Origin of the sequence: Winogradskyella sp. 3972H.M.0a.05 (assembly GCF_040493455.1) — a bacterium.
In the GTDB taxonomy this organism is placed as follows: domain Bacteria; phylum Bacteroidota; class Bacteroidia; order Flavobacteriales; family Flavobacteriaceae; genus Microcosmobacter.
On sequence record NZ_JANFDA010000008.1, the window covers coordinates 1 to 57,671 of the forward strand.

General features: G+C 35.6%; 53 protein-coding genes (1 of these 53 running past the window's edge). 33 read left to right on the forward strand and 20 right to left on the reverse strand.

The annotated features are described in order from the left end of the window. Both NCE97_RS14010 and NCE97_RS14015 read right to left on the reverse strand, forming a co-directional pair. The coding region (locus NCE97_RS14010; protein WP_353779907.1) for an FIDD domain-containing protein at positions 1-1,831 on the reverse strand (1,831 nt) is incomplete at its 3' end. Between the two features lie 13 nt (positions 1,832-1,844). Beyond that, positions 1,845-2,318: a hypothetical protein gene (locus NCE97_RS14015; protein WP_353779908.1), complete on the reverse strand. Its 474-nt coding sequence runs from the start codon at positions 2,316-2,318 to the stop codon at positions 1,845-1,847. A 278-nt stretch (positions 2,319-2,596) separates the two neighbouring features. Between NCE97_RS14015 and NCE97_RS14020 the strand changes: the two genes are divergently transcribed. From NCE97_RS14020 to NCE97_RS14050, 7 genes are all read left to right on the forward strand, one after another. Beyond that, the gene (locus NCE97_RS14020) at positions 2,597-3,697 is read left to right on the forward strand and encodes a DUF2891 domain-containing protein (RefSeq protein ID WP_353779909.1); all 1,101 of its coding nucleotides are present in this window, start codon (positions 2,597-2,599) and stop codon (positions 3,695-3,697) included. Then, positions 3,694-4,917, forward strand: a complete 1,224-nt coding sequence (locus NCE97_RS14025; protein WP_353779910.1) for an Nramp family divalent metal transporter — start codon at positions 3,694-3,696, stop codon at positions 4,915-4,917. The genes NCE97_RS14020 and NCE97_RS14025 overlap by 4 nt, the downstream gene beginning before the upstream one ends. After that, positions 4,914-5,654 carry a 5-oxoprolinase subunit PxpA gene (gene pxpA / locus NCE97_RS14030; RefSeq protein WP_353779911.1) on the forward strand — a complete coding sequence of 247 codons (741 nt, stop codon included), beginning with the start codon at positions 4,914-4,916 and terminating at the stop codon, positions 5,652-5,654. Before NCE97_RS14025 ends, pxpA begins: the two co-directional genes overlap by 4 nt. A gap of 5 nt (positions 5,655-5,659) precedes the next feature. Next, a complete protein-coding gene (gene pxpB, locus NCE97_RS14035; protein WP_353779912.1) occupies positions 5,660-6,391 on the forward strand; it encodes a 5-oxoprolinase subunit PxpB in 732 nt (243 codons plus the stop codon). Then, a complete protein-coding gene (locus NCE97_RS14040) occupies positions 6,384-7,241 on the forward strand; it encodes a 5-oxoprolinase subunit C family protein (protein WP_353779913.1) in 858 nt (285 codons plus the stop codon). The genes pxpB and NCE97_RS14040 overlap by 8 nt, the downstream gene beginning before the upstream one ends. 127 nt (positions 7,242-7,368) lie before the next feature. Then, positions 7,369-7,761, forward strand: coding sequence for a hypothetical protein (locus NCE97_RS14045; protein WP_353779914.1), 393 nt, complete (start codon positions 7,369-7,371; stop codon positions 7,759-7,761). Positions 7,762-8,446: 685 nt separating this feature from the next. Beyond that, the gene (locus tag NCE97_RS14050; protein WP_353779915.1) at positions 8,447-9,250 is read left to right on the forward strand and encodes a sensor histidine kinase; all 804 of its coding nucleotides are present in this window, start codon (positions 8,447-8,449) and stop codon (positions 9,248-9,250) included. A 1-nt stretch (position 9,251) separates the two neighbouring features. Here NCE97_RS14050 and NCE97_RS14055 read toward each other — a convergent pair whose 3' ends face one another. The 5 genes from NCE97_RS14055 to NCE97_RS14075 form a co-directional block, all read right to left on the reverse strand. Next, positions 9,252-9,947, reverse strand: coding sequence for an RluA family pseudouridine synthase (locus NCE97_RS14055; RefSeq protein WP_353779916.1), 696 nt, complete (start codon positions 9,945-9,947; stop codon positions 9,252-9,254). A gap of 95 nt (positions 9,948-10,042) precedes the next feature. After that, positions 10,043-10,861 (reverse strand): 3-methyl-2-oxobutanoate hydroxymethyltransferase, encoded by an 819-nt coding sequence (gene panB, locus NCE97_RS14060; protein WP_353779917.1) that lies wholly within the window; start codon positions 10,859-10,861, stop codon positions 10,043-10,045. 42 nt (positions 10,862-10,903) lie between these two features. Then, positions 10,904-11,272, reverse strand: coding sequence for a hypothetical protein (locus tag NCE97_RS14065; protein WP_353779918.1), 369 nt, complete (start codon positions 11,270-11,272; stop codon positions 10,904-10,906). An 8-nt stretch (positions 11,273-11,280) separates the two neighbouring features. Further along, positions 11,281-12,480: an alanine dehydrogenase gene (locus tag NCE97_RS14070; RefSeq protein ID WP_353779919.1), complete on the reverse strand. Its 1,200-nt coding sequence runs from the start codon at positions 12,478-12,480 to the stop codon at positions 11,281-11,283. Positions 12,481-12,561: 81 nt separating this feature from the next. Beyond that, the gene (locus NCE97_RS14075; protein WP_353779920.1) at positions 12,562-12,789 is read right to left on the reverse strand and encodes a hypothetical protein; all 228 of its coding nucleotides are present in this window, start codon (positions 12,787-12,789) and stop codon (positions 12,562-12,564) included. Between the two features lie 353 nt (positions 12,790-13,142). Between NCE97_RS14075 and NCE97_RS14080 the strand changes: the two genes are divergently transcribed. The 9 genes from NCE97_RS14080 to NCE97_RS14120 all read left to right on the forward strand — a co-directional run bounded on the left by NCE97_RS14080 (position 13,143) and on the right by NCE97_RS14120 (position 24,135). Further along, entirely contained in the window at positions 13,143-14,489 is a 1,347-nt protein-coding gene (locus NCE97_RS14080) for a coiled-coil domain-containing protein (RefSeq protein ID WP_353779921.1), read from the forward strand. 83 nt (positions 14,490-14,572) lie between these two features. Next, entirely contained in the window at positions 14,573-15,610 is a 1,038-nt protein-coding gene (locus NCE97_RS14085) for a hypothetical protein (RefSeq protein WP_353779922.1), read from the forward strand. A gap of 258 nt (positions 15,611-15,868) precedes the next feature. Next, a complete protein-coding gene (locus NCE97_RS14090; RefSeq protein WP_353779923.1) occupies positions 15,869-16,066 on the forward strand; it encodes a hypothetical protein in 198 nt (65 codons plus the stop codon). A gap of 35 nt (positions 16,067-16,101) precedes the next feature. Next, positions 16,102-18,063, forward strand: coding sequence for an AAA family ATPase (locus NCE97_RS14095; RefSeq protein ID WP_353779924.1), 1,962 nt, complete (start codon positions 16,102-16,104; stop codon positions 18,061-18,063). 5 nt (positions 18,064-18,068) lie between these two features. After that, positions 18,069-19,304 carry a DUF6638 family protein gene (locus NCE97_RS14100; protein ID WP_353779925.1) on the forward strand — a complete coding sequence of 412 codons (1,236 nt, stop codon included), beginning with the start codon at positions 18,069-18,071 and terminating at the stop codon, positions 19,302-19,304. 40 nt (positions 19,305-19,344) lie between these two features. Next, positions 19,345-19,923: a hypothetical protein gene (locus NCE97_RS14105; RefSeq protein WP_353779926.1), complete on the forward strand. Its 579-nt coding sequence runs from the start codon at positions 19,345-19,347 to the stop codon at positions 19,921-19,923. A gap of 202 nt (positions 19,924-20,125) precedes the next feature. Beyond that, positions 20,126-21,844, forward strand: coding sequence for an energy-coupling factor transporter transmembrane component T family protein (locus tag NCE97_RS14110; RefSeq protein WP_353779927.1), 1,719 nt, complete (start codon positions 20,126-20,128; stop codon positions 21,842-21,844). Beyond that, positions 21,844-22,590 (forward strand): hypothetical protein, encoded by a 747-nt coding sequence (locus NCE97_RS14115; protein ID WP_353779928.1) that lies wholly within the window; start codon positions 21,844-21,846, stop codon positions 22,588-22,590. The genes NCE97_RS14110 and NCE97_RS14115 overlap by 1 nt, the downstream gene beginning before the upstream one ends. Positions 22,591-22,755: 165 nt before the next feature. Next, complete coding sequence (locus NCE97_RS14120; protein ID WP_353779929.1) at positions 22,756-24,135, forward strand: Kelch repeat-containing protein; 1,380 nt, start codon at positions 22,756-22,758, stop codon at positions 24,133-24,135. A gap of 9 nt (positions 24,136-24,144) precedes the next feature. Here NCE97_RS14120 and NCE97_RS14125 read toward each other — a convergent pair whose 3' ends face one another. Beyond that, a complete protein-coding gene (locus NCE97_RS14125) occupies positions 24,145-25,098 on the reverse strand; it encodes a bifunctional helix-turn-helix transcriptional regulator/GNAT family N-acetyltransferase (RefSeq protein ID WP_353779930.1) in 954 nt (317 codons plus the stop codon). A 67-nt stretch (positions 25,099-25,165) separates the two neighbouring features. Beyond that, positions 25,166-26,176 (reverse strand): formimidoylglutamase, encoded by a 1,011-nt coding sequence (locus NCE97_RS14130; RefSeq protein WP_353779931.1) that lies wholly within the window; start codon positions 26,174-26,176, stop codon positions 25,166-25,168. Positions 26,177-26,296: 120 nt separating this feature from the next. On the opposite strand from NCE97_RS14130, the gene NCE97_RS14135 reads away from it, so the two are divergent. Beyond that, complete coding sequence (locus tag NCE97_RS14135) at positions 26,297-27,187, forward strand: DUF8428 domain-containing protein (RefSeq protein ID WP_353779932.1); 891 nt, start codon at positions 26,297-26,299, stop codon at positions 27,185-27,187. A gap of 62 nt (positions 27,188-27,249) precedes the next feature. Here the strand turns inward: NCE97_RS14135 and NCE97_RS14140 are convergent, their stop codons facing one another. The 4 genes from NCE97_RS14140 to fumC form a co-directional block, all read right to left on the reverse strand. Further along, on the reverse strand, positions 27,250-27,813 hold the full coding sequence (locus NCE97_RS14140) for a hypothetical protein (protein WP_353779933.1): 564 nt from the start codon (positions 27,811-27,813) through the stop codon (positions 27,250-27,252). Continuing rightward, complete coding sequence (gene hutI / locus NCE97_RS14145) at positions 27,797-29,035, reverse strand: imidazolonepropionase (RefSeq protein WP_353779934.1); 1,239 nt, start codon at positions 29,033-29,035, stop codon at positions 27,797-27,799. The genes NCE97_RS14140 and hutI overlap by 17 nt, the downstream gene beginning before the upstream one ends. A gap of 93 nt (positions 29,036-29,128) precedes the next feature. Further along, entirely contained in the window at positions 29,129-30,553 is a 1,425-nt protein-coding gene (locus NCE97_RS14150) for a T9SS type A sorting domain-containing protein (RefSeq protein WP_353779935.1), read from the reverse strand. Positions 30,554-30,594: 41 nt separating this feature from the next. Next, positions 30,595-31,992, reverse strand: a complete 1,398-nt coding sequence (fumC, locus tag NCE97_RS14155; RefSeq protein ID WP_353779936.1) for a class II fumarate hydratase — start codon at positions 31,990-31,992, stop codon at positions 30,595-30,597. A 195-nt stretch (positions 31,993-32,187) separates the two neighbouring features. Between fumC and NCE97_RS14160 the strand changes: the two genes are divergently transcribed. The 5 genes from NCE97_RS14160 to NCE97_RS14180 all read left to right on the forward strand — a co-directional run bounded on the left by NCE97_RS14160 (position 32,188) and on the right by NCE97_RS14180 (position 35,637). Beyond that, complete coding sequence (locus NCE97_RS14160) at positions 32,188-32,706, forward strand: hypothetical protein (RefSeq protein ID WP_353779937.1); 519 nt, start codon at positions 32,188-32,190, stop codon at positions 32,704-32,706. 167 nt (positions 32,707-32,873) lie between these two features. Next, positions 32,874-33,443: a hypothetical protein gene (locus tag NCE97_RS14165; RefSeq protein ID WP_353779938.1), complete on the forward strand. Its 570-nt coding sequence runs from the start codon at positions 32,874-32,876 to the stop codon at positions 33,441-33,443. 115 nt (positions 33,444-33,558) lie between these two features. Then, positions 33,559-34,134: a peptidoglycan-binding domain-containing protein gene (locus NCE97_RS14170; RefSeq protein ID WP_353779939.1), complete on the forward strand. Its 576-nt coding sequence runs from the start codon at positions 33,559-33,561 to the stop codon at positions 34,132-34,134. A 115-nt stretch (positions 34,135-34,249) separates the two neighbouring features. Next, entirely contained in the window at positions 34,250-35,347 is a 1,098-nt protein-coding gene (locus tag NCE97_RS14175; RefSeq protein WP_353779940.1) for a hypothetical protein, read from the forward strand. Positions 35,348-35,457: 110 nt separating this feature from the next. Next, on the forward strand, positions 35,458-35,637 hold the full coding sequence (locus tag NCE97_RS14180) for a hypothetical protein (RefSeq protein WP_353779941.1): 180 nt from the start codon (positions 35,458-35,460) through the stop codon (positions 35,635-35,637). 206 nt (positions 35,638-35,843) lie between these two features. On the opposite strand, the gene NCE97_RS14185 is transcribed toward NCE97_RS14180, so the two are convergent. The 3 genes from NCE97_RS14185 to prfB form a co-directional block, all read right to left on the reverse strand. Further along, positions 35,844-38,339 (reverse strand): TonB-dependent receptor, encoded by a 2,496-nt coding sequence (locus tag NCE97_RS14185; protein ID WP_353779942.1) that lies wholly within the window; start codon positions 38,337-38,339, stop codon positions 35,844-35,846. A 92-nt stretch (positions 38,340-38,431) separates the two neighbouring features. Further along, a complete protein-coding gene (locus NCE97_RS14190) occupies positions 38,432-38,854 on the reverse strand; it encodes a hypothetical protein (protein WP_353779943.1) in 423 nt (140 codons plus the stop codon). A 10-nt stretch (positions 38,855-38,864) separates the two neighbouring features. Further along, positions 38,865-39,969 (reverse strand): peptide chain release factor 2 gene (prfB, locus tag NCE97_RS14195; RefSeq protein ID WP_353779944.1). Its coding sequence is split into 2 segments (ribosomal slippage): positions 38,865-39,905 and positions 39,907-39,969, totalling 1,104 coding nucleotides; the frame shifts between segments, so codons are not numbered across the junction. A 71-nt stretch (positions 39,970-40,040) separates the two neighbouring features. Between prfB and NCE97_RS14200 the strand changes: the two genes are divergently transcribed. Both NCE97_RS14200 and NCE97_RS14205 read left to right on the forward strand, forming a co-directional pair. Next, the gene (locus NCE97_RS14200; protein WP_353779945.1) at positions 40,041-42,434 is read left to right on the forward strand and encodes a zinc-dependent metalloprotease; all 2,394 of its coding nucleotides are present in this window, start codon (positions 40,041-40,043) and stop codon (positions 42,432-42,434) included. 75 nt (positions 42,435-42,509) lie between these two features. Continuing rightward, positions 42,510-43,634 (forward strand): ATP-grasp domain-containing protein, encoded by a 1,125-nt coding sequence (locus NCE97_RS14205; protein ID WP_353779946.1) that lies wholly within the window; start codon positions 42,510-42,512, stop codon positions 43,632-43,634. Positions 43,635-43,639: 5 nt separating this feature from the next. Here the strand turns inward: NCE97_RS14205 and NCE97_RS14210 are convergent, their stop codons facing one another. Further along, positions 43,640-44,263 (reverse strand): DUF8692 domain-containing protein, encoded by a 624-nt coding sequence (locus NCE97_RS14210; RefSeq protein WP_353779947.1) that lies wholly within the window; start codon positions 44,261-44,263, stop codon positions 43,640-43,642. A gap of 116 nt (positions 44,264-44,379) precedes the next feature. Here NCE97_RS14210 and NCE97_RS14215 point away from each other — a divergent pair, with 116 nt between their 5' ends. Beyond that, entirely contained in the window at positions 44,380-45,402 is a 1,023-nt protein-coding gene (locus NCE97_RS14215) for a threonine aldolase family protein (RefSeq protein WP_353779948.1), read from the forward strand. Between the two features lies 1 nt (position 45,403). Here NCE97_RS14215 and NCE97_RS14220 read toward each other — a convergent pair whose 3' ends face one another. Continuing rightward, entirely contained in the window at positions 45,404-45,892 is a 489-nt protein-coding gene (locus tag NCE97_RS14220) for a hypothetical protein (RefSeq protein WP_353779949.1), read from the reverse strand. A gap of 159 nt (positions 45,893-46,051) precedes the next feature. Between NCE97_RS14220 and NCE97_RS14225 the strand changes: the two genes are divergently transcribed. Then, the gene (locus NCE97_RS14225; RefSeq protein WP_353779950.1) at positions 46,052-47,446 is read left to right on the forward strand and encodes an FAD-binding oxidoreductase; all 1,395 of its coding nucleotides are present in this window, start codon (positions 46,052-46,054) and stop codon (positions 47,444-47,446) included. Positions 47,447-47,452: 6 nt separating this feature from the next. Here the strand turns inward: NCE97_RS14225 and NCE97_RS14230 are convergent, their stop codons facing one another. Next, complete coding sequence (locus NCE97_RS14230; RefSeq protein ID WP_353779951.1) at positions 47,453-48,301, reverse strand: UDP-2,3-diacylglucosamine diphosphatase; 849 nt, start codon at positions 48,299-48,301, stop codon at positions 47,453-47,455. A 184-nt stretch (positions 48,302-48,485) separates the two neighbouring features. Here NCE97_RS14230 and aroC point away from each other — a divergent pair, with 184 nt between their 5' ends. From aroC to NCE97_RS14265, 7 genes are all read left to right on the forward strand, one after another. Continuing rightward, entirely contained in the window at positions 48,486-49,550 is a 1,065-nt protein-coding gene (aroC, locus tag NCE97_RS14235) for a chorismate synthase (RefSeq protein ID WP_353779952.1), read from the forward strand. A gap of 62 nt (positions 49,551-49,612) precedes the next feature. Beyond that, the gene (locus tag NCE97_RS14240) at positions 49,613-51,790 is read left to right on the forward strand and encodes a S9 family peptidase (protein WP_353779953.1); all 2,178 of its coding nucleotides are present in this window, start codon (positions 49,613-49,615) and stop codon (positions 51,788-51,790) included. Between the two features lie 7 nt (positions 51,791-51,797). Next, positions 51,798-53,123, forward strand: a complete 1,326-nt coding sequence (locus NCE97_RS14245) for a dicarboxylate/amino acid:cation symporter (protein ID WP_353779954.1) — start codon at positions 51,798-51,800, stop codon at positions 53,121-53,123. Between the two features lie 66 nt (positions 53,124-53,189). Next, complete coding sequence (gshB, locus tag NCE97_RS14250) at positions 53,190-54,227, forward strand: glutathione synthase (protein ID WP_353779955.1); 1,038 nt, start codon at positions 53,190-53,192, stop codon at positions 54,225-54,227. A 34-nt stretch (positions 54,228-54,261) separates the two neighbouring features. Further along, entirely contained in the window at positions 54,262-55,404 is a 1,143-nt protein-coding gene (locus tag NCE97_RS14255) for a sulfurtransferase (protein ID WP_353779956.1), read from the forward strand. A gap of 12 nt (positions 55,405-55,416) precedes the next feature. Beyond that, complete coding sequence (locus NCE97_RS14260; protein ID WP_353779957.1) at positions 55,417-56,247, forward strand: N-formylglutamate amidohydrolase; 831 nt, start codon at positions 55,417-55,419, stop codon at positions 56,245-56,247. Further along, positions 56,248-57,408: a peptidase MATCAP family protein gene (locus tag NCE97_RS14265; RefSeq protein ID WP_353779958.1), complete on the forward strand. Its 1,161-nt coding sequence runs from the start codon at positions 56,248-56,250 to the stop codon at positions 57,406-57,408. It begins immediately after the preceding gene. 5 nt (positions 57,409-57,413) lie between these two features. Here NCE97_RS14265 and NCE97_RS14270 read toward each other — a convergent pair whose 3' ends face one another. After that, positions 57,414-57,671, reverse strand: partial view of a DUF7935 family protein gene (locus NCE97_RS14270; RefSeq protein WP_353779959.1) — the final stretch only. 264 nt of this gene lie beyond the right edge of the window; 258 of the gene's 522 nt are visible here — the last part of the coding sequence; its start codon lies off the right edge, out of view; the stop codon is at positions 57,414-57,416.

The following is a 57,671-nucleotide window of genomic DNA, read 5'->3' on the forward strand; positions in this document are numbered from 1 at the left end:
CATGGTAGGTCACCGTGTAGTCCGCTGGATCCTGGGTGCCCAAAACCTCTGCATCCGCCTCAGTAAGGGTAAAGGCCGTGAAACCATCTGCCACCGCATCGTCGCACTCCTCTAATGGTGTCAATACGGCTGGGATAGAAAGAGTATTTATTGTTAATTGAAATGATCCAACTTCAAAACAGTTCGTTGCTGTTTCCACAACTCTTACATAAATCACCTCTCCATCTGTTCCAAGGTAAGCAGCTGGGTTAACAGAATTTAAATCATTTTCAGCATCATTTTGACTATTGTAATAAGTAACTGTATAATCAGCTGGGTCAGCAGGAGCTAATAAATCTGCTACTGCATCATTTAAATCAAAAGTTGCAGTATTAGTTACACTACATTCTGATATTGAAACATTGTCATTTAGTGTAAATGCACCACCTATAGTTATAACAACTTCATCTTGAGTAGTACAAGGATCTCCAAAGACGGCATCGAATCCTTCGGCAATAAGCGTATAAGTACCAGACTCTGTCACGGTAAGTGTAGAACCAGTTTCTCCAGGAATGGTTACACCATCTTTTTGCCATTCAAAAGTATTAAAAGCTCCATTGAAATCAGGATTAATTGTATAATCTGCTCCATTACAAATCTCTTGATCTAATCCTAAATCGACTTGACAAATAATATCACAACTTGTGTCTGATGTGGAATTTGGATTCAATTCTAGATTAATAAACCCTGCACTTTGAGCAAAGTTTGTTATCAATAACATGTAATATGAGTTCGCAGGTGCGTTGAGTATTGTGATTTGCTCTATAGCTGCAGCTGAGAAGCTACAATCAACCTGAGTTGAAGAGTTTAAGTTTTCTGGACCACAAACAGGCTCAGAAAAAGGTCCCCAAATAATGAAGTCAACATCTATACCAGTTCCTGTTTGGTTTTGACCAGTATACTGTGTTAGAGTGAAAAATAAATTACCAGGTGTGTCACTTGTCTGCAAGAAATACCATCTCGGATCTGGCTGGCTTCCTAAACAGTCATAATCTATTCCCGATTCGGCGGTGGCATCACCAGTTGGAGAAGGTACGTTTTCGATCCCTGAACATATCGGAAGTGCTCCTGCACATGTATCATTATCTTTTACTTCTACAGTTATTGTGACTGAGTCGGAGCAACCTAATGGGTTGTCATCTGTTACTGTAAAGGTCACCGTATAGGTTCCAGGATTAGCATATGCATGATTTACAGTTGTACCAGCATCTGTCTGGGTATCTCCAAAGTCCCACTCATAGGTCGCTAAATTTCCACCTACTGAGAATGTAGCACTTCCATTGAATTCGATAATATCTCCTGGATCTACTTCAATAATTCCGCCAACAGCAGCAGGATTGGTACTGTCTATTGATGCTACAATATCTTGACAAGGTGTAGCACAAGTTATCTCTGCAGCCCAACCTGTTGTGGTTCCTGTTGCATTAGATTGAAATTCAATTGTTAAACATCCAGACGTATTTGTATCACTCGCTTGAATAACACCAGGAGCAGCGACGCCACTAAAAGTACCTATAATTGGAGCAGTGGTATCATCTCCATCATATATGGTTAGCGTATCTGAATTTAACTGTGTACTGAATTCAGTGAAATTTAAAATGATAAAGTCTCCTGGGTTATCGGCACAAATCGTTGTGACTAAATTCTCATTACTAGAGTAATTACCATTTTGCCCTCCTGAATCATAAAATATGCCTGTACATTGATTGAATGTACCATTTTGCATATTTAAATCTTGAGCATATCCTGATAAACCAATAAGTAAAAAAACTATTAAGGTAATATTTCTCATGTGTTGGGGTATATTATTGTCTGTATTGTGAAGTAACTTGTATATAATAATTGGTATTATCTATTCTGTATAGATAAGTTCCTTTGCCAAAAAACTTTAGCTTATATTTTAATGGATTGAAAGTATCTAGGTTGAATATTGTATCTCTTTTTAATCCGCTATTAAAATCATTAAATAATGGGACTTCAGAAAGTAGTTGACACTTTTTATGTTTTGAGTCATCGTCAACTTTATAAATCAATATTCTGTTTCTAAGCAAATGCTTAATGTCTTTTAAAACCTGTGCATTTTGCAAAACTTCTTGCTCAGCTTTGTCTTGATAAACCTCTTCAATAAAACCAAGTTCCTTGGCAGTAAGAGGGTCGTTTACATTTTTTGAATACTTAATAAATTCTGAAGAAGGACTGTTGTTTTGGGACTGTGCAACTAAAATATTGACACAAAAAAAACTAATAGCAGCCATGAGCAGCATGCTTTTCTTTATCATAACATTTAAATTTTTTGAACGCGAAAAGTAGGTAAATTTTATAATTTAGTCACCTTACTATTCTTATTATTTTTTCTTATATAAATATAACAGTTGAAGTAGAAAAATTCCTACCTTATAAGTTGAATTAATTTCACCTTTTTTTCTAAGTAATTTAATTGTTTGACTATTAGAATAGTATGGTGCTATAAGAGTTAAGTTTCGGATTTTATCCTTACTAAGTATTATCATGAAATAATTAAAGTTGTATTTTTAGAAAGGACAAAACCACGCTAACCATGATGAGATACTTTCTTCTATTTGCTCTAAGTTTTATGTTTGTTAGTTGTAACCAAGAAAAAAAGGATGATGTTAAAAACCTTGATTATGAAGTAGATACACCAGTGCTTAATCTCGAAGAGGCTAACCGCTTAGCACAATTGCCACTGCATTGTATGGACACTGAATACCCGTATCGATTAGGACAGACTTTAGGAGATTCAACATACTTAAAATCACCTAAAGAATTACACCCTGCATTTTATGGTTGTTTCGACTGGCATTCTGCTGTACATGGCCACTGGAGTCTGGTAAGTTTATTAAAGCAATTTCCTGAACTCAACAATAGAGATGAAATAAAATCGAAATTACTTCAAAATATATCTAAAGAAAATATTGAAACCGAGATCGCTTACTTCGATGACAAGCATAATTCCACATTTGAGCGTACTTATGGTTGGGCTTGGTTATTGAAGCTGGCTGAAGAATTACATACCTGGGATGATCCATTTGCAAAAGAACTAGAAACAAATCTCCAGCCGCTTACGGATTTAATTGTTGAAAAGTATTTGGAGTTTTTACCAAAACTCAATTATCCCATACGTGTGGGAGAGCATACCAATACTGCATTTGGGTTAACCTTCGCCTATGATTATGCGAAAACTCTGAATCATGTAGATTTGAAGGCTCTGATTGAGCAAAGAACTAAAGACTTTTATGCAAATGATATAAATTGTCCACTAAACTATGAGCCTAGTGGTTTCGACTTTTTATCACCATGTTTGGAAGAAGCAGCTATTATGAAGCGTGTTTTAAGTACCTCGGAATTTAAAAATTGGGCTAAAACGTTCTTACCACAATTATCCAATAAAGATTTTGAACTCGATACTGGGAAAGTGTCCGACCGAAAAGATGGAAAGTTAGTACATCTTGATGGCGTCAATTTTTCTAGAGCTTGGAGTTTAAATGTTATTGCGGAAGGAATTCCAGAATATTCACACTTAAAAACAATTGCAAACCAGCATATCAACTACTCATTGCCTAGTATTGTAGACGACAATTACGAAGGAGGGCATTGGCTAGGTAGCTTTGCGATATATGCGTTAAATTCTGTAGATTGAAAAAGTGGTTTAAAAATATAGGACCTGGACCTCTAATTGCAGCGGCATTTATTGGCCCTGGAACAGTAACTGTCTGTACTTTGGCAGGTGCTGGTTTTGGTTATGCATTATTATGGGCGATGTTGTTCTCCATTTTTGCTACAATCGTTTTGCAGGAAATGGCAGCTCGGTTAGGTATTGTTACTCAGAAAGGACTGTCTCAGGTTATTAGAACAGTGATTCAAAACCCGATCTCTAGAGTCATTGTTTTGATCTTAATCATTGCAGCAATAGTCATTGGTAATGCAGCTTATGAAGCTGGGAACATCAGCGGAGCTGTCCTTGGACTGGAAAGTATTTTTGGGAATTATGTTCTAGAACTAGGCTCAATCTCCGTGAACTACTTCAGTTTACTAATAGGAGTTTTGGCCTTTGTGTTATTATATATTGGAAGTTATAAGGCTCTTGAACGTATTTTGATAGCACTGGTCATCTTAATGAGTTTATCCTTTTTAGGAACTGCAATTATCACTAAGCCAAATATTGGTGACATTGTTAAAGGGTTATTTACTTTTCAGGCACCTAAGGATAGTTTGTTGACCATTATTGGACTCATAGGAACGACAGTTGTGCCTTATAACATCTTTCTACACTCATCTCTAGTTAAGGAAAAATGGAATGCTGTTGAGGATATAAAATTTGCTAAGCGAGATACCATTGTTGCAGTAATACTAGGAGGTATAGTATCTATGAGTATTATCATTTCTGCGGCGGCTATAGGAAATCAAAGCATTAGTGATGCATCAGGTTTGGCAAAAGCGTTAGAACCGCTGTTTGGGCAAAATGCAAAGTATTTATTATCTATTGGGTTGTTTGCTGCAGGTATAACTAGTGCTGTTACCGCTCCTTTGGCAGCAGCTTATGTAACCTCAGGTTGTCTGGGATGGTCTTCAGATTTGAAAGATAAACGATTTCGGATGGTTTGGATATTTATCCTACTACTAGGTGTGTTTTTCTCTTCGATTAGTATGAAACCTATTGAGGTTATCAAATTTGCGCAAATAGCTAATGGTCTGTTATTACCTGTAATAGCTGCTTTGCTAATCTATATTATGAACAAGTCCTCTATATTGGGCAAGTACAAGAATACTGTACTACAGAATAGTCTTAGCCTCATTATCTTAGCTATTACAATTCTATTGGGATTAAAAACCATACTTAAAGTATTGCAAGTCGTATGATAGCTACTGCGATAGATATTAATGCAGATGTAGGTGAGGGTATAGGTAATGATGCATTGCTCATGCCATTCTTATCATCATGTAATATCGCTTGTGGTGGACATGCAGGTGATGAACACTCTATGGTTGAGACTGCTAATTTGGCTAAAACGAATAAAGTTAAAGTAGGCGCTCACCCTTCATTCCCAGATAAAGAAAACTTTGGTAGGTCTATAATGACAATGTCTTCAGCAGATTTGTATACATCTTTGAAGCAGCAAATTAGAAGCCTGATGCGCGTATTAAGACCTTTGCGAATACCATTGCATCACGTAAAACCTCATGGAGCATTATATAATTTTGCAGCAAAAGATGAAAAAACCGCACGTGTGGTAATCGAAGTGATGAAAAGTATAGCAATGCCCTTATCCTTATATGCACCTTATGGTTCCGTGATTTCTGAAATTGCTATAGCTGAACGAATTCCTGTGACTTTTGAAGCCTTTATAGATCGGAATTATAATGAAGACTTGTCACTAGTGTCGCGTTCAGAGTCTAATGCTGTGATTTTTAATCCAGAAGAAGCATTAGAACATTTATTGTTGATGATAAAATGTGGCAAAGTGAAAACTGTAAGTGAGGTTGAAACCTTGATTAAAGCAGAAACGTTTTGTATTCATGGTGATAATCCTGAAGCGGTAAATATTTTGAAATATATTCATACCAACTTGACTGAAATAGGCGTGAAAATTCGTTGATTTTTATGAAATACGACCTTGTTTTCAAATCATATAATGAACATTCCATACTTATAGAATGGCCAAGTCGTATTGAAGAAGATATACTGGAAGATATCCAGATTTTTAAGCAAAAAATTCAGAATTCAGCTAATGAACAAATACTTTATGTAAATTCAGCATACAATTCATTGTTAGTTGCTTATAGAAATTATATTTCTGAATTAAATACAAAAAGAGCAGAACTTCAAGCGCTTTACAATTCGGTTTCAAATACTGCAAGATTTGAGCAGCGATTATGGAAAATTCCTGTGTGCTATGACGATACTTTTGCTTTAGATAGTGAAGACATCTGCAACGAAAGAGGAATTTCAAAATCTGACTTAATTGCGTTGCATACCAATTCAAAATACACTTTGTATTTCATAGGGTTTTTACCAGGATTTATGTACTTGGGAGGATTGGATAAACAATTACATATACCAAGACGACAATCTCCTAGAGCAAGAATCAGTAAAGGCGCTGTAGGAATAGGTGATATGCAGACCGGAATTTATCCCAATGTGAGTCCAGGTGGATGGAATATTATCGGAAATTCACCTTTAGAATTCTTTGATGTAAGTCGTACAGTGCCATGCTTTGCAAAGGCTGGAGATAAACTACAATTTGTTGCTGTAGATTTGGAAGAACACAGTAGAATTGTAGAACAAGTTACCAAAGGGATATACCAAATAGAAAGCGAGGTGATCCATGATTGAAGTATTGCATTCTGGTTTATATACCTCTATACAAGATCAAGGACGTTTTGGATTTCAGGAGTTTGGCGTACCTAGTTCTGGCGCTATGGATCAGTATTCAGCAGATTTGGCTAATCTGTTATTGGGTAATGATACAAATGACGCTGTGTTGGAAATGACCATTCAAGGTCCTAAGCTTAAGTTTCACTCAGACACTCAGATTGCAATTACAGGTGCAGAAATGTCACCAAGCTTGAATGATAAGCCTATTGCGGTACATCAACGTATTGCTATTAATACAGGTGATGTGCTTTCCTTTGGTGCTTTAAAGCAAGGCTGTAGAACCTATTTAGCGGTAAAGGGAGGGTTTCAATCTAGTGTTATGCTGAATAGTAGAAGTATGTATTCTGGTATTACTGAAACCAAAATGCTAAAACGAGGCGATACTATCCCTATTGAATCACTAACTTCTGAAACTTCAACAAATAAGGCTTCAATCAAAGCGAATATTAATCATTTGTCTGATAGTGAATTATCCGTATTCAAAGGGCCAGAGTTCGATAGCTTAGATGAAACAACAATTAAGGTTTTAACAACTACAGAGTTTTCTGTTTCCAATAGCAGTAATCGTATGGCATATCTGTTCAATGAAGTATTACCAAACGATTTGCCACAAATAATTACAGCACCAAGCCTTCCAGGTACTGTACAATTAACACCTTCAGGACAATTGATTGTTTTGGCCAAAGACTGTCAAACCACAGGCGGTTATCCGCGAATTCTACAATTATCGCAAGAGGCGATGCACTGTTTATTTCAAAAAAAAGCACAGCAAAAAGTACAGCTAAAGATTGTTGATAACCCTGTGTAAGAAATCACTTAAAAAGATTGTATAAAATTTTGCAGGTCTACAGATTTGTACTACTTTAAATATTGAATTACTCTACCCCTAAAACGAGCTAATTTATTTTTTCATTAACTAAAAATAAATTTTGATTATGGCAAAACCAACCGGTGTAATCACACCACAACAAGCAAAAGATTTGGATACTGAGTTTAACAGTAGACATACTTTAATCAGTACACAGATTGTAAAACGACCAGACAACCGATCTGCATGGTGGTCTTTACAAGACATTAGAGATTATTTAGATTATGCCGAGAATCAGGCTCTCGATGATGGCTACACTATGGATGGTATACGTGTATACCTTGGGGCTTACCCTGAAGATTCTGAAGGTGTTGGCTATACAACTGTTTTTATGGTTCCAACAGGTAATCAAACCGGTCAGCAAGCTGCAAAAGGAGGAGGAAGCCCAGACTTACCTAATGGTAGCGGATTAAATTTTGGTAATAACGGACAACCACCTGAATCGAATTATCCTCAATAAGGGTTCTTTTCGTGAATGATTTTATATTAAATAATAAGCATTGGTTAACTATTAGCCTAGAGTTTACCGCAACTTTATCTTGTTATTTATTATATAATAAAAGTCGTGACTATAGGTTGCGACTTTTTTTATACTATTTATTATTAACTGTAGTGATAGAAACTCTAGCGTGCTATACCTATATAATTTATTCCACAAATGATAATGCTTTATATGAAAGCATAAAGAATACAGTGTTTAGAAAGAATAGTTGGCTATATAATATATATCTTATAGCTGGTATTATGCTGTTAATGTCTTATTTCTCAAGTCTTTTTAAGACATCTAAATTTAAAAAGGCTGCTTTTTATTTGTACTTAGCCTTTTTGATTTTTTCTGTTTTATCATATGTTATTACTGAGACATTCTTCCGCTTTATTTCTATTTATAGCTTTTTAGCTGGCTCTATATTTATTTTTATTTCTGTATCATTATATTACTATGAACTATTAAATAGTGAGCAAATTTTAAAGTTCTATAAGTCAGTACATTTTTATGTAGTTACTACTTTATTGATGTGGTATATATGTATTGCGCCTTTGATGATTTTCACCAGCTTTTTTAATTTAAAAAACCCTAATTTTATTGCGTTTCATGATATGGTTATGACATATTCAAACATAATTATGTATCTTACCTTTACTGTATGTTTCATTACATTTTATTCCAAGACGAAGAAATCCTAAGCCATGAACAAATTGTTCTGATTATTTATGTGATATTTATCCTTATAGCTTTTGTAACTCTTTTCACAGTTTTTTTTATTTCATTTCAAAAGCGAAAAAACAAAATCCTTATCGACAAGTTTAAGCAGCAACAAGCTTTTGAGGAAGAGTTAGCTAAAACTCAGCTCGAGATTCAGGAGCAAACTTTGAAGGATGTTGGTAGAGAATTGCACGATAACATTGGACAAATGCTGGCTTATGCCAATATGCAACTCAATGCCGTTTCTGGGACATTGGAAGATTCCGTAAAGTCAGCGATAGAAGGTACAAAATCCACTATAAAAGATAGCATACAAGAGGTACGTACTTTATCCAAAACACTCAATAGCGATGTGGTATTGAACTTAGGATTGAACCAATCTTTGGAGAATGAAGTTGAACGCATTAATAGACTAAAAGGCATTGCTGCGATATTGGTTATTGATGGTGATGTACAAGAACTCTCTAACAAAAATGATGAAATCTTTATCTATAGGATTATTCAGGAATTTTTATCCAATTCTCTAAAATATGCTGAAGCAACAACGATTGAGGTTACTTTGGATTACTCAGATAACTTAACGGTTACTGTTACTGATGATGGCAAAGGCTTTGACATCAACACTGCTGAAAAAGGTTCTGGACTTATTAATATGAAAAGCCGTGCTGAACTTATCAATGCTGACTTAACTATTGACTCCAAAATAGGAGAGGGGACTTCGTTGAAGTTGGTGTATAAGCTTTAGGTTAATTCTCACAAGCATCCCAAATAGGATCCTTAGGTAATGGTGCTGTGATGCTAATCATTTCTTTTTTTACAGGATGTTCAAACTCTAATACTCTAGAGTGCAGATGAATACTCGCATCTTTATTACTACGATCAAAACCATATTTTAAATCTCCTTTTATTGGACTGCCAATACTCGATAACTGAGAACGTATCTGGTGGTGTCTACCAGTTTCAAGATTGACTTCTAATAAAACATAATTGTCCAATTGCTTCAAAACTGTATAGCTAAGTATCGCTTTTTTACTGCCTTCAACTTCAGATTTAAATGCTGTGGATTTATTGTTTTTAGGATTCTTCTTTAACCAATGCACCAAGCGATCAGTTGTATTAGATGGATGGTTCTTTACGATTGCCCAATACGTTTTCTTAGCTTTCTTTTCGGCAAATAGCTTATTCAGTCTAGGTAATGCTTTGCTAGTTCTGGCAAATACGACAATACCAGTCGTTGGCCTATCCAACCTATGAACCACACCAAGATAGACATTACCAGGCTTATTATATTTCTCTTTTAGGTAAGACTTTACAACTTCGCTAAGCGGAGTATCTCCAGTTTTATCACCTTGTACGATATCACCAGCACGCTTATTGACTACAATAATGTGATTGTCTTCGTGTAAGACTTGGAGATTGTCTTTAGTGGAGAGAACTTTCAAAAGATTTTAAATACGTTAATGAGCAAATTTGATAATTTGAAAATGAGTTTTTTCACCTAACACCTAACACCTAACACCTAACACCTAACACCTAACTAATATTGCTCCTTATCATTAGGAAACTCAACAGCTTTCACATCATCTACATATTGAGAAATAGCAGTAGTCATGTCTTCATATAAGTTCATATAGCGTCTTAAGAAACGTGGATTGAACTCATGAGTCATACCAATCATGTCATGAAGTACTAACACTTGACCATCTACGCCATTTCCGGCGCCAATACCAATAATAGGAATGGTCAATTGTGATGCTACTTCTCTAGCCAGTTCAGCAGGAATCTTTTCAAGAACAATAGCAAAGCAGCCAATTCTTTCTAGCATTTTGGCATTTTCTACCAATTCTTTAGCTTCTTGTTCTTCCTTAGCTCTAACCGTATAGGTCCCAAACTTATAAATAGATTGCGGTGTTAAACCTAAATGTCCCATTACAGGAATTCCAGCATTAAGAATACGCTTTATGGAGTCTTTTACTTCTCGACCACCTTCAAGCTTTACTGCATGGCCACCACTTTCTTTCATGATTCTAATAGCAGAGCGCAAAGCTTCTTTTGGGTCACTTTGGTAGGTTCCGAAAGGAAGATCAACAACTACCAAAGCTCTGTCTACAGCTCTAATTACCGAAGAGGCATGATAGATCATTTGGTCCAAAGTGATTGGTAATGTAGTTTCATGACCAGCCATAACGTTACTTGCAGAGTCTCCAACCAGGATGACATCGATACCAGCACCATCCACAATCTTAGCCATGGTATAATCGTAAGCTGTTAACATGGAGATTTTCTCTCCGTTAGATTTCATATCTACAAGCGTTTTTACGGTAATACGCTTATATTCTTTCTTTGCTACAGACATAAGTTTTTAGTTAGATTTTATCAAAGGTAATGAAAGCTGTGCTTATAGTTCAATATTCGTGATTGTTGCTAAGGAGTCGCACTTTTTTACAGAGACTCTAATTGGCTTGTCTTTGTATAAGTTGTCAATGTAATAGGTTTTACAAGGCTCAGTACGTGTTTCACTTTCCGAGAAGTCTACATCTCCATAACGGATAACATCAATAACAATAGTAGAATCCAAGTCGTGTTTCTTCATAGATTCTTTTGCAGCATCGCTATAGACTTTCTTCAAACCTGCCAAATGCTTTACAGTTCTTGCATTAGGGCCATAATCGCAAGAGGCTTTTTTTCCACCAAGGAAAAAGAACAATACAATTAAACCAATAGCAAAACCACCTAAATAATAACCAAGACGATTTATAAATTTCATTAAATGGATTAAAAAATTAGTAGATTAACATCACTATGCTTTAGGTCGAACCATTCACCAACTGATTTGTTGGTTAAAATTCCGTGGTAAAAATACAACCCATTTTTCAATCCTTTGTCAAAACGAAGTGCATTTTCTATACCGCCGTTTTCGGCAATTTCTATAAGGTAAGGTGTAAAGATGTTACTAATGGATACTGAAGAAGATCTGGAGTATCTGGCTGGAATATTGGGCACACAATAGTGTGTGATGCCATTATAATCAAAAGTAGGATGATCGTGCGTAGTCACTTCACTAGTTTCAAAACAGCCACCCATGTCTATACTTACGTCAATAATCACAGCACCTCGTTTCATTTCGTTGACCATTTCTTCGGTAACGATTACTGGAGCTCTGTTAGTTCCACGTATAGCACCAATGGCAACGTCGCAACGTTTTAAAGCTTTCAATAAGTTTTTTGGTTGCATGGTAGACGTATAGATCGTTCTTCCAAGGTTGGTTTGCAAACAGCGCAACTTGGTTAGAGAATTATCAAATACTTTGACGTTAGCACCTAAACCTAGCGCCGAACGCGAAGCAAACTCGCCAACAGTACCAGCACCAAGAATAACCACTTCGGTAGGCGGTACACCACTGATATTACCAAGCATTAGCCCGTTTCCGCCATTGACATTAGATAATAATTCGGACGCAATAAGAATTGAAGCCGTTCCAGCTATTTCACTCAAAGAACGTACTGCAGGATATGTGCCATCGTCATCCTTAATAAACTCAAATGCCAAAGCGGTAATTCGCTTGGATGCTAAAGCTTCAAAATAAGCTTTGTTTTGTGTCTTAAGCTGTAAGGCAGAAATGAGTAATGTCTGCGGATTGATAAGTTTTATTTCATCAATAGAAGGCGGTTCAACTTTAAGAATAATAGGGCAGGAGAATACTTTTGCTGTATCCTTTGTGACTTCTGCACCAGCTTCACTATAGTCTTTATTTTTAAAATTGGCACCATCACCTGCACCAGATTCAATCATAACACGATGACCATTAGCAACCAATGCTGATACAGCATCTGGTGTAAGGCAAACACGTTTTTCTTGAAAATGGGTTTCTTTTGGAATACCGATGAACAGGTCACCCTTTTTTTTAAGTATTTCGAGAGTCTCTTCTTGAGGAAGTAATTGCTCTTTCGTAAAAGGCGATAATGATTTACTCATTAGTGATCTGAATTAATAAATTCAAATTACGAATAATATTTCGGTTGTTAAAACTTAGTAAGATAAATAGCGTATCGTGAATTACTGATTCTCGTATAAATGTCCTTCTCTGAAGTCTTTATATTTGGAATCAGACTTTGCATCGAAAGGATTAGATTCGAGCAAACGCTTATTTTCTGCTTTTAACTTGTACATTTTTACCACTGCAACAATGATAAAAAATGCGAATATGGTCGCTGTAACGATAAGAATTATAGTAAGTTGCTTAGTCGTCACAAGTAGGCTAATATTAGTGAGAGACGTCGTCATAATAGATTTGGATTATAAGGCTAATATACAATTTAAATCGAATTGTTAACTATTTCAATTTAAAAATATTAACAAAAAATAAGACCAGTTTTGTTAGTAACTCATCGCAAACGTTATAATTACTATAAGTTGCTGTAAATCAGTAATTGCGAAAATAAAGTAAGTGCTTTTGGAATATTGTCAGTTTTTTACTTCAAAATCGATAAAAATTCAATAAAAATCGCTCAAATCCATTTCTGTAACATTTTATATTTTTTTGATACCTATATTTTAGAAATTTCATTTTAAGGAATGGTTTTTTTTACCGAAATTGCTTGTCCTTAAAATTTGTATAACCATTAATTCATTAATAAATGTCTGATGATTTTGATTTATTAGAGACTAACTCTCAAGAAAAACAAGAAAAAGTTGATGTAAACTGGGGAAAAGCGATTGACCAAATGAAGTCTAAGCTTGCTCAGGAGGATGATCCGGAGATGCGTCAAAAGATCTTAAATGCGACCTTGGACGATGTTGTTCATATGGCCGAAAAAGATAGAACTACGCTTTTAGATGCCATAAAGGACCTTACGGATTATCAAGATGAAGTAGGAATTATCTTTGAAGGGTTTTCTGCATTAAATGCTGAAGAGCAAAAAGTCATCGACGATGCGATAAAGCGCTTAGAGCGTGCGAAGGTTGAATTAGAAGATGCTGAAAGCAAACCAGATACCTGGTGGAATAACCTTTGGGGGCGAAAAAGCAAAATCAAAAATGCACAGCAAGAGCTAAAAGATGCACAAAAGAATCGTGCTTCTGCTGATAATAAGGCTAAAGCAATGTTTCAGCAGCGTATCGAAACAGCAGATATTCAAACGTTGTTAAATGAATTATCCTTCAAGAGTCAGGCTGCTGTAAAGCGATTAAAAGATCGTGAGCTTGAAATCAAAGAAGTAGAAGACCGTTTGCAAGATGCTATCGTAGAGGCAAGTAAGAATCATACAAAGGCTTTAGAAAAGAAAGCTGAAGTTGAAGATAAATTAGAAGCGGAATATGCACTACTTAAGCAGGCTAGACAAGCTTTAGAAGATGTTGCGGATAAGCAGTCTACGGAATATTCGGATGCATTAGCTAAAGTTACTAAACTAGAGCAAACAGTAGAAGAACTAGAAGGTCTTAAGAATGCGTATACAACCTTAGCAGCGAGTAAGGATAGTTTCGTGCACAAGCACAACCTTACCATTAAAGTACTAACGTCTCTAAGAAGTAACCTGCAAACACATCGTGCAAAACTGAAGAGTGATACAGATGAGCGTCTAAAATATTATGATGGTTATGTTGTAGCACTTAAGGCAAGAACAGACCAGGAGTTTGCTGCGATATTAGAGCATCTTGGTGTGAAGACTGATGAGCACATTGGAGAAACACTTGCTGCAATGCATACTGCTAGTGCTAAGGCACGTCAGGAAATGATGGATAATATTCCTGTACATGAAAAAGTGATGCAAGGCGTATATAGTACTTATGCTGAAGCGTTACAGGAAATTAGAAATAAAGATGTTGAAATCCAGAAAAACTTCTCTGAGCGCTATGGTATTGATATGAAGGAAATCTTCGAAGAATACTATAAAGCTGATGGAACTGCACCTTCAGGAGATGATGGAGAGCCATCTGGAGAAGGCAAGCCAGAAGATTCTGGAGATGATGATTTATTAGGATAATTAGCTACTTTCATAAACACTGAGCCTGATAGTGGTAAAACACTATCAGGTTTTAATTACTTTAAATTGTACCTCATTTACGTATGATTGTTACACCATTAGATTCTGCTGAACTCGATTCAAAAGATCAATACATCTTCTATCATAAGATGGTAGATTTTGCATTGAAAGAGTTGATTGTAGGTGTTCAGCACGAAAACCTAAGCAATAAGCAAGAATTACAATTGTTCAAGCAATATTCAGATTTGCTGTTGTATTCTATTGAAGCAATGCGTGTAAAATATATGTATGATGATGAGGACAATATGAAGATTGATCTTACGGATTCTGGATTTCCAAACTATTTGGAGTTTCGCTATCTCTTTAATGATTTAGAACTAAGAGATCAGCATATTCGAAAATTACCAGATTTAGATCAACTTAAAGAGGATTTTCTCGATACGCTTATGCGTCGAAAGCAACCTGTAAAGAAGCGTAAACTCTTTGAAGCTGCTTCGATTGCCTATTATACCTCTGTAAAAAAGGAATATATCTTTAATCGTTTTGTACAAGGCAAAGTCTTCAAGACACCAAAAAACTTCAGTGCTGAGTTTATGACCAGTTGGAGTTTCTACGATGTAGCTCACAATAGACCTTTTATTTGTTTCCTGTATTTTGACTATGACGGCAGAGATGTCAAAGATTATAAAGACGAAATCTACGAAGCCCTAAAGCAAACAGCGGATAGAGAAATGTCCATGGACGCAATGGCTTATGCCATAGACAGACGTTTAGAAAAGGTAAGACCAAGAATTATCAAGCGTATAGATGTAGGTCCCTTACACAACGTCTTTGCAAAGGATGAACATGAAATCACACATGCGATTTTGGATGGTATATCTAAGAAAGAAATTCCTTTGGAGTCCTACGCAGTTTCATTCAGAATAGACGAAATATCATCAAGTTCAGAATTCAAACAAGGTAGTTTTTTCAACAAGCAGATATTTCAAAAATGGAATGATCCTACAAGAGAGCAATATGTATTTGCACCACATAGGATTATTCAAATGTTATATAACAAAACGCCAGAACTAATGAATGGTTTGGCTAAGCCTCCATTTCAAGTGGCAGATTTAAAGTAGTAATTGTAATTGAAAAAAGAGTTTAGATATAGACCTCCTTTTAACTATCTAATACAGATAGTATTAGGCTTTTTATTGGGTTCTTTGTTGTTAAGCAATATAATAATCATAGAAGGTAAGGAATGGTGGTTCTATACTTTGTTGTTTTTTGGAACATTGTTTTTTTACGGTTACGGATATTTATTCTATAAGAGATGTTTTTCTAATTTAAAAGGTTATAAAATTAGGTTAACTGATTCAACTTTATTTATGCCATTCATGGATCAAGGAGTACTTATATCCATTAGATATTCTGATATAGACGATATTGATTTAGGAAATTACTCTGATACTGAAGTATTAGGTGTAATTTCTTCAAAAGGAGTTTTAGAAATCGAGAAGATTTGGATGAAGAAAAAGGAGTACAACGAATTACACAAGATATTAAACGAAAAAGTAAAAGGAATTAGAACTTAGATTTATAACTTTTTACTTATAACTTGAAACTATACATGGAACACAGTTCAACATTCCCTATAAAACAAAATGAGCTCGATATGCTAAGAGAAGAGGCAACCTCTTATCTCAAGAGCATACAGTGGGAGCAAAGTCAGCGTGCTAAGAATAGAGACAAAGATGCGCAAGATCAATCCATATTATTATACCTGTCTAGAGCTAAGGGCAATGGTGTTTCGGATGTGGTCTCTGTTTCTAAAACAGTTCTTGGACTTAAGAAACGATTATTACCAGAATCGATAGCACTACCAGTGTTTCTCAATGAAACCTTATTCTTTGTGCAAGAAGCCTTAACGTTAGGGATTTGGATAAAGGACAGTTATTATGATTCATCTGGGCTTTCTACATTAATTGAAAACAAATCGGCCTTAGACAATGCCGGTAAGCGTGAATACGAAAGTAAAATGCTCACAGCTACTGCATTTATGCTATTTGCTACAGCATACAAGATTTTACACGATTTAAAACCACATGCTTCAGATGACCTTAGCGTGATGCAACAGAAGTTTGCAGGAATTCCTGAAGTGTCCTTATTATCCCCATTAAAAGGAATATCCTGTGCATTGTTCTATTATGATAAATATCTAGATCATCCAGAAATTATTACTAAGGATAAAGATGTGATCGATTTTACTGTAGTTTATTTTGAAGCCTTACTAGATGAAATCATTCTACGAAAGAATTCTTTAGAATATACCGAAACCATTACTGATAGAGCGTACAAACTAGAAAACTCTGAGTTTGCGGTAGATGGTTGGAATAATGTCTTTGCTGGTGCTGCTGTAAGTGTAGAGTTCAATAAAATTCAGTTTGAACAAATTGTTGGTAATAAAGATGCGAAACACTTTGCAAGACGATTGACAGAGCGTTTATTGAGTTATGACTTTCAAGCAAAGAAAAATCCTTTTCAAGAACTTGGTGGCTTCATGCCAGTATTTATGGGATATGGTATTCCAGGAACAGGAAAAAGTATGTTGATTGCTGCCATCGCAACACGTTTGAAGGAGCATAGCGATAATCTAGAAATTCCATTCTTATTCCATCCAATGCCAGATACGTTGATTAGTACCTTTCAAGGTGGTTCAGCTGAAAAAATGGTAGAGTGGATGCATCCTTTACAAGATCCAACACGATTGATTTTTGCACCGATTGATGATGCGGAGAACAATCTGCAAGAACGTACTGCCCAAGGTGTTTCAGCTGGTGTTAAGGAAGTTATTGGTGTGTTTTTGAGATATACCGAAGGTGCCTATGCAGTCAATTACGGAAACAGCTCTATAGGATTGTTTACCAATCTGCCAGAAATGTTGGATAAAGCAGTTATTTCTCGTGTGCAAGGTCGTTTTAAGATTGACGGAGCACGAACAGAGCACGATTTCTTAGATCAAGATCATTTATGGTGGCGCAAGCTCGAAAATACAATGCCTGGATTTATCAACATGGATGATCCAGAAAAGTATAATTACTTAGACGATCAGGGGCTGGCTAAGAATTTGGGTGAAATTTTGAAGCTTAATGATAAGCCGACTGAAGAACGTGTTTTAGAAACTTTCGAGCGTGTTTTGAAAAAGCATGAAGATGACGATCACATGTTCTATGCAACATTATATAAAGAAATTCAGAAGATATTCCCATTCTTCTCATCTAGAGATGTGAGGAACATTCAAAAAGCGGTCTCATTACGATTAACCGATTTTGACTTAGAAGATGATTGGTTTGAGAATCCTGAAATCTATTTCAAAAAAAATTATGAAACCAAGTACAACATGCTTCAAGAGTTGATGCGTGCCAATATGAAAGGTTTGGACTTCTCAGATATTCGTAGACAAGAAGTAGTAAGGTATCTCGATAATGTGGCTACCATTGCTGATACAGACTTTAAACGAAAAGTTGATGCCAGAGTTAACCAGATGAATATTGAGTTAGAAGCTAGAGAGCAGTTTGATAAGCGTGATTAATAAACATGGACAAACTAAAAAAAGCAGGTTTATATCAAAGTGAATTAATCCCAATAAGCGGGAAACTCGTAGAGCGTTATAACGATTGCTTAGATACGCTTGGCTTCACAAAAACCAAACTCAAAAAGTTTTCTATTGATGGTATTGGCTGGAGCCCTGAGGTGGCAGAGGAAAAAAACGATGTTAATTACCTCAATCATGGTGATGCCAATCCACATGGTATTATCATTTCACCTTTACAAAAGGGAAAGCCAGTCTATATTCCTTACCACACTTTCGATAAAGACATGATGAAGTTTGTCTTTAAGACGTATGAGTCTAGAATCAATGACATAACCAGAGATAGCGCAATATGCTTGGATTTCGATCAAGGTGTTGATATGTATTATGCACCTTTGGATGTTTTGAAGTATGAGAGTGTTTCAATCAATTTTAGATTGATAAATGATCTCGAGAAAAAGCAGAAAGAACAGCTAGAACTCATAGAGCATTTCAAGGATGGAAATAACTTTATCAATGAAACCATACATGAGCAATTGCTAGAATCTGCAAAGACTTATGGCGATTTACGTCAGAGAGATTTAAGACTAGAACCGTTACAATTTAAGACGGATTCTTTTTATACTCGTGCTTACGGAGGTGTATATGTTCTCAGAGATTTTATCACACCAATAGTCGTTTTTGAAGATGAAGAAGCGCATAAGGAAGCGATTAAAGATACGGTTCATGATGTATTGATCTTTCATATTTCGCAACCAGAATTAATGGTGAAATTACGAAAGCATCTTATCGTTGAAGTAGATCTAGAAAGAGTAGTGAAAACACCTCGTTATGCACGAATTAAGAACTTTGTCTTCTACAATGAATTGAAAGAACCGACACATAGTATTGCTGATATTTTATCAAATAAAACACTATTTAGAAGATACCTTAATACAATAGATGTACATGCTCTAAAGCGTGTCAATGGTGTAGAGATGTACTTAGAGCGTTTAGAGCGTAGTAATGCTTTTAAGATAGCAGATATGGTAGATGATGGGCTTTACTTTGCGTTGCACGAACCACATTCTTCATTGGAGGCTAGGCACCAAGATTTGATTTGGAAACTGTTGGTTAATGTATCCGCTAAGGATGTCTTGTTTGTATATTGGTATGATAAACAGGAGTTCTATCAACAATATCAAACCTGGGAAGATTCATTTAAGGACTGGGTTATTGACACCATTCGTAACAATATTTAAGGAAATTAGACTAATTTTATAAACAGTAATCTAATTCATCATGACTATAGAGTTTATCATATTTATTGCCTCAATATTATTCGGGATTTTATTGTATTGGCGAGAGTCTAATGGTAATGGTTTGTATCGTTTCCTTAATAAGATTGTCAATTCCAAAGAACTTCAAATGAAGGCAGATGATAAAACAGGGTTCATTTACCAGCAAAAGTTCTTATTGCGCTTGGTCTATGTGACGGCACTGTTTTTAATTGTGTCTATTATAGTACAGTTTTTAACACCTTTCAAAATATTTTCAAGCTATCCAGGCATATCCATGTTTGCGTCTTGTATCGTCGGAACATTGGTCGGTACATACGTGGCTAATTTTGTGATTAAATCTGGAGATGTTATTGAAGACAAGACAGGTGACCTTGGTGGTATCGTTAAGGATGTTGTCGAAAAAGGGAAAGACTTGGTTGATGATGTTAGAGAAAAAGCTAGTGATTTGGTAGAAGACGTTAAAGGCAATGATGATGATTCTGAAGACAGTTCTAATGAGACTAGTGCCAACGAAGCATCAGATTCAGAAGCAGATAAGAAAAGTGCCAGAGAGCGATTAAAAGATAAAGGATTGTTGTAATATGAATTTTAATAGAAAGAAAACTGCACTTATATTTCTTATCATTTTTGTCTTTGCTGTTATAGCTGAGCTGATTCTAGTTGAAAATGATTTAACGAAGTGGTTGTCTGTTTCTGGGTCACTTGGTATGGCAATTTGCTTATACATCATAGTGCGTGAAGAAACAAAGAAGGAAAACGAACAAAACATATAATTCATAATAATGATAAAACGCTATTGGCAAAAAGGTCGTAAACAGAAGATAATTACTATAATCCTTGCTATTGTATTAGTAGCGCTTTTGTTTTTCCTAAGAGATGACTATCAACCTGCATTATTATTTCTGAGAAAGTACATCTTTCCAATACTGCTGAGTATTCTAGTGTTGTACTTCGGATTGCGAAAATTCAGAAAGACAGCTTCAACAGGAAAGCGTTTTGGAATATTAGCCTTATTGCTTGTGTTCTTCGGAATCTTATACCTCGTAGGTTGGCATTATAAGATGTACGAATACATGAAGACTTATAACGTCTTCTTGGATTTGAATAAAGTTGAAATCAACGAACTACCATTAACGCAGAATGAGCGTATTCAACCTTTGCGAAACATATTCTCAATGGCCAATGAAAGTGTAGGAGAGACCAAAGATGTGTCCTTGCCGCACTTGGTTAGAGTTGATGGTGAGAACAAATGGACTATGGCAATTCAGCCGTCCGAAAAATATGTATGGCAGCGTATTAGTGACAATACAGAAGAAGTTTTTTCAGTATCTAGTACATCACCATTTCCTAGGTTTTCTAACGAGAATCGAATTCCTGTAACCTTTTCTATAGGTGAATCCTTAAAGTTTAGTAGAAATACGTATAACGCTGTAGTACAACGCTTCAATCCTTGGATGCTGTTCAATTACGAGCCAGGTGATGTTTATTACATGAAAGATGATGCAGGCAAGTGGGTGGAAGTTGTGAGTTTAACCAAATATAAAGGCTTTTTCTTTCCGTATCCAGTATTCGGAGGTGTGATGGTCATAGAAAATGGCGAGCATGATTTTAATGACTATTTAGAGCGAATTGCGATAGGAAAAGGAAAATTCATCAAGCCAGAAGAGATGAAGAACTATCCATTCCTTCAGCGTCAAAATACATTAAGCGAAAAAGTATCTCGACTTCAGGCAGAGTCTTTAAAGTTCTTAGGAGGTTTTAGTGATCCTTTACCATGGAATATGGAGACGGCTGTAAAGATTCCTGATTTGCCAGATGATCAAAATCAACAACCATTTGTTACTGATTTTGATTTCGAGGACACTGGTGTTGATGCTTACAACGGATTATATCACTGGTTTGGTTTAGAGCCTGTCGGTGATGAGCGTACCAGTTTAACCTTTAGTGTGTTTATTCCTGCGGATGGTACCGATAAAGTCTACTACTACGACCATGCTGCGAAAAAGCAAGGTTATGCAGGTGTTTCTGCGATGCCACTAAAAGTAATCGAGTCACGCAAGGAATTTGACTGGTCCGTAAATAAGCCTGTAGAGTTTAGACCATATATCAAAGACATAGCAGGCAGAAAGCGTATGTTCTTCTTGGGGACGATTTCAGCAGTGAAAAGCAATGATGCCGGAAAGTTTGATGGTTCTGCAACGCCAGACATGGCACTTATTGACAGTGAATACAGAGATGTTGTTTGGATTGATGTAAAACATCCAAGCACTTGGGACAAAGATGTCTATGACCAACTTAACGAAGCATGGCGTGCTAGTGAAGGTATAGAACACTACTATGTTGATGAGATTAGACCTGTAGATGATCTTAGCAAATCTGGTATTACTGAAGCTTATCGCGTTATGGATTCGCTAAAGGCTATTATCAATGAAGATAACAAGCAAAAAGAAATTGATCGTCTACAACGTCAAATAGATTCCATTAAGGCTTTGGGTAACTAATGTCGATTTCCTCCTTTTTTTACAATACTAAAGTTTTATCCAAAGATGAAATTACTATTGATACTGATGAGATCGTATGTGATGATATAGGCTTATATGTTATTGGACAATATCCACAATTAGAATTTAATTACGTATCTGTATTTCCGAAGAAGGAATGGAAAAAAATAGCTTCTGAAACTATTTCTTTGGCTTTTTTGAATTTGATTCAATGTAAAGCTATTAAACTTCACAAGTTTACTCACAAGGACATTTATGTAGGTGGGCTTTACTCTAGAGAAGTTCTCGTGCACTATTTTGAGGTTTTGAATACCGAAAACATTCCAGACGATTTGTTCTCCGAAACAATTATTAAGTTGATTAATGAGACAGAAAGTAAATATGGAAATCATAAGAAATTATGGAAAGTGCTCAAAAGAATAGGAGATTTTTACCTTGGAGAGAATAAAGAATACAGTAGACCAGAGAAGAGGTATGTAATTGAAATTATAAAACAATACACTAAAAAACATGAATGGATTAATCTTGAATCGGAACCTAAACTAATGGGTATTTATAAAGATTATAAGATTAACATTAAACCTATATATATTCCTAGGATAAAAATGCAACATGAAGCAATAAAAGAGTTGCACTTAAATCAGAAAAGAACGAATCCTAAGTATAAAATATTTGTAGATAATTTAGTTAAGAGAGTCAATAGTGATTTTACTCGTAGATACCCTTCAGATAATGATCCAGACTAAAGGATCTTAAAACACCAACACCATCTTTAAATTGCTTATGTATTTTTGATATTCAATTCAATATTGGAGCTGTTCAAATCTATTTTTATATCATTTAAACCTTTTAAAAAATAGTAGCATCGGATCTTATTATTTTATGAATTAATTTACAATATCTAATAAATAATGAAAACGATTATCATTACTGCTTTTTTTGTTTCATTTTCTTTGGGTTTATCGTCTCAAACGATTAGAGGAGTAGTGTTGAATGAGGAAAACAAGCAGGTCATTACTAATGTTCATGTTTATATAAATGAAAAAATTGGTGCCATTTCAAATGAAAAAGGAAAATTTGAATTAAGATTAAGTGATGAGGATTCCAATAGTCAGTTCGTTCATATATCTCATGTGGCTTTTAACACTAAGAAGATTAATCTACAACGCATAGTAAATAAGAAAGATGTTGTAATTTATTTAAAACCTCTCATCAATACCCTAGATGAAACCTTAATTGGACATAAAAGGAAATTAAAATCAAGATTGAAATATGAAGAGCTAAGACCTATGAATAAACCCTTATATGCTTTTGCTTCTGTGCTTATTGATGATGAAATATATGTAGTCGGAGGTAATAATTCATTTGATTTGGATCGAGTTAGGCTCGCAAACCGTAATACAAGTGAAAAGTATAGGAAGCCTACATTATTAAATTTTTTGCAAGAATTAAGGGAGGTATCTTTTAGTCAAGAAAACTATTCAGATCTTATGATGATCTATGACATAAACAAAAATATCTGGAAAGTATCTGATAAAGAATTTAGAGCAAGAACCTCCCATAGCATACATGCTTATAAGGATGACATGTATATTTTAGGAGGTGATAGAAAAAGTAAATATGGAGAAATTAAGTATCTAGATCATGTTATAGAGGTATACAATCGTGATTCCAATACTATTTCTCATGACTTTACTAATCCGCATCAAGCAGTGAATTTTGCTTCTATTCAGTATGGCAATTATATTATCACTGTAGGAGGTATAGAAAAGATTAATAAAAATGGAAGCAAGAGATATTCAGATGCCATGCACCTTTATAATTTGGAAACTGGTCGCTGGTATGAATTGGGTAAGCTACCTAACCCAAGAGAGGTAAAAGGTTTGTTACTTAATAATAAAATTTATCTAGTTGGAGGTCGCAATAGATTACTGTTAAATACCATTGAAAGTTTCGATCTAGATACTGGAAAATGGGAAGTAGAGGGAAAATTATTTAACCGTATTGCAAGACCAGGACTCGCATCACATAAGAATACGATATATATATTTAACAATAGTAAATTATTGACTTATAACACAGAAACAGATGTTTTAAATGAATATTCAGTTAATCTTCAAATACAATCACCTGAATTATTTTTTCATAAAGGTAAGTTGTATATCATAGGCGGATATATCGAGAAAAGCTATTCAACAATAGCTTCTCAAGGTGTTTATAGCATCGATTTAAATCAACTGTCTAAAACCAAAATCCGTAGATCCAAAAACCTAAAATGGGAAGAAAAATAAGTTTTTAAATTAAAACACCAACTCCATCTTAATATCACTTCTCACATATTTACTATCCTTCTCAACAGGAATTTCTATAAAACCATATTTTCTATAGATATATATGGCATTCTCCAAACGTCTGTTAGAGTAGAGGATAAGCTTCGGTAATCCCATGACATCCTTTGCATAATCAATACAGTGCTGCATTAACTGCTGACCAATCTTTAAGCCTCTATACTTAGGAGATACAGCCATTTTGGTGAGTTCATACAAACCAGGTTCTGCCAAAGGCATTAAGGCTACAGTGCCAACAACAGTATTCCCTAGTTTAGCAAAGAAGATATGACCACCTTTGTCAATGATATATTCATCTGGCTTACTCAGAACTTCCTCATCATAAGGTTCTACATAGAAGAAGGTTTTTAACCATTCTACATTGAGTTCATAAAAATCTTTGGCATAAGCATTATCATAGTTGATAATGTTTACCGTGTTTTTCGTCTGTGCTTTAGCTTGTTCAATAATCATAGTGCTTAATCGTTTTTTAGAAAGCTTGTCTTCAAACTTATTGAGATGCTCTATTAATGAATTCGATTCGTGCGCTGTATAGTCTTTGACTACAACATCAATGACTTTCCATAAAGGTTTCATCTGTGCCACAACGTCCGAACCTTTTTTTGAAAGATGAATATTCTTCTTACGCTTATCAATAGCATCACTTTCTATGGTTACTAATTCTTTTTTAATCAACTTGTTTATCGCCTGAGTTATAGCAGGCTGGGTGAGGTTAAGATTCTGACAGATTTCACCATTGGTAACACCGTCTTTCTGTGCAATAACTTTAATGATAGGGAATAGGTAAGGATCGAAATCTATATTGAAATGATGATACACTGCCTGAGCTTCACGCAAGATGTATTCACTCAAACGTTTTAAGCGAGAGCCTAATCCCAATTCTCCAAAACCTCTTAAAGCATCCATAGTATTAATATTTATATAAGTGCTTATGCAAATTTATATATTTATTCTCAAACTAGCAAATTTGGTATTAAGATTTGATGTAATCCGTAATCAGATAGGTCAGGAGTTTGCCCACTTTAGAAGCGTCTTTTTTCTTTGGTGCAGCTTCACATAAATGTAAATATGTAGCAGTTTCAAACTTAGAGAAATAACTTAAGAACTGTCTGGTTTTACTCACAGAGAATCCACTTGGAGTCTTTGCGCTACTTGGCACATTGACTATGGCATCACAATCGATCTCAATTCCAAAAGGTTGATCCACGACATGCTGTGATGCTTTTTTTAATTCGGTCTTGAAGCTGGTTTCCTTTCGTACTTCAATAGCTTCATACGTATTGTATTTTACTTCTTTGAGCTTATTCATTTTGTCAAAGACAGACTGCGATGTATAGTTTTCGTGCAGCCCAAAAATGAAGTAATTCTTTAGAAAGCCTTCAGCAAACGCATAGCTAAATCCATTGCCGCTATGTCTACCTTCTTCTTTTCTAAAATCTGTATGCGCATCAAAATTGATAGCATTAATTGGTTTGCTCAACCCTAGTGAAGTTCCTTTTATGTTTCCATAAGCATTGTTGTGACCACCACCAATAATAATCGGTTTCTTTCCAGCCTTTACAATTTGGCTTACCAAATAGCTCACATCTTTATCAATAACATCGACAAATTTTCTGGCGCTGATGACATCTTTCTTTTTCCCAGGATTTAGTTTATCAATTTCAGAAAGTAGATGTCCATACTCCAAATGACCCAAAACACAAACTCTATTTGCTTTGGTAAATTGATTACTTTGAATGTTTAACAAAACTTTTATTGCAATTTTCCATGTGCTGCGAGCTCCTGTATTTCCATGGTTTGCAAAAATTCCTACGTCTTCACAGACACCAAAAATCACATAATCAACATCTAAATTTTGTAATGCTTCGTATATAGTATTGAAGTTAGAAATTAACTTAACGTGTTCGCCGAATTTGGATTCACCAGCACGCTTATTGACCAAAGTTTTGACGTCAGTTTGGGAAAATAGTTTAAGGTTGTCCATGTTTAGTGTAAACGAAAAAAGAATAGTTAAAAATACAGTTTTTTTCTACTTTGCAGTTAAGAAAGTTATGTAATTAAAAATAAGAATTAACGTTTCAATAACTTAAACAACAAGTAACCTATGGAAAATTCAAAAAGCAAAAGTACAGCACTAAAGGTAGCATTAGGGATTATGTTAGCCTTGTTCTTAGGAACCGCATTTTACACATCTAAGTTGTATAATGAGAAGAAAGAAAACGAGGCTACGCTCATCAGCGAGAAAAAACAAGTTATGGATGATCTTAGCAATATGGCTAAGCAGTATGACCTTGCAATTGGTGAGAACGAAGTTACAAACCAAAAATTAGTAGAAGCCAGAGAGCGTATCCAAGGATTAATGGATTCTCTTAAGATTTCTCAAAATAGTGTCAACAGCTTATGGAGATACAAAAAGAAGTTCTTAGCCCTACAGGATGAAATGAATGTATTATTGGCAGAGAACGATAGCTTAAAAGTTGAAAACAAATTATTAGCAGAAACATTAGACAGCACACAAGTACAATTAGTTGAGCGTACAATGTTTACAGACTCGCTATTAGTACAAAATACTGAATTGGCAGAAGTTGTAGAAAACGCTGCAGTACTTCAAACCGTTGGATTGAAAGGATTTGGAGTTATCGAAAGAAGTTCAGGGAAATTAATTCCAACAGAAAGAGCACGTAGAAGTGACAAGATTAGAGTATGCTATACAGTAGCTAAAAACAGCTTAGTACAAGCAGGAGATAAAGAATTATATGTTCAGGTAATTGATCCAAATGACAACGTATTGGGTACTAACCAACAAGTACAATTCGAAGACGGTAAAGTACTTAACTTTAGTTTGGTAAGTAAATTCAATTACGAAAACAGAAACTTAAATATATGCGAATTTGTAGCACCAGCTGGTGACGATAAATTCGAAAAAGGTCGTTACATAGTTAACGTTTTTAATGATCAAGATTTAGTGTCCTCTTCGGAGTTTACACTAAAGTAATAGAGATTGAAAATTGATTGATTAATCCTAAGACTCGGGAATCCTACAATTCCCGAGTTTTTTTATGCGCTAAGGTTAGCGATGCATGCTTCTCTAATTGTCCAAACGTCCTCAAAAGCATAAGGAATACCTTCTGAAGCAATCCAAGACTTTATATAATCTTGATGCAAAGCAACTTTATAATCACCAATCTGTTCAGGTTGGATAGAAGCTTCAAACAATAAGACACTTTCAAACATGTTTGCATTTGAATTTTGCTTCGTGAAATCGTAACGTTTCCCTTCAAACTTAAGGTAGCAATGCGCTTCAGGAATATAGTCTAATTGATTAGCATCTAGAACAGAACCAATGCCTTTGGTATTTTCAGCATTCATTTTATAAACACCGATACAGAGTTCAACAGGAATATTATTTTCTATGGCCAACTGCTTTAAAAAGGCATGCTTGGTGGAACATGTACCTTTCTCTTCACGTAAAATAAGGTTGAAATCACTACGATCCGAATTTCGACCATAGGGCAGATTTCTAATATAATCACAAGCTTGAGCGAAGGAAGATACATCCTGAGCTTTCAATGTTTTTGAAAGCGGTTCGTTACTGACAAATACCTCATTGAACTTCTCCATGAATGATAACCTTGTCTATATGATGATCACCAAAGGCATAAGGCAAATAATGATAACCTGGAATAGGTTTAGTAATCATGACATTGGCTTTTTTGCCTCTGCAGATGCTGCCATACATATTGCTTAAGCCAATCGCATAAGCTCCATTTATCGTTGCTGCATTAATAGCTTCTTCTGGAGTCATTTTTAGTTTTATACAAGCCGCACTAACCACTTGGTTCATGTTTCCACTTGGTGTTGAACCGGGATTATAATCTGAAGCAATAGCAACAGGCAACTCGGCATCGAGCAATTGTCTGGCTGGCGTATAAGGAATGCTTAGAAAATAGGAGCAGAGTGGAAGCGCCACTGGCATCGTTTCAGAACCTTTTAAAGCTTCGATATCGTCGTTGTTGAGTTCTTCCAAATGGTCTACAGATAAGGCGTTATGCTTTATACCTAAAGCCACACCACCAAAAGCGTTGAATTGATTCACATGAATCTTAGGAATCAATCCATGTGCTCTACCAGCTTCTAAAATGCGGTCTGTGTCTTCTAGGTCGAAATAGCCTTTTTCACAGAAGATGTCGACATATTCTGCCAAGTCTTCATTAGCTACTTTTGGAATCAATTCGTTGATCACTAAATCCACATAAGCAGTTTTGTTATCTCTGTATTCTGCCGGAATGGCGTGTGCACCTAGTAATGTCGCTTTAACTGGCAACTTAAAATCCTTTTTGAGACGCTCAATGACTCGGAGCATTTTTAGTTCTGCATCTACTGTAAGTCCATAACCAGACTTTATTTCAATCGCACCAGTACCAAGCTGAATTAGATTTTTCAAGCGTTCTGAAGCTTGCTCGTACAAGTTATCTTCCGATGTCGCTTGAAGCTTCTGTGCAGAATTCAAAATACCGCCACCACGCTCAGCAATTTCAGCGTAGCTCAATCCATTGATACGATCTACAAATTCTGAAACTCTGTTTCCTGCATAGACAATATGCGTATGAGAATCGCACCAAGTTGGTAAGACCACGCGATCCGTTGCATCTATTATCGTGTCTGCTTCAATACCTTCACAATCAGCCATAGGACCATATTCTACAATGGTATCGTGCTCTATAAGCAAGTAGGCATTTTCGAGAACTGGCAATTGCTTCATATCGCTACCTTTCACAATAGTAACGTTGTGATTGCGTACTTGAACTAATTCTTTAATGTTGGTAATTAAAATCGAAGACATAGATGATGCGTTATTCGTTTCAAAGGTGCTTAAATTTTGGGGAATAAAAAAACGCCAGCAAAATTGCTAGCGTTCTCTTATTGTATTTTGAATCTATTGTTTTACGAGTCGTTGTGAAGCATTAGAACCTTCAAACTGAATCATATAGACACCACTTGCAAGATTAGAAATATCTAAAGGTGATGATTCATTGACACTAGCACTGAGAATACGCTCTCCTAAAATACTGTATACATTGATTTCCATCAACGTATCGATGCCTTTGAAGTATACCATGCCTTTTGAAGGATTTGGAAACATAGAAATAGTTTCAGATTCTAAATCGTCTATACCTAATGTGAATAATTCATTTTCGTACCAATCTAAGGTATCGCTTCCAAAACCAACAGTAGCAATATCTTTATCTGTATCACCATCGAAATCAGCGATTGTAAACGCAAATACTTGATGGTTATTATCCGCAATCAAAGCCTCTGTATTGAATCCTCCTGAGTTTGTACTTTCAAACCAAATAATAGAATCATCAGCTGTTCCACCATCCGTAAGCACAACATCGTTATAGCCATCATTATCTAAATCTGAAACTTTTACAACAGCAGGTCTGTCTATAATGGTATCGTCAGAGATTCCTGTTTCGGTATAAGTACCATCCATTTCTTTGTTGTACCAAGCGACTTCACCAGATACATTATCACATTTTATGATGTCCGTAACCATATCATCATTAACATCTGCAAATGCTGCTACAAACAAGAATGGATCTCCACTCGTTACAGTATTAGCATCTTTCAACCAAGATACAGTCATTGTACCGCTTTCTATGTACTGATTGTAGAATACTTCGATAGTACCATCGGTTGTAGTATCTACATAACCGATAAGTGCGTCTAAGTCTGTATCACCATCAAGGTCAGTAAAGCTTACGTTGCCAGGTTGTGTGACTAAACCAGGGAAATTCGCAGTATCTTCTATGATTTGTTCTGAACCAAAATTTCCAGCACTATCACCAGCGTACCACACCACTTTATTAGCGTCGAAACCAACACCAACAACATCCAAGTGACCATCATTATTGATATCGGCAGTAGTCACTTGACCAGCACCTAATAAGTTTCCTATAAGTTGCTCAGCACCAAAGCCACCCATACCATCATTGGCAAACCAAACCACTTTACCACTGTAGGAACCAGCGATAATATCGTTTCCGTTAATACCATCTAAGTCAGCAATGGCTAAGCCTCCAATACCTTGAAGTCCAGCATCGTTTGATATTACTGTTTGTTGCGTAAAGTTTCCTAAACCATCGTTCTTGTACCAACGAATAAAATCTGAAGAGAAGTTATACGTACCAATAACGATATCTATAAAAGTGTCGCCATCGAGGTCGGCAGAATTAATAGCATAAGGATCAGCACCAACATTGGGATCTATGTTTACACCAGCCGCAAATGTGGTTTGCGAAGTGGCTGAAAAAGAATATACTACAATAGTAAATAGGGTGAGTAGTCTTAATTTCATATACGTGAGTTAAATATTTTGAATATGTTAAAGTTACAACATTATTTGAGGCTGCCAACCATATCTTCTGGTTTCACCCATTCGTCATATTCTTCGGCTGTAACATAACCAAGATTAATAGCTTCTTCTCTAAGTGTTGTTCCGTTTTTGTGCGCTGTATTAGCAATCTCAGCGGCTTTGTAGTAACCGATTTTGGTGTTTAAAGCAGTCACCAACATCAATGAATTATTCAATAAGGTTTTAATCACTGAATGATTTGGCTCTATACCTGCAGCACAATTCACATCAAAGCTGACACAAGCGTCACCAATTAATTGCGCTGAGTGCAGAATGTTTGCAGCCATCATAGGTTTGAAGACATTAAGCTCATAATGTCCTTGTGTACCACCAACAGTAATGGCAACATCGTTACCCATCACTTGAGCACAAACCATTGTTAAGGCTTCACATTGAGTAGGATTTACTTTTCCTGGCATGATTGAACTTCCTGGCTCATTGGCTGGAATGATGATTTCTCCAATCCCTGAACGTGGACCAGACGCCATCATACGAATATCGTTTGCGATTTTATTTAAGGACACTGCCAATTGCTTTAAAGCGCCATGACTTTCTACAATAGCATCGTGTGCTGCTAAGGCTTCAAACTTGTTGTCTGCGGATACAAATGGCAAACCTGTGAACTCTGCGATAAATTCAGACACACGCTTTGCATAACCTTTTGGTGTATTGAGTCCTGTACCTACTGCAGTACCACCAAGGGCTAATTCTGCTAAATGCGGTAAGGTGTTTTCTAAGGCTTTAAGTCCATGATCGAGTTGTGACACATATCCAGAAAACTCTTGACCAAGTGTCAATGGCGTTGCATCCATAAGGTGTGTGCGACCAATCTTTACACAGTCTTTAAAGTCTTCTGATTTTTTCTTTAAAGTATCTCTCAATTGCTGAACACCTGGAATTGTTACTTCTACAATCTTTTTATAGGCAGCAATGTGCATCCCAGTAGGGAAGGTATCGTTAGACGATTGCGACTTGTTAACGTCATCGTTAGGAGCAATAGTTTTTTCTCCCTCTCCTATGACTTTACCAGCCAATTGATGTGCTCTATTAGCAATGACTTCGTTAACGTTCATATTACTTTGCGTCCCAGAACCTGTTTGCCAAACCACTAATGGAAACTGATCATCGTGCTTACCTTCTAAAATTTCATCACAAACGGCTGCAATAGCATCACGTTTTTCAATTGGCAGTACACCAAGTTCACAGTTGGTGTAGGCTGCTGCTTTTTTAAGATAAGCAAAGCCATACACCACTTCTAGTGGCATAGAGGCTGCTGCTCCGATTTTGAAATTATTACGAGAACGCTCGGTTTGTGCACCCCAAAGTTTATCTGCAGGGACTTTAACCTCGCCCATGGTATCTTTTTCTATTCTGTAGTCCATTATGTGGCTATTTTTTGTGGTTTTAATTTTGCAGTGCAAAGTTACGATTTAACAAGATTTTTTGCACGTAAATTGATGACTTTCTGCTGAAAAATACATCAGTGACCTATTGATTTTATAGCTTATTAAAATTAACTTTGTTGAAAACAAAACAACTTAACTGTAAATACCTTTATGTCGAGTATTAATAAAGAATTGAAAAGATTGGTTCTGCTTTTGGTCTTTTTCCCCTTATTGAATTTTGCTCAGGAGTCAGATGAGTTAAATAAATATTTTAAGGATAATTGTTATATAGAATATCCTTCCAATTGGATTTTAAATGATTCAGATGAAGATGAGGCAATCTTCTTTCTTTATCCAAATGATTCTGAAAGTGCATACATATTTACTGAGAACATAAACTTAATTAAGCGACCGAATAATAGCCCAAATATTTCATTAGAGAAATACAAAAGTGTAGTAGAAAAAGAAATAAATAGGCTATTGGTTGATAATAAAATTTTACACAGTAAAATTGAATACCAACATGGCTTATGGTTTCATAAATTAATTGCAGAAGGAAGTTCAGATGGTTATAAGTTTATAACTGTTTTCTACAGTTGGTTATTAGATAAAGATATCTATACATTGACATTTATTACACTTCATAAGACCTATGAAAACAATCGCATTGAATCATTAAGGATAATGGATAGCTTTCAATTAAATCGTTAATTAAAGAGAGATAGTGGTTGCAATATAGTCGACCACAAACCCTACCTTTTTTCTTCTTAACGTACTATAATTTACTACTGAAAAAATACGTAGGTGTACGTATTGACTTTTGAGATTATTAAAGCTAACTTAGTAGAAAATTCCTTTAAGTAACTTTTTTAGACTGTATGTTTATTCAAGAAAAATTCCCTTATTTATTTGTTGCTTTAGTTGGATTATTGACTTGGTCCTTGAATAACATCATCGAAAACACTAAACTATCTCCAATCATTGAATACCAATTTAAGACTACCAACAATGGGATGTCTAACCTTAAGCTCAACAATCTATCTTCGTCCCACAAGCTAAAAGGGCTTAACTTCAAAATTTGTACTGATACTATAGTTAATCCAGATACATTTCGTATTTATCCAACAGCTCCGGCTTCTCAGATACAAAGAAAGATTGATACAAACGGAATCACTAAAAATTGTTTTAGTTTTTTAATTGAAGAAATACATCCAGATGCCGAGTTTGTGGTAAAGTTCAATAATTTAAAAAGCAAGAGAAATACAATTGAGTTGGCAAGTATTTCGGGCGATCAAGCTGTACGAATCAGAGAGCGAGATTTTTTAACCCTTTTAGTGTCCAATCAAATTTTTCTCAACGGGATTATATTTTTCATTAGTATGATATTGATAATAATTTACTATAGATATTTAGTTAAAAAACAGAAAACAAATGAGGCTATTAATTAAGATATTGTGTTTATGTTTGGTTTGTTCATTGTCCGCTCAAGAAATCAGAAAGATAAGAGTTGTAAATTCTAAGAATTTACCTATAAAATGTAAAATGTACTTCAACAGTGAGGACATGGGATTTGCAGAAGATGGATATGTTCATATTCCTAAAAAATGCTCGTTAAAAGATAAAATTGACATAGCTCCAATTGATGCTGTCACTTATGATGGAATAACAGGGCTGAAATGTCCTTTAATTGGAGAGTTTATTCAGGTTTATAAGCATAAGGAAAGTAAAATGGCACTTTCAAATGCTTTCTTTTTGGATTATGTTTCAGATCAAAGTATTAGTGCTCTAAGTTCGGAAAATAAGACTTTAATTTACGGACAAGCAGCCCTTGCTGCTAATGAAGTCTATAATCTAGATGTTATATATTCTGACTCCATACGTAAACAAGCCAGAGAAAAAGTAATATACTATACTTGTAGTGCTCTAGGTGTGGAGAATGGTATATTTACTTCAAATGATTATGTAGTCCCTAATGATGATTTAATTCTAGCGATTGAAAATTTTCAACGAGAAAATGGTTTAGAGGTAACAAAAAAAATTGACGCTAAAACATTGCAGGCCCTATCTCAAAAAAGCTCTTATGAAGTTTTTATTACCAAGTTTGATTCAAAATGGGAGACTATGATTGAAAAAAACTGATTGTGCTTTAATTCTATATTGATAAGTCTCTAAAAATGCGTATATCTACGTATTCATTGTAACAATTTTTAGTATAATTTAGACATATATTAATATCCATTGTCCTATAGCTATTATGTACAAACTTGAAAATATTCTTAGATCAATAATCATTCAGGGTTTAGAGAATAAATACGCAAATAAGAAATTCCGAGATATAGTTAAAGCCGCTGAAGAAATTGACGACTATATCATAGATCAAATAGAATCAATTTTATATACTTATACAGCTAATTTTATAAAGAATTCTAGTTTAAAGGCATCTTATGAATCTCAATTCATTAGTTGTAAGTCAAGATTATTTAAATTGAAAGTTAGCGAACCTGTAACCTCTGATTCAACAATACTTATTGGCTACCTTGAAGTTATCAAGAGTGATTTAGCACCAGCTAGAAGCATAAACCTTCAACTCGATGTAGACGGTATAGGTCGCTATAATAAAATTGAATTGATATTACCAAAGTCTTTGGTCATAGATATCAAGCTTCTAGAGCATGCCGTGAAATGTATCTTTGAGTCGTGCTATCGTTGGTTATTAATAAAAACGAGAGATATACTAAGGAGTCAGTATATTCTATCTAATGAAATTTATAAACCTGTTAAGATCGCGTTTTCCAATTTTCCAGATGTTATGCATTCACTGTGGTTTGTTGTGAAGATTAAAGACGATGTGATTTTTCTTTTAGATGAAGATAATGTAAACTACACTCTGGATTTATTCAATAAGAACAAAGAAAAAATGCATAAAAGCCCATATCTCTTATTGAAAGATTTCATTGATATGAAACTACCATTTGGGAAATCTTTTGCTGCTCAAGCTTTCAAAGCTAAGAAGCCTATACATGGAAAAATAGATTATGGCAACTATTTTGATGATATGACAGAATTGGCATTGAGCCAAATAGGTGTATTTACTAATGAGATTACTGTACATCCAATTTTCACTGATGGTAGAATTCATCTTTACGGAAGTTATCCAACCAAGCATAATGAACTAATTGAACCATTCTTGGAATCGAATGAAGAAATAATCATACAAGAATTTAAAATACTCAAATCAAGAATTAGACGAATGTTCAAAAACATAAGAGCACAACATTTTGATTTGTACACTTTAGCCGAAATTGCTGGTGGATTTTTTGGCGCATTAATAAGAGCATTAACAAAAGAATAGTTGAAGTCGCTTTTCTGTTCATTTCCTGTTAACAAATCTGTAATTTGCTATTGTAAATAAAAAACAAACGCTATATCTTTGCCTAAACTTTATAAAACGACACGAACACCATGTTTGAATTTGATCAATACTTAGGATTTTTAGCATTTTTAACTATACTAACCATTGGCTTTTGGTTAATGATCTTTTTGTTAACCTTTGTAATTCCTTACTGGATTGGTGGTTCGCTTATTGAGCGTTTAAAAGAAATCAGAGAAGAAAAGAAAGCTAAGAAAGCCGCTAACGCTTAAGCTTTATATAAGATATATTAAGAAGGGAAACATAATGTTTCCCTTTTTTTATTTCTATTTCCTGGATGCTGAGCGGAGTCGAAGCATCTTTCATGAATTGTTTTCAGGTCACTGAGCGGAGTCGAAGTGACCTTAAAGTATAACAGCATCTCGACTCCGCTCAATATCCGTTATATTTTAACTGCGCTCAAGATCCGTAAATAGTCTTACGGTGTACCAGGCGAACCTCCTTCAAAATCAAAGTTATCTCCAGAACCTTGTCCGCGACCGCGGTCACGTTGTTTCTTCTGGTTGAAACGATAGGTAAAGCTCAAGTTAAAGCTGCGCTCACGCCATTGGAATTCGCTATACGTTTCAAAGGTATTTGTAAAGTTGTCACTCTTACGCTTTCTGGAATTGAACACATCATCAACTCTAAAGGCTAGTGACGCCTTGTCATTAAATAAGTCCTTGCTAAACGCTAAGCTTGTAGAGAAAATCCCTTGGTTCTTACTTTGTGCTGTTTCACTTGGTCCTCTGTAGAACAAACGTGTTTGCCAATCAATATCGCCAGGAAGTGTGTACTTGTTATTCAAACGTACAAACCAGCTTAAGTTATCGGCATCGAAATTCTGTCCTTCAAAATCACCACGCGTTTTAGAATTGAATAGGTTGAAGTTTCCATTAAGATTCCATTTGCGTGTTGGTCTGTAGGTCAGTGTAAACTCAAACCCAAAACGATCATTGGTCGCCAAATTGATAGGAGTACGTCTGATTACAGGAACCAAATCGAACTGCTCGTTGAGCATATCGAAATTGGGATCGTTGATATTTATCGTTTGATTTGTCTCAAAAATGTAGAAGTTATCTGTTTCTAAAGCCACAAAGTTGAAGGCATCTTCTGAACGTTGAAAGTAGATAGAACTCGTCAATGTTAACTTTCCGAAGCGTCTAAAATACCCCAAATCAAAAGCATTGGATGTACTTGGGTCTAAATCTGGATTTCCTTGGAATAGGTTAGTAGCACTGTTCCTAGAAGGGAATGGATTGATGAATCGTGATCTTGGTCTTCGGATTCTTCGGTTATAGCCAAACGTGATGTTCTCGTCTTCTGAGAGCTCATAAGCTAAATTCACCGTTGGGAATAACTGATTGTATTCCTTCTTGTCAAACTCACCACTAGTAACCTGATCGATTGTAATTCGTGTGCCTTCAAAACGTAATCCTAAAAGGTATGAGAATTTCTTACCGAGACGATTTCCGTATTGTGTGTAAAAGGCATTGACTTGCTGCTTGAAATCGAGTGTGTTACTCAAGTTCGTATTAACTTCAAACGTTTCACCATTATCAAAACTAGATTCTACTAAATAGTCCGTCAATAAATCGAAAAACTCGCCACGATATCCAATTTCAAATTGTCCATTTTCTTTGATAGGCTGCACATAATCCGCTTGCAACAACATGCGCTGTTGTTCTTCATCTGTGATGACATTCTCTACATCGAACCCGTTTTGGTTAATCAGTGAGACTTCAGTTTCATTACTATCTTCATACTGAAAGTCAAAAGTCAAACGATGCTGGCTGTTCTCATTGAATTGCTTATCGTAATTCACAGAATACTGTACAGTTTTGTCATCTTCAAACTCAGGGTCTCTACGTAAGTTAGTATTCAGAATGTTGCCATTTGCATCTAGCTCATCGGCAATATTGGTCGTATTACTTTCATTATCGCTATTTCTGTAAACCAATGCCGCAGTGATAGAACTCGATTTGTTAACATACCATTCTACACCTGTATTGGTACTGTAGCCTTTACGGATTCTGTCAAAATCTCTATCCTCTCTTAGAAACGTACTTGGCTCATCACCATTAAAAAATTCTGTATCACTAAATGCATTTCCTGGGACTTCACGATAGTTATAACTTGATGTGTTGAAAATATTGAGATCTCCTGTTCTGAAATTGATATTTCCAGAAACCCCTGCAGAAGTTGGATAGCCACCATTTACGGTTATGGCACCATTTAAGCCTTGTAGTTTACTTCGTCTAAGAATAATGTTTAGAATACCTGCTGAACCTTCAGCATCATATCGTGCTGAAGGTGATGTAATCACTTCGACACGCTCTATAGATTCTGCTGGTAATTGACGTAAGGCATCAGTGGAGTTCAATCCAACCAATCCTGAAGGTTTCCCATTAATAAGGATACGCACATCATCATTTCCTCTAAGCGATACATTACCTTCTACATCTACAGAAACAGAAGGCACGTTATCTAAGACATCACTAACGGTACCACCACGAACCGTTAAGTCCTTACCAACATTGTATACTTTTTTGTCGAGTTTTATTTCTACTGTCGTTCGCTCTGCAATAACCTCTACTTCTCCTAAGGCTTCAATATCTATATCCAAGTTGATGACACCAAGGTTGGTATCACCATTAACTCGTCTGTCTTTTAGCGTTACGGTTTTATAAGAGATATATTCGATGGAAATATCGTACATCCCACGAGGTACAGGAATACTGAATTCACCCTTGGCATCTGTGATGCCTCCAGTAACAATGGTATTATCTTTTTTGCTTAGAAATGCTATGGTTGCATATTCTAAAGGTGCTTTGGTATCTGATTCTAATACTTTTCCTGAAACTTTAACTTCGGATTGGGACCAAGTAGAGAAACAGCATAGAAAAAGGGTGATGGTTAGCGCGAAATATTTCATTAGTCTTTTTTTGATGCACAAAAATAGAGCTATAGAAATCGAGTAGGGGTTAAACTTGTGTTAAAAGGAAGGCCGCAAAAACTAAACAAAAGTTAATTGTCTTTAGACTTCTTTTTGCGCTTTTTCTTCTTCTTTTTCTTTTTTGAATCCTCTTCGTCTTCACCTTTTAGACGTTTCTTCATTTTTGCAATGGCTTCATCTGGAATAACACCATTTAAATCTTCAAAATACGTAGCATCAAGGTCTTGTATCTGTTGCTCACGCTTAAAATACGGTTGATTGATCTGTAGAATCTTTAGCTTTTCATCAAAATAGTCGTATAGTTTCTGCTTTACGATATGCTGCTGAAACTCGTCAATATTAAGCTCCGCTATTAGGTCATCTACATATTTAGCTTTGCGCTTTTCAATTTCTTCTTCTTGCTTTGCTTTTTGCTTATCGGTTAAGGAAGTCCCTTGTTGAGCACTAATCGCACAGCAAAAGCTAAGAAGCATTATGAGTAAATAACGTTTCATTGGTACTATTTTATAATTCGTTTTCATTCTTTTGTCCCATCATCATTAGGTATGCCTTAAGGAACGGCATTATTTCACCATCCATTACGGAATCTACATTTCCGGTTTCGTGAGCTGTTCTTACATCTTTAACCAGTTTGTAAGGATGCATCACATAGTTACGGATTTGGCTTCCCCATTCAATTTTCATCTTACTAGCTTCGATATCGTCTCGTTGAGCCATCTGTTTTTGCAACTCAATTTCATACAATTGCGATTTCAGCATTTGCAATGCTCTGGCTCGGTTATCGTGTTGAGAACGTGTTTCTGAACAGGATATTTGAATTCCAGTCGGCTTATGCGTCAGTTGAACCTTAGTCTCAACTTTATTGACGTTTTGTCCACCAGCACCACTAGAGCGCGCTGTAGTAATCTCAATTTCCGCAGGATTGATTTCTATTTCTATAGAATCATCAACCAGAGGATACACATATACTGAAGCAAAACTCGTATGACGCTTTGCATTACTATCAAATGGTGAAATACGTACTAAACGATGTACACCGTTTTCACCTTTTAGCCATCCAAAAGCAAATTCGCCTTCAATCTCTAAAGTTACGCTTTTTATTCCAGCGACATCGCCTTCTTGTAAGTTCAACTCCTTGACTTTATAACCGTTTTTTTCAGCATACATAATGTACATACGCATCAGCATACTAGCCCAATCACAGCTTTCGGTACCTCCAGCACCAGCAGTTATTTGAAGTACGGCACTTAGATTGTCACCTTCTTCAGAAAGCATATTCCTGAACTCTAAATCTTCAATAAAATTTTGTGCTTTTTCGTATTGAGTCTCTAATTCTTCTATAGTAACTTCTTCTGCCTTATAGAATTCGTAGAGTACATCTAAGTCTTCACTAAAAGATTTGGATTTATTGTAATCCTCAACCCATTTCTTTTTAGAGCGTAACGATTGCATCACCTTTTCGGCAGTTTTAGAATCGTTCCAAAAATTTGGGTCAAAAGTTTGCTCTTCTTCGTTAGAGATTTCTATGAGCTTAGCATCAATGTCAAAGATATTGCCTTAACGCAGCAACACGCTCATTAAGGTCTTTGATATTATCTGAAGTAATCATTGCTTTTATATTTTCAACAAAAATAGAATTTCTGAAGATAATACGTAATTTTAGGTTTTAATTTTCTCATTATGCTACGCCAACTCATTCTCGGTATCATTTTATGTCTTTCATTTATTAGTTATTCCCAAGTTTTAAAGGGTAAATCATTAGAATCCTATAAAGGTTTTTTTGATTTTTATTATGAAGAATCTACAGATAAGATTTATCTCGAAGTAAAAGACTTGGATAAAGAGTTTCTATACATCAATTCTCTGTCGAGCGGTATTGGGAGTAATGATATCGGTTTGGATAGAGGACAGTTAGGAAATGAACGCTTGGTAAAATTTCAAAGAGCTGGGAATAAGCTATTACTAGTACAACCTAATCTTAATTATAGAGCGAATACGGATAATGACTTGGAACGTGAAAGTATTGAGCAAGCCTTCGCCAAATCAGTGTTATTTGGTTTTAAAATCGTAGAAGAGGATAACGGAAAATTTGTTGTGGATATGACACCGTTTTTGATGCAAGACACGCATGGTGTTAGCAATTCATTGAAGCGATCTAAGGAAGGAAACTATAATCTAGATACTTCTAAAAGTGCTATCAATTTATCCCGAACTAAAGCCTTTCCGAAGAATGTTGAGTTTGATGTCTTATTAACTTTCAAGGGCGAACCTTCTGGGCGTTATTTGAGAAGTGTCACACCTACAGCTTCATTAGTCTCAGTGACGCAGCATCACAGTTTTATAGAGCTTCCAGATAATAATTATAAGCCGAGAGTATTTGATGTACGAAGTGGTGCCATTTCAATGTCCTATATGGATTATGCAATACCTGTACAGGAACCAATTAGAAAGCGATTTGTGATACGTCATCGTTTAGAAAAAAAGAATCCGAATGCTGAAGTGAGTGAAGCCATAGAACCAATAATCTATTATCTAGATTCTGGTACTCCTGAACCTGTACGTTCAGCATTATTAGATGGTGCCAGATGGTGGAACCAAGCTTATGAAGCGATTGGGTTTAAAGATGCTTTCCAGGTGAAAATGTTGCCAGCAGATGCCGATCCTATGGACTGTAGATATAATGTGATACAATGGGTGCATCGTTCCACAAGAGGTTGGAGTTATGGTGCTAGTGTGGTCGATCCGAGAACAGGTGAAATCATTAAAGGTCATGTGAGTTTAGGAAGTTTACGAATTCGTCAGGATTTCATGATTGCTCAAGCATTGATGCTCAAACCATTTGAAGATAGTGACGATAATTACCAGTTCATGCTAGATGTAGCTCTTGCTAGAATACGACAATTGAGTGCCCACGAAGTTGGCCATACCATTGGTTTTGCTCACAATTTTGCTGCAAGTACAAATAACAGAGCTTCTGTGATGGATTATCCGCATCCTTTAATCAATGTACAGGGTAATTATATAGATTTAACTAATGCTTATGATACCAAAATAGGGGATTGGGACAAAGTTACTGTAGCATATTCGTATTCAGATTTTCCTAAAGGGACGAATGAAAAGCAAGCATTAAATTCGATTTTAGAAGAGGCTTATGACGATGGGTTACGCTTCATTACTGATAGTGATGCTAGACCTCAAGGTGGCGCACATGCTTTAGCACATTTATGGGATAATGGTAAAATAGCCACTAATGAGTTGGTGAAAATTTTACAAGCAAGGAGATCAGCAATTAAGAATTTCTCTGAAGATAATATCAGAAGCGATGAACCTTACTCAGTACTAGAGGATGTATTTGTACCTATTTACTTTTTGCATAGGTACCAAACTGAAGCGGCAGTAAAGCTAATAGGTGGCTTAGATTATAACTACAAAGTGAAAGGAGACAATCAGTTTTCTAAAAAGAATCTTCCACTGATTGAACAGCGATTAGCATTAGCAGTTGTTTTGAAGACTATTTTAGCCTCTGATCTAGCAATACCGAAGGATAAACTTGAGCTTTTTCCACCACGAGCATTTGGGTATTGGAGAGGCAGAGAATCGTTTAGCAGTAAAACTGGTGTCACTTTTGATGCCCTGAGTGCAGCTTCTACAGCAAGTGATTTTACACTAAAATTATTACTACATCCTCAACGTGCCAATCGATTGATTCAACAAAAGAGTCTAAGTGAAGGGCAATTGGGATTGGATGAATTGTTGAACAGTTTGATCGAAGCTACTTTTAAAACATCGCATGAGGATACCTATCATAGTGAAGTACAACATATGATCAATGCGAATGTCTTAAAGTATCTAATGAATTTAGCTGCAAACGATGCTACTTTTTTCCAAGTGAAAGCACATGCTAATAATGCAATCAATTCTATAGCAAAATTGCTGGACGATTCAGTATATGGAATGGAATACAAGCGCATGATTCAAAAGTTCTATGAAAAACCAGAAGATTTTAAGTTGAAATCTTCTCCGAAAATCCCCGATGGTTCCCCAATCGGAACCGATTTTTGTTCTTCAAACTAAAATAGAGGCTTTAATCGATAAGTTTTTGTAGCAGTAGGCTATCATTGTACCTTACTTTCATAGAGCTTTATTCTTATGGCAGTAGGAAAGACATTCTCGGTACTTATTCCAGATGGAGAAAGTGCATACTCTTATGGTGCAATCACTTGTTTTTCTGGTGTGAAAGGCGTTAAGGTGTTTCTCATGTCCGATAAGAAAGTGCATGAGATGCGCTGGTCCAATTTGGTTCAGAAACTGCTATACTATCCCAAAGAACATTATGATGAACAGTGGATCAATCATATTAATGAGGTTTGTGACCAGTATGATATAGACGTTATCATGCCGACTTCTGAAGAAGGAATTAAAGGCATGCTAAAGCACAGTAATGCATTAAATGCGGTTGATAAGCTCTCACTACTGCCGCCAGAAGATTCATTTAATATTGCTACTAATAAGATTAAGCTAGGTAAACATCTTAATGATTATGATATAAATGCTCCGATAGATTTTCAAATTCAGCCAGGAGACGATTATAATAGAATTGAATCTGAAATCGGTTTTCCGGTAATTCTAAAACCTGCTGTAGATAATAATGGTGGAAAAGGTATTACTACATGTAACTCTACTGAAGCGGTTTCAAACTTCTTTGAAGATCATAACATCACAATACCATATTTGGTACAAGAATATATAGAAGGTTATGATATCGATTGTAGTGTACTTTGTAAGAATGGTGCAGTCTTGGCACATACTATTCAGAAAGGAACTATGCATGGTAGAACCATATATGAGCCGCAATTAGCTTTTGATTTTTTAGAGAATGAAAAACTTCTGAATATTGTGAAAGATTTAATGAAATCCTTGAACTGGTCTGGAGTAGCGCACGTTGATTTACGCTATGATAGTAAGACTGATACCTTTAAAATCATAGAAATCAGCCCTAGATTTTGGGGCTCTGTGTTAGCTTCTATGGTCACTAATGTGAACTTTTCTTATTTGAGTTGTCGACTAATATTAGATAAACAATTACCAGAAATCGATAAGCAACATTATGTAAGTTTCGTAACTACTGCAGGGCTTTGGAAGCATATTAAGAAAAACCCGATGCGTTTATTCTACTTTACTCAATTGTGGAACTACACAGCCGTAAAGTATGTCATTAAAGATCCATTGCCAGTGTTGTACAAGGTCTTTAGAAGAATACGAAGGTTTTTTTAATAAGACTAATTAGCTTTTACCAGACGCATTTTCATCGCTTTTGAAGATCGTTTCAGGAAGTATAAAGACCAACTAATGATTCCTAAGAACTTCAGAGAATCTTCCCAAAAGTATTCGATATTACGTTCCGCAAAGAATAAATCACAAAACACAGAAGTACCAAAGAACGCAAAAGCCATAGCGAGAAGCACATAAGAATTCTTCTTTATAGTTTTCCAAAACCTTAGACCATACAATGCGACTATTGCAAAATAGAAGGCATAAGTAACGACCTGTTTAATGTTTAAATACTTCGTAAAGGCATAATCGTGCAACATAAAAAGGTCATCTAGTAGGAGCATTAGGGTAATTAACCCAGATGAAATTAAGAATGACGAATCATTAGAAGACTGCTTAACGTAGCGTAATGTAAGACCTGTAAATAAACAGACTGCAGCAGTAGTAGCCCATAGCAAGATCCCTATGTTTGATATAACACCAGTAAATGGATTGGATTTAGTAGCATAAGCAGGATCGCCTGTTATAGATTTGTATGGAATATCCAATAAGTCGCCTACCAAATACACAGCAAGTAGGATAAAGAAACTTAAGATATACACAACTGGGATTATGTATTTCCTTGAGGTCATTGAAAAATAGCTAATTAGATGTTCAAGGTAATAAAATTGTTTTTAACAACTAATTAGTAATAACATTGCGCTAATTATTTGTAGATTTCACCTTTGTTATTTCAACTAAAAATTTCATGATAATAGACTTAAGAAGCGACACGGTTACCAAACCATCTAAAGCCATGTTAGAGGCTATGATGTCGGCTAGCGTTGGCGACGATGTATTTGGTGAAGATGATACTGTAAAAGCCTTAGAGCATCGCATTGCAAAGCTATTTGGAAAGCCTAAAGCATTGTTTTTTCCATCTGGGACAATGGCTAATCAAACGGCATTAAAGCTACATACGAATCCAGGAGATCAAATCATTTGCGACAAATACGCTCATATCTATAATTATGAATCTGGTGGTGTGTCATTTAATAGTGGCGCGTCGTGCAAGCTTATTGATGGTGATAAGGGAATGTTTACTGCCGAACAAGTTATGGAAGCAATCAATCCTAATGCCTATTATTACAGCCCAACAACTTTAGTTGAAGTTGAAAATACTACAAATAAAGGCGGAGGAGCGTGTTGGAATTTAGACGAACTAAAGCGCATTCGTGCCGTATGTGATGAACACGGTTTTGGATATCACTTAGATGGTGCGCGTATTTGGAATGCTTTGGTAGAAACGAATACTAAACCAGAAGATTATGGCGCTATATTCGATACGATTTCTGTCTGTTTGAGCAAAGGATTGGGTTGCCCAGTGGGTTCAGTGCTGATAGGTGATGAGGACATCATGACTCATGCCTTAAGATATCGTAAAGTATTTGGAGGCAATATGAGGCAAGCAGGTTATTTGGCTGCAGCAGGATTATTTGCTTTGGATAATAACGTTGAACGCTTAAAAGACGATCATAAAAGAGCTTCAGAACTTGGGCAAGTGCTACAGCAACAATCTTATATCAAGTCTGTAGTTCCTGTTGAGACTAATATTGTAATCTTTGAACTGCATGATAATATCAGTGAAGAAAAGTTTGTTTCAAAATTAGAAGATGAAAATATCAAGCTTATTGGAATGGGAGGTGGAAAATTAAGAATGGTCACACATTTAGACTATACTGCCGAAATGCATGACCATGTCTTGAATATTTTGAATGATCTTGAAATCTAAATTACCATCGGTATCGAATACCAAGAGCAATATCAAAATCTAAATCATCTCTAAAATCACCAAAACCTAGTTCTGGTCTGGCATCTAGAGATAGTTGCAACGGAATATCAAAATTATATTCTATACCTACATTTCCTGCAAGGAAAAAGAAAGTTTCACTATCATCTGCACCTGGAGGTAAGTTATCAAAGCTATAGCTTCCTACACCACCACCAGCTCCGGCATACCAGTTAAAATTACCATCTAGATTCCAAACCCATTGGTAAACACCAGTTAGTTTAAAGCCATCAAAAGAACTTCCGCTTCTCCAGCCTAAATCCAATTCTAGACGATTATTATCTCCTCCTAAGGCACGTTGATAGGAAATCTCTGCACCAAATCCATCGCTATCACCAAGTCGCAGACCGATAGCATTTTCCGAAATGTCTTGAGCATTTGTAAATGCAGCAAATCCGAGGCAAGCAATTGCCGTTACAAAAAATCTTTTCATAAATTCGTTTTTAAGTTCGTGAGTCAATTTATAATAATAAAAACGCCAATTTCAATTAAAAATTGGCAGATATACAAAAATATCAATGATTTTTGTAGCGCACTAATTGTGCCAAAATTCTATGAACAAAGATATTAACAGCAAGTTTCAAGCATCACTATGAGTACAATTATAGATTCTTTTTTAACTGTTATTAAGCCAGAACAGTGCTTAACAGGAGATTCATTACTGTCGCGTTATCATCACATATGGCAAATGGATAAACCACTTCAGGCAAAAGCCATGTTATTGCCTGAGTCAACATCCGAAGTCGCAGAACTAATGAAGATTTGCCATGCTGAAAATCAACCAGTAACTGTGTTTGGTGGTTTAACGAATTTGGTTGGAAGTACAGAAACCAACGAACAAGAGGTTGTCATTTCCATGGAACGCATGAATAGTATGGAGCAACCAGACCTACAGAGTAGAACAATTACTGTTGAAGCTGGAGTAATTCTGGAACATGTACAGGAAGCAGCTACAAAGAATCAGTTATTATTCCCTTTGAATTATGGTGCAAAGGGTTCCGCTCAGATTGGAGGTGCTATTTCTACCAATGCAGGAGGATTGCAAGTACTTCGTTATGGCATGACCAGAAATCTTGTGCTTGGCCTTGAAGTCGTGCTTGCAGACGGGACCATTCTTTCATCGTTGAAGAAGGTGATAAAAGATAATTCCGCTTATGATTTAAAGCAATTATTTATAGGATCCGAAGGGACACTAGGCGTTGTTACCAAAGCTGTATTAAAATTGGTCGAACTACCAAAAAGTAGAGTGAGTGCTTTTGTTGGCATTAATGAGTATGATAAAGTTGTGAGCTTTATGCGCTATATGGATCAGGGAATGGCTGGCACTTTGAGTAGTTATGAACTTATCTGGAATGAGTCTTATAAAACACTTACTAAAGATCCCTCTATCGATTGGACTCCTTTGCCTTATGACTATGATTACTACATACTGCTAGAAGGACTGGGCAGTGACCAAGAGCATGACCAGAGTCGCCTAGAAAACCTTTTGGAAGGCGCATTACATGAAGAACTAATTCTGGATGCCGTTATGGCTTATTCGCAGTCAGAATTGAATAAGTTTTGGCATATAAGAGAAAATGTAGATGCGCTTGTTGCTCATTGTGATTATGACCAACATTTTGATATTAGTCTTCCTGTGAATGTTATTGGAAAAACTATTAGCAGCATTACTGAAAAACTTGCTAAGATTGAAGGTGTCACACATATTTTTCCTTTTGGGCATGTTGGTGATGGAAACATCCACTATATCATTGGAAAAACGACTGAAGAAGATACGCTACGTAGGCAAATTAACGATGTTGTTTATGAGCCTATTAAATCCATCAAAGGGTCAGTTTCTGCGGAGCATGGTATAGGACTTCATAAAAAGGAATATCTCAATTTGTGTAGAACAGAGGAGGAGATCGAACTGATGAAACAAATCAAAAGAACTTTAGATCCCAAAAACATTTTGAACCGTGGTAAGGTGTTGGATGTAACGGGTTAGATAAAACTATTTAGACTTTTTGATAGGCTTTTCTACAATCGTGATTGCAGCAATAAGATCTTTAACTTCCATATCCTTAATGTCTTCATCTGCGAAGAAAGGTGACAGTTTATCAGAATTATAATTGTAAATCTTCCATCGTTTAAACTGGTATTCTAAAGCTGTAAGGTTTTCAACCCAATCACCAGAATTTAGGTAAGTCGTCTTACCATGCCTATTTTGCTTTATCTCCATCTTCGGTTGATGAATATGACCGCAAATCACATAATCATAACCATTTTCTATGGCCAAATCGGAAGCAACAGTTTCAAAATCGTTAATATACTTTATTGCACCTTTGACACTGTTCTTGATCTTTTTGGATAAAGAGTATTTTTCTTTACCCATGCGTTCTAGGCACCAATTCACAATGCGATTTAGTAGAATCAACAAATCATAACCATAACCACCAAGCTTAGCTAACCATTTTGCATTCTGAATAGAAATATCAAAGACATCACCATGAAAAATCCATGCTTTTTTTCCGTCTAGCTTTAAAACTACTTTATCAACGATAGACATTTTACCAATAGTAGTATCGCTAAACTTTCTAAGCATTTCGTCATGATTGCCAGTAACATAAATTACTTCTGTACCATCAGAAGCCATGTCAATAATTTTCTTGATGACGCGCAAATGTGATTTTGGGAAGTAACGCTTGCTAAATTGCCAGATGTCAATAATATCGCCGTTTAGGATTAACTTCTTGGGTTCAATGCTATTTAAATACGTTAATAATTGTTTAGCATGGCATCCATAAGTTCCTAAATGTACATCAGAGATTACTGCAATTTCTACTTTCCGTTTTAGCTTCAAAATGGCAAATTTTATAGCATACAAATTACTCACACCTATATTATCTAAAGTTTATGCCTCAATTAATTAACCCTTAGCATATTGTTAAGTAATTGTTACCTCTTTTCAATAATTCTGCTCATAATGATGAGTTACAATTTTTGTTTCTCTTAGAATACAATTACATTAGCAAAAAATAGCTTGAATGGCAGGAAATACCTTTGGAAAATTATTTAAGTTATCCACCTTCGGAGAATCTCACGGACCAGCAATTGGAGGTGTGATAGATGGATGTCCTGCGGGATTGAAATTAGATTTAGAAGCTATTCAAAATGAATTGAATAGACGTAAACCTGGACAATCCGAAATTGTAACACAACGTAAAGAACCTGATACCGTTGAGTTTTATTCAGGTATTTTTGAAGAGACTACAACAGGAACTCCGATCGGGTTTATAATTCACAATACAAATCAGAAATCAAGAGATTATTCACACATCAAAGATGTCTATCGTCCAAGTCATGCAGATTATACCTACGAAAAAAAGTATGGTATACGAGATTATAGAGGAGGAGGGCGTAGTTCTGCAAGAGAAACTGCCTGCCGTGTTGTTGCTGGAGCTATAGCTAAGCAGCTTTTGCGCTCAGTGTCTATAAATGCATTTACCTCTTCAGTAGGTGACATTTTTATTGACAAGCCTTATCAGGATTTAGATTTTTCTAAAATTGAAGCTAACGCTGTGCGTTGCCCAGATGAAACTACGGCAGAAACAATGATTGCTAAGATTAAAGAGATTAGAAAGCAAGGTGATACTATTGGAGGTACTGTGACGTGTGTGTTAAAGAATGTCCCTTTAGGATTAGGTGAACCTGTTTTTGATAAACTTCATGCCGAGTTAGGAAAAGCAATGCTATCAATCAATGCAGTAAAAGGTTTTGAATATGGCAGCGGTTTTTGTGGAGCCAAGATGAAAGGCAGTGAACACAATGATCTATTTAACGAAGATGGAACTACCAAGACCAACCTTTCAGGAGGTATACAAGGTGGTATAAGCAATGGCATGGATATTTATTTTAGAGTTGCTTTTAAACCTGTAGCTACAATTATTCAAGAACAAAAAGCATTAGATAGTTCTGGAAATATTGTCGACATGCAAGGTAAAGGCAGACACGATCCTTGTGTAGTACCTAGAGCAGTACCGATTGTAGAAGCTATGGCAGCTTTGGTATTGGCGGATTATATGTTGTTGGATAAAGTAAGTAGATTGTAGTTTATACAATCTCGTTAGTTTTAAATAATATCAAATAGAAATAACCTCTAATAAATAATAGCATGAAAAAAACAAAAGCTCTGCTTCTTATTGCAATTTGCTTAACTCTTGTGAATTGTAAAGAAGAGAAAAAAGAAGATGCAGGAAAGAACATGTCTTATCTTTCTGTAGAACAACCGAAGGCTAAGAAAGTACCAGATACACTTCGTGAGCATGATAATACACGTATAGATAATTATTTTTGGATGCGATTGAGTGATGAGCAGAAAAATGCAGAAGAACCAGATGCTCAAACGCAAGATGTCATAGAGTATTTGAATTCTGAAAATAAGTACCTAAAAGAAGTGATGCAGCATACGGACTCGCTTCAGGAAACACTGTATAATGAAATTGTTGGGCGCATAAAGAAAGATGATGAATCTACACCATATAATGATAATGGCTATACCTATTACAACCGTTTTGAAGAAGGTGAAGATTATGCGTTGTATTGCAGAAAAAAAATTGGAAACGATAGCGAGGAAGTCTATATTAATGGTCCAGAGTTAGCCAAAGGTAAATCATACTTTGGTCTTGGAGGCTCAGACATAAGCATCAATAATGAACTTCTGGCTTATGCAGTAGACACAATTTCTAGACGACGTTACACTATTTATTTTAAAGACTTAAAGACAGACAAATTATTAGAAGATAAAATAGACAATACGTCTGGTAGTATGGTTTGGGCAAATGATAATAAGACCGTTTTTTATATCGCAAAAGACCCTATCACATTAAGAAACAATAAAATTTACAAGCATGTTTTAGGAACTTCACAGTCAGATGATGAGTTGGTTTACGAAGAAAAAGACGATACATTTAACTGTTATATTTTTAAATCAAAATCTAACGAATATATCTTTATCAATAGCTCCCAAACGGTTTCTACTGAAGTACGTTACTTAAATGCAAATACACCCAATGGAACTTGGCAAGTAATACAACCAAGAGAGCGAAACCTAGAATATTTTGTTGATCATTTTGGGCCGCATTTCTACATTCGTACTAACCTTGATGCACAAAACTTCAAGCTAGTAAAAACTCCTGTTCAAAAGACTACTAAAGACAACTGGGAAGATGTTATACCACATCGTAATGATGTGCTTTTTCAAAGCTTCATGCTATTTGAAAACTTTTTGGTTTTAGGAGAACGAAAAGACGGATTGCGCACACTAAGAGTGAAAAGTTGGGATAACGAAAGCGATTATTATATAGAATTTAATGACCCTGCTTATGTAGCATACATGAGCACTAACAGGGATTTTAACACAAATATATTCCGCTACTACTACACATCACTAACAACTCCTGGATCGACATATGATTTTAATATGAAGACCAAAGAACAAGTACTATTAAAGCAGCAGGAAGTACTTGGTGGTTTTGATGCAAATAATTACGAGAGTAAACGTATGTTTGTTACTGCACGAGATGGAGCAGAAGTACCAGTATCCTTAGTATATAAAAAGGGGACAACAATAGATGAAAATACACCAACATTGCTTTATGCATATGGTAGTTACGGTAGTAGTAGAGAACCTACGTTTAGTAGTGCAAGATTGAGTCTACTAGATCGTGGATTTGTTTACGCTCTTGCTCATATTAGAGGTGGACAGGAGATGGGATATCATTGGTACGAAAATGGAAAGCTCTTAAAAAAGAAAAATACATTCACAGATTTTATTGATGTTGCCAAGCATTTGATTAAAGAAGGTCAAACAAGTAGCGATCATTTATATGCGTATGGAGGATCAGCAGGAGGATTATTAATGGGAGCAATAATGAATATGGAACCTGAATTATGGAATGGTGTAGTTGCTGCTGTACCTTTTGTAGATATAATCTCTACAATGTGGGATGAGTCAATTCCATTGACAACTTTTGAATTTGATGAATGGGGAAATCCAAAAGATAAAACCTATTACGATTATATGTTATCTTACTCACCATATGATAATGTAGAGGCTAAAGATTATCCAAACACTTTAGTAACCACAGGATACTGGGATAGCCAAGTACAATATTGGGAACCTGCAAAATGGGTTGCTAAACTAAGAGAATTAAAAACAGATGACAATCTTTTAATAATGGATTGTAATATGGAGACTGGTCACGGAGGTGCATCAGGACGATTCAAAAGAAATAGAAGCACAGCGTTAACTTATGCCTTTTTATTAGACTTAGAAGGTATACAAAAGTAAATTCTACATGAAAAAACTCGCATTACACTGGAAGATATTAATAGGAATGCTACTCGGTGTAGTATTTGGCTTTATAATGCTACAAATGGATGAAGGCCCTGAGTTTGTATCCAGATGGATAAAATGGGCAGGAACAGTATTTGTAAAGCTACTTAAGCTAATTGCCATTCCTTTAATATTAGCATCACTCATCAAAGGAATTTCAGATCTTAAGGATATTTCTAAGTTTGCCAATATTGGTGTAAGAACAATAGGAATCTACATTGTTACTACTGTTGTGGCTATTACTATTGGTTTACTTCTAGTAAATGTACTACAACCTGGTGATGGCGTTTCCGATGAGACCATAGCTAAGCTTACTGAAACCTATGCAAATGATAGTAGTGTCCAGGGCAAAATTTTTGAAGCAACAAGACAGAAGGAAAGTGGTCCGCTTCAGTTTATTGTAGACATGGTTCCAGATAATGCGTTTTCAGCATTGAGTAATAATAAGTTGATGTTGCAAGTTATTTTCTTTGCAATCTTTTTAGGGATTTCAATGCTGCTAATTGGCGAGAAAAAAGCTAAACCACTAAAAGACTTTTTTGACTCCCTTAATGAAGTGGTGCTCAAAATGGTAGATCTAATTATGTTGTTTGCACCTTATGCAGTGTTTGCATTGTTGGCAAGCGTAGTTGTATCCTCAGGAGATCCAGATTTACTATATGCACTTTTATATTATGCGGTTGTAGTAATAATAGGTTTGCTATTAATGGTCGTATTTTACGTAATAGTTGTAGGAACAATAACCAAAAAGAATCCGTTTTGGTTCTTAAAACAAATAAGTCCTGCGCAGTTGTTGGCATTCTCAACGAGTAGTAGTGCAGCAACATTACCAGTTACTATGGAGCGCGTAGAAGAACATATTGGCGTGGATAAAGAAGTATCTAGTTTTGTATTGCCAGTAGGAGCAACGATAAACATGGATGGTACGAGCTTGTATCAAGCTGTTGCAGCTGTATTTATTGCGCAAGCTTTAGGGTTCGATTTAACCTTTGCAGATCAGTTGACAATCGTATTAACAGCATTGCTGGCCTCAATAGGTAGTGCAGCAGTACCAGGAGCCGGAATGGTAATGTTAGTGATTGTTCTAGAAGCAGTTGGTTTCCCAGGAGATAAGTTAGCCATTGGTTTAGCATTAATATTTGCTGTAGACAGGCCATTAGACATGTGTAGAACAGTTATCAATGTCACTGGAGATGCTACAGTATCTATGCTTGTTGCTAAGTCAGTAGGTAAGTTAGGCGAGCCAAAACCTAAAGAATGGGATGACCATCTCGATGAAGTAAAATAAGTTTTAGTTTTTTATCAAAAAGTTAGTACATTTAATTTAATAGAAATCCAACCAAAACTCAGCGATATGAATGTATGTTTTATAATGTATCCTTGGGAACAAATCGATGCTGAAAACGATACAAGTTTAGCATTGATTAAAGAATGTGCAAAACGAGGACATGGTGTAGCCATGTGTACTCCAGCTAATCTAACAATTAGAGATAGTGTCACTAGTGCATTCTGCACTGTTATTAGTAGAATGGATAAAGTGCCAGGTTCATTAAAGGCATTTTATAAAAAAGCGGAGCTTCGTGAAGAGATGCTTCCGCTTGCTGGTTTCGACGCTATTTTCTTTAGAGCCAATCCGCCTCTAGACCCTATAATGCTAAATTTCTTAGATTCAGTAAAGGATGATGTCTTTATCGTGAATTCACTTCAAGGTATGCGAGAAGCTAACAATAAGCTCTATACAGCCGCTTTTGGAGATGCACATAGTAACATTATTCCTAACACTCATGTGTCAAAGAATAAAGATTATTTAATCAGGCAAATTAGGGAATCCAAAGCCGATAAGATGATTCTAAAACCTCTAAATGGTTTTGGAGGCTCTGGAGTTATTCTCATAGAAAAATCTGCGATGAGCAACATTAACTCGTTGTTAGATTTTTATATCACTAGTAGTGATGGTACTTCAAACTATGTGATTCTCCAAGACTATATTGAAGGTGCAGATGAAGGAGACGTTAGAATACTACTTCTCAATGGAGAACCGGTTGGAGCAATGAAACGTGTTCCAGGAAAGGATGACCATAGATCTAATGTTACTGCTGGAGGAAGTGTACAAAAGCACAGTCTAACTAAAGCTGAAAAAGCCTTGTGCAAGCAAATAGGGCCAAAACTAGTAAGTGATGGATTATACTTTGTTGGTATTGACGTTATCGGTGGAAAGCTGGTAGAAGTCAATGTCATGTCTCCAGGAGGAATCACCTACATTAATAAAGTCTATAAACCAAAAATAAAAGTAGAAGAGAAGGTTATCGATTTCCTTGAGAGCAAAGTAATAGATAAACTTCAAGCATTTGATAGAAGAGCACGTTTACGTAAAACAGTAGAAGATGCTTAACTAGTTGTGTGTTCAGTAACAGAATTATTGTAAAATGAGCATAACTCTGAATACATCAATTGTTTCAGTTGAATGGTTACATCAGCATTTAGATGCTTCAAACCTTGTGGTATTAGATGCGACAATAAGTAAAAAATCTGGCGATGGCATAAGAATTCCAAAAGCTAGATTTTTTAGTATTAAGCAAAAATTTAGTGATGTTTCTGCTCAATTTCCCAATACTTTTCCAAATAAGGAACAATTTCAAGATGAGGCTAGAAAGCTAAGGATTAATAAGGATTCGGCCATAATTGTTTATGACGATAAAGGCATTTACTCCAGTCCTAGAGCTTGGTGGCTGTTCAAATGTTTTGGTTTTGAAAATGTAGCCGTTTTAGATGGTGGTCTACCGCAGTGGCAGCTAAAAGGATTTAACACAACATCCTATACTGTTGAAGTGTATGATTATGGAAATTTTGATGCGGAATTGAATCCTAGTTTGATTACTGATTTTGAAGGCTTACAGAGTTTCATAGAAAGCCCGAATTCATTAATTTTAGATGCACGTTCTAAAGCACGATTTAATTGCGAAGTCCCTGAACCAAGGGAAGGACTTAGAAGTGGTACGATAACCAATTCAAAGAATTTACCCTATACAGAACTATTAGATGGTTATTGTTTGAAATCCACTAAAGAACTATCCGAAATCTTTAGTAAATTAGTTACAGGAGAATCCACACTAGTATTCAGTTGTGGTTCTGGAATTACAGCCTGCATATTAGCGTTAGCGGCAACAGAATGTAATTTTGAAAGCCTAACAGTTTATGATGGGTCTTGGACCGAATATGGAACCTTAACAGACAAGCAAATGAATGATAATCATTGGACAAGAGACGAACTAATAGCTTACATTTTATTGTATGCATCGCATTCAGATCTTATTGAAGATAATCACGAACGGAATGTCATTATCTCTAAAGTCGATATGCAAACGTTTCAAAAGATTCATGATGAGTTCGATAATGACAATGACTATCAAAGCATTCAAAAAATATTAAAAGGTATTGAAGAGCATAACTATTCAAAAGAAGATATTTCACTATTACTAGCTGATATAAAAGTATTATTCTTTTCAGATGGTGATTATGACGTTATGGAGCGCTATATGCTAAATACTTTCAAGAAATTACTCAACTAAGACAAAGAACAGATGATAAGATTAACCGTCGATGAAATCATTTCAAAAATAAATGCAGAAGAAACATTCCATGCAGTTTCAGAAGATTATTCATTTACGCTAAAGATAGATACTTACGTCCATTATGTTTGCGGAGCAGTACACGATGGTCATCAATTTAGGCAAGAGTTATGGGATAATTGCATTCATACAGAATATGAACGCTGGTACGAGGAAGATCCAGAAACCAAAAATATGGTCATATCTCATCCTATCGTTATAGCAGGATTAGATTCGCGTTTTGAGTATGATCTTAATCGTGATCCAGAAAATGCTGTTTTTGACACGGCATGGGGAAAACAATTATGGCACGAGCCTTTATCTGAAGATATGAAGCAAAAGAGTCTAGATAAACATTCCAATTTTTATAAAGTTGTGCAGGCGCTCATCGCTAAACTAGAAGAAAAATTTGGTGTCTGTGTAGTCTATGATATGCACAGTTATAACTGGAAGCGCTGGGATAGAGAAGTACCAACATGGAACCTTGGTACGTCTAATATAGATAATGACCGCTTTGGAAGAGAAGTTGAAGCTTGGAGAGCAAGTTTATCTGAAATTGAATTCCCTCACAATATTAAATCAACATCTAAAGTAAACGACACATTTCAGGGTAATGGCTATTTCTTGAAGTTTATTACCAATAATTTTAAAAATACATTAGTTTTGGCAACTGAAATCGCAAAAGTGTACTGTGATGAACTTCAACAGGTTAATTACCCAGAAGTAGTTGCTGCAGTTGAGCATCAGCTTAGATACAAATTACCAGAACACGCTTATAATTTTTATAAAACACACCAGAGATAAATGCCGCAGATTACCGCTACTGATGAATATCAAAACTTATTCGACATAGATGCCAATCTTAACCGATTAGTCAAAAATATTGAACTTTTACGCTATATAAATCCTCTGAATATAGAGCATGAGAAAAAACAATTTTTCTCAGCAAAATACAATTATGAACCAAAGTTCAAGTATCCCAAAATAAACTTTAATGGTTATAAGCTTCATCGTTTATTTTTTTCGCAACGCTTAGAGCGTATCGAAGATGAAGATATTAGGCAATTGTATGAAGATATTATTTATGAATATTCTAGTTTAATAGAATGTATTGAGACCATAGGTCAAGGAAGGAAATTCTATTACAACAGCTTAAAGAGTTTTGGTACACCTCCTGAAAAAGACATAGACAACGCCAAGTTTATTCTTCGATTCGATGATGAAGACTTCGATGAAGATATGTTACCTATGTACAATGTGGAAGAAGCTAAGGCATATTTTGAAGACTATTCAAAACGATACGATTTCAAGTATAAGATTAAGTTTTCTACAAATATTTCGGCAGCAGCAATGGTGTTGAATAATACACAGACTCTTGTATTGCGCAAAAATCATAAGTTCAGTAAAAACCAATTGGAAGTTTTGACTAACCACGAGGTTGGTGTACATATGGTAACTACGTTCAATGGTTTAAGTCAGCCATTAAAAGTATTTTCAAATGGATTACCCAATAATGTAGAAACTCAAGAAGGACTAGCAGTTTATTCTGAGTATATGTCTGGTTGCCTTACATTGAAACGCTTAAAAGAGTTATCATTTAGAACATTAGCTTCAGATAGTTTGAGTAAAGGCTACACGTTTGCTGATACGTTTGATTTATTGCATAACCAATATAAACTCAATAGAGACAAAGCATTTTCAATTACCTTAAGAGCACATAGAGGAGGAGGCTTTACAAAAGATCGTCTGTATCTTTCTGGTTTGAAAAAAGTATTCAAATATGCTCAAGAAGGCAATGATCTAGGCATATTACTTACAGGTAAAGTGTCTATGGAATATATGGATACAATCAAAAAACTTCAGGATTTAGGATTGGCGATAGGTCCAAAATTCTTCACGGATTCCTATGAAGTCAATGATAATTCTAATAAAGATTTAGAATTTATTCTTAAAGGATTGAAATAAATAGCTTACCAAATCTCGCTTACTTCCTTTTTAATAAAAGAAAGCGCTGCATTACTTGGTGGTTGCTTTTCCATCATTTCTGTAAGAACAATTTCTCTGAGTTTATCAGATGTAGTAGTTTTTTCTAATAAACTGGCTTTTCTAATAAGTTGTATTGTTGCGTTCTTAGCAGCATTAATAATACTCCAACATTCATCACTTACATAAATTTGTTGCGAAATATTATGATCAAGTTCTTGCTCTATTGTTGCTATAAGTAATGC

Excerpts from the sequence above, each read along its gene's own strand:
- NCE97_RS14015 (WP_353779908.1), bottom strand. The coding sequence starts at position 2,318 with ATGATAAAGAAAAGCATGCTGCTCATGGCTGCTATTAGTTTTTTTTGT.
- NCE97_RS14020 (WP_353779909.1), top strand. The coding sequence starts at position 2,597 with ATGATGAGATACTTTCTTCTATTTGCTCTAAGTTTTATGTTTGTTAGT.
- pxpA (WP_353779911.1), top strand. The coding sequence starts at position 4,914 with ATGATAGCTACTGCGATAGATATTAATGCAGATGTAGGTGAGGGTATA.
- pxpB (WP_353779912.1), top strand. The coding sequence starts at position 5,660 with ATGAAATACGACCTTGTTTTCAAATCATATAATGAACATTCCATACTT.
- NCE97_RS14040 (WP_353779913.1), top strand. The coding sequence starts at position 6,384 with ATGATTGAAGTATTGCATTCTGGTTTATATACCTCTATACAAGATCAA.
- NCE97_RS14045 (WP_353779914.1), top strand. The coding sequence starts at position 7,369 with ATGGCAAAACCAACCGGTGTAATCACACCACAACAAGCAAAAGATTTG.
- NCE97_RS14050 (WP_353779915.1), top strand. The coding sequence starts at position 8,447 with ATGTTTCATTACATTTTATTCCAAGACGAAGAAATCCTAAGCCATGAA.
- panB (WP_353779917.1), bottom strand. The coding sequence starts at position 10,861 with ATGTCTGTAGCAAAGAAAGAATATAAGCGTATTACCGTAAAAACGCTT.
- NCE97_RS14065 (WP_353779918.1), bottom strand. The coding sequence starts at position 11,272 with ATGAAATTTATAAATCGTCTTGGTTATTATTTAGGTGGTTTTGCTATT.
- NCE97_RS14070 (WP_353779919.1), bottom strand. The coding sequence starts at position 12,480 with ATGAGTAAATCATTATCGCCTTTTACGAAAGAGCAATTACTTCCTCAA.
- NCE97_RS14075 (WP_353779920.1), bottom strand. The coding sequence starts at position 12,789 with ATGACGACGTCTCTCACTAATATTAGCCTACTTGTGACGACTAAGCAA.
- NCE97_RS14080 (WP_353779921.1), top strand. The coding sequence starts at position 13,143 with ATGTCTGATGATTTTGATTTATTAGAGACTAACTCTCAAGAAAAACAA.
- NCE97_RS14085 (WP_353779922.1), top strand. The coding sequence starts at position 14,573 with ATGATTGTTACACCATTAGATTCTGCTGAACTCGATTCAAAAGATCAA.
- NCE97_RS14090 (WP_353779923.1), top strand. The coding sequence starts at position 15,869 with ATGGATCAAGGAGTACTTATATCCATTAGATATTCTGATATAGACGAT.
- NCE97_RS14095 (WP_353779924.1), top strand. The coding sequence starts at position 16,102 with ATGGAACACAGTTCAACATTCCCTATAAAACAAAATGAGCTCGATATG.
- NCE97_RS14100 (WP_353779925.1), top strand. The coding sequence starts at position 18,069 with ATGGACAAACTAAAAAAAGCAGGTTTATATCAAAGTGAATTAATCCCA.
- NCE97_RS14105 (WP_353779926.1), top strand. The coding sequence starts at position 19,345 with ATGACTATAGAGTTTATCATATTTATTGCCTCAATATTATTCGGGATT.
- NCE97_RS14110 (WP_353779927.1), top strand. The coding sequence starts at position 20,126 with ATGATAAAACGCTATTGGCAAAAAGGTCGTAAACAGAAGATAATTACT.
- NCE97_RS14115 (WP_353779928.1), top strand. The coding sequence starts at position 21,844 with ATGTCGATTTCCTCCTTTTTTTACAATACTAAAGTTTTATCCAAAGAT.
- NCE97_RS14120 (WP_353779929.1), top strand. The coding sequence starts at position 22,756 with ATGAAAACGATTATCATTACTGCTTTTTTTGTTTCATTTTCTTTGGGT.
- NCE97_RS14125 (WP_353779930.1), bottom strand. The coding sequence starts at position 25,098 with ATGGATGCTTTAAGAGGTTTTGGAGAATTGGGATTAGGCTCTCGCTTA.
- NCE97_RS14130 (WP_353779931.1), bottom strand. The coding sequence starts at position 26,176 with ATGGACAACCTTAAACTATTTTCCCAAACTGACGTCAAAACTTTGGTC.
- NCE97_RS14135 (WP_353779932.1), top strand. The coding sequence starts at position 26,297 with ATGGAAAATTCAAAAAGCAAAAGTACAGCACTAAAGGTAGCATTAGGG.
- NCE97_RS14140 (WP_353779933.1), bottom strand. The coding sequence starts at position 27,813 with ATGGAGAAGTTCAATGAGGTATTTGTCAGTAACGAACCGCTTTCAAAA.
- hutI (WP_353779934.1), bottom strand. The coding sequence starts at position 29,035 with ATGTCTTCGATTTTAATTACCAACATTAAAGAATTAGTTCAAGTACGC.
- NCE97_RS14150 (WP_353779935.1), bottom strand. The coding sequence starts at position 30,553 with ATGAAATTAAGACTACTCACCCTATTTACTATTGTAGTATATTCTTTT.
- fumC (WP_353779936.1), bottom strand. The coding sequence starts at position 31,992 with ATGGACTACAGAATAGAAAAAGATACCATGGGCGAGGTTAAAGTCCCT.
- NCE97_RS14165 (WP_353779938.1), top strand. The coding sequence starts at position 32,874 with ATGTTTATTCAAGAAAAATTCCCTTATTTATTTGTTGCTTTAGTTGGA.
- NCE97_RS14170 (WP_353779939.1), top strand. The coding sequence starts at position 33,559 with ATGGGATTTGCAGAAGATGGATATGTTCATATTCCTAAAAAATGCTCG.
- NCE97_RS14175 (WP_353779940.1), top strand. The coding sequence starts at position 34,250 with ATGTACAAACTTGAAAATATTCTTAGATCAATAATCATTCAGGGTTTA.
- NCE97_RS14180 (WP_353779941.1), top strand. The coding sequence starts at position 35,458 with ATGTTTGAATTTGATCAATACTTAGGATTTTTAGCATTTTTAACTATA.
- NCE97_RS14185 (WP_353779942.1), bottom strand. The coding sequence starts at position 38,339 with ATGAAATATTTCGCGCTAACCATCACCCTTTTTCTATGCTGTTTCTCT.
- NCE97_RS14190 (WP_353779943.1), bottom strand. The coding sequence starts at position 38,854 with ATGAAACGTTATTTACTCATAATGCTTCTTAGCTTTTGCTGTGCGATT.
- NCE97_RS14200 (WP_353779945.1), top strand. The coding sequence starts at position 40,041 with ATGCTACGCCAACTCATTCTCGGTATCATTTTATGTCTTTCATTTATT.
- NCE97_RS14205 (WP_353779946.1), top strand. The coding sequence starts at position 42,510 with ATGGCAGTAGGAAAGACATTCTCGGTACTTATTCCAGATGGAGAAAGT.
- NCE97_RS14210 (WP_353779947.1), bottom strand. The coding sequence starts at position 44,263 with ATGACCTCAAGGAAATACATAATCCCAGTTGTGTATATCTTAAGTTTC.
- NCE97_RS14215 (WP_353779948.1), top strand. The coding sequence starts at position 44,380 with ATGATAATAGACTTAAGAAGCGACACGGTTACCAAACCATCTAAAGCC.
- NCE97_RS14220 (WP_353779949.1), bottom strand. The coding sequence starts at position 45,892 with ATGAAAAGATTTTTTGTAACGGCAATTGCTTGCCTCGGATTTGCTGCA.
- NCE97_RS14225 (WP_353779950.1), top strand. The coding sequence starts at position 46,052 with ATGAGTACAATTATAGATTCTTTTTTAACTGTTATTAAGCCAGAACAG.
- aroC (WP_353779952.1), top strand. The coding sequence starts at position 48,486 with ATGGCAGGAAATACCTTTGGAAAATTATTTAAGTTATCCACCTTCGGA.
- NCE97_RS14240 (WP_353779953.1), top strand. The coding sequence starts at position 49,613 with ATGAAAAAAACAAAAGCTCTGCTTCTTATTGCAATTTGCTTAACTCTT.
- NCE97_RS14245 (WP_353779954.1), top strand. The coding sequence starts at position 51,798 with ATGAAAAAACTCGCATTACACTGGAAGATATTAATAGGAATGCTACTC.
- gshB (WP_353779955.1), top strand. The coding sequence starts at position 53,190 with ATGAATGTATGTTTTATAATGTATCCTTGGGAACAAATCGATGCTGAA.
- NCE97_RS14255 (WP_353779956.1), top strand. The coding sequence starts at position 54,262 with ATGAGCATAACTCTGAATACATCAATTGTTTCAGTTGAATGGTTACAT.
- NCE97_RS14260 (WP_353779957.1), top strand. The coding sequence starts at position 55,417 with ATGATAAGATTAACCGTCGATGAAATCATTTCAAAAATAAATGCAGAA.
- NCE97_RS14265 (WP_353779958.1), top strand. The coding sequence starts at position 56,248 with ATGCCGCAGATTACCGCTACTGATGAATATCAAAACTTATTCGACATA.